The 54703-nt window shown below is 71.6% G+C and carries 58 protein-coding genes (1 of these 58 cut by a window edge); 31 read left to right on the plus strand and 27 right to left on the minus strand.

From position 1 onward, the window contains the following. Nucleotides 1–90 precede the first annotated feature (90 nt). Both AB0K18_RS40380 and AB0K18_RS40385 read right to left on the minus strand, forming a co-directional pair. Nucleotides 91–792, minus strand: a complete 702-nt coding sequence (locus AB0K18_RS40380) for a 4-carboxy-4-hydroxy-2-oxoadipate aldolase/oxaloacetate decarboxylase (RefSeq protein WP_364925852.1) — start codon at nt 790–792, stop codon at nt 91–93. Next, a complete protein-coding gene (locus AB0K18_RS40385; RefSeq protein WP_364925854.1) occupies nt 789–1520 on the minus strand; it encodes a PIG-L deacetylase family protein in 732 nt (243 codons plus the stop codon). Before AB0K18_RS40385 ends, AB0K18_RS40380 begins: the two co-directional genes overlap by 4 nt. 123 nt (nt 1521–1643) lie before the next feature. On the opposite strand from AB0K18_RS40385, the gene AB0K18_RS40390 reads away from it, so the two are divergent. Continuing rightward, the gene (locus AB0K18_RS40390) at nt 1644–2456 is read left to right on the plus strand and encodes a DUF1932 domain-containing protein (RefSeq protein WP_364925855.1); all 813 of its coding nucleotides are present in this window, start codon (nt 1644–1646) and stop codon (nt 2454–2456) included. Here the strand turns inward: AB0K18_RS40390 and AB0K18_RS40395 are convergent. Next, nucleotides 2453–3094, minus strand: coding sequence for a GntR family transcriptional regulator (locus AB0K18_RS40395; protein ID WP_364925857.1), 642 nt, complete (start codon nt 3092–3094; stop codon nt 2453–2455). The genes AB0K18_RS40390 and AB0K18_RS40395 overlap by 4 nt on opposite strands. Before the next feature lie 228 nt (nt 3095–3322). Here AB0K18_RS40395 and AB0K18_RS40400 point away from each other — a divergent pair, with 228 nt between their 5' ends. The 5 genes from AB0K18_RS40400 to AB0K18_RS40420 are packed head-to-tail and all read left to right on the plus strand — an operon-like array spanning nt 3323 to nt 10455. Continuing rightward, nucleotides 3323–3814: a hypothetical protein gene (locus AB0K18_RS40400; RefSeq protein ID WP_364369112.1), complete on the plus strand. Its 492-nt coding sequence runs from the start codon at nt 3323–3325 to the stop codon at nt 3812–3814. A 34-nt stretch (nt 3815–3848) separates the two neighbouring features. After that, entirely contained in the window at nt 3849–5234 is a 1386-nt protein-coding gene (locus AB0K18_RS40405; RefSeq protein WP_364925859.1) for a hypothetical protein, read from the plus strand. Further along, on the plus strand, nt 5231–6571 hold the full coding sequence (locus AB0K18_RS40410) for a VWA domain-containing protein (protein WP_364925861.1): 1341 nt from the start codon (nt 5231–5233) through the stop codon (nt 6569–6571). The genes AB0K18_RS40405 and AB0K18_RS40410 overlap by 4 nt, the downstream gene beginning before the upstream one ends. A 15-nt stretch (nt 6572–6586) precedes the next feature. Further along, nucleotides 6587–7699, plus strand: a complete 1113-nt coding sequence (locus AB0K18_RS40415) for an AAA family ATPase (protein WP_355423248.1) — start codon at nt 6587–6589, stop codon at nt 7697–7699. Then, nucleotides 7696–10455, plus strand: a complete 2760-nt coding sequence (locus AB0K18_RS40420; RefSeq protein WP_364925863.1) for a DUF5682 family protein — start codon at nt 7696–7698, stop codon at nt 10453–10455. The genes AB0K18_RS40415 and AB0K18_RS40420 overlap by 4 nt, the downstream gene beginning before the upstream one ends. 88 nt (nt 10456–10543) lie before the next feature. Here the strand turns inward: AB0K18_RS40420 and AB0K18_RS40425 are convergent, their stop codons facing one another. Continuing rightward, nucleotides 10544–11986 carry a PepSY domain-containing protein gene (locus AB0K18_RS40425; RefSeq protein WP_364925865.1) on the minus strand — a complete coding sequence of 481 codons (1443 nt, stop codon included), beginning with the start codon at nt 11984–11986 and terminating at the stop codon, nt 10544–10546. A gap of 83 nt (nt 11987–12069) precedes the next feature. On the opposite strand from AB0K18_RS40425, the gene AB0K18_RS40430 reads away from it, so the two are divergent. After that, the gene (locus AB0K18_RS40430; RefSeq protein ID WP_364925867.1) at nt 12070–12237 is read left to right on the plus strand and encodes a hypothetical protein; all 168 of its coding nucleotides are present in this window, start codon (nt 12070–12072) and stop codon (nt 12235–12237) included. Nucleotides 12238–12294: 57 nt separating this feature from the next. On the opposite strand, the gene AB0K18_RS40435 is transcribed toward AB0K18_RS40430, so the two are convergent. The 3 genes from AB0K18_RS40435 to AB0K18_RS40445 all read right to left on the minus strand — a co-directional run bounded on the left by AB0K18_RS40435 (nt 12295) and on the right by AB0K18_RS40445 (nt 14958). Next, nucleotides 12295–12954, minus strand: a complete 660-nt coding sequence (locus AB0K18_RS40435; protein ID WP_364925868.1) for a hypothetical protein — start codon at nt 12952–12954, stop codon at nt 12295–12297. Nucleotides 12955–13032: 78 nt separating this feature from the next. Continuing rightward, nucleotides 13033–13893: a polysaccharide deacetylase family protein gene (locus tag AB0K18_RS40440; RefSeq protein ID WP_364925870.1), complete on the minus strand. Its 861-nt coding sequence runs from the start codon at nt 13891–13893 to the stop codon at nt 13033–13035. 171 nt (nt 13894–14064) lie between these two features. Then, complete coding sequence (locus AB0K18_RS40445; protein ID WP_364925871.1) at nt 14065–14958, minus strand: LysR substrate-binding domain-containing protein; 894 nt, start codon at nt 14956–14958, stop codon at nt 14065–14067. Nucleotides 14959–15069: 111 nt separating this feature from the next. Between AB0K18_RS40445 and AB0K18_RS40450 the strand changes: the two genes are divergently transcribed. The 4 genes from AB0K18_RS40450 to AB0K18_RS40465 are packed head-to-tail and all read left to right on the plus strand — an operon-like array spanning nt 15070 to nt 19001. Then, on the plus strand, nt 15070–15831 hold the full coding sequence (locus AB0K18_RS40450) for an enoyl-CoA hydratase/isomerase family protein (RefSeq protein ID WP_364925873.1): 762 nt from the start codon (nt 15070–15072) through the stop codon (nt 15829–15831). Next, nucleotides 15828–17336 carry an AMP-binding protein gene (locus AB0K18_RS40455; protein ID WP_364925875.1) on the plus strand — a complete coding sequence of 503 codons (1509 nt, stop codon included), beginning with the start codon at nt 15828–15830 and terminating at the stop codon, nt 17334–17336. The genes AB0K18_RS40450 and AB0K18_RS40455 overlap by 4 nt, the downstream gene beginning before the upstream one ends. A gap of 10 nt (nt 17337–17346) precedes the next feature. Then, entirely contained in the window at nt 17347–18660 is a 1314-nt protein-coding gene (locus AB0K18_RS40460; RefSeq protein WP_364925877.1) for an MFS transporter, read from the plus strand. After that, nucleotides 18657–19001, plus strand: a complete 345-nt coding sequence (locus AB0K18_RS40465) for a hypothetical protein (protein ID WP_364925879.1) — start codon at nt 18657–18659, stop codon at nt 18999–19001. Before AB0K18_RS40460 ends, AB0K18_RS40465 begins: the two co-directional genes overlap by 4 nt. A 79-nt stretch (nt 19002–19080) precedes the next feature. Here the strand turns inward: AB0K18_RS40465 and AB0K18_RS40470 are convergent, their stop codons facing one another. Beyond that, on the minus strand, nt 19081–19230 hold the full coding sequence (locus AB0K18_RS40470; RefSeq protein ID WP_364925881.1) for an Arc family DNA-binding protein: 150 nt from the start codon (nt 19228–19230) through the stop codon (nt 19081–19083). A gap of 55 nt (nt 19231–19285) precedes the next feature. Here AB0K18_RS40470 and AB0K18_RS40475 point away from each other — a divergent pair, with 55 nt between their 5' ends. Continuing rightward, complete coding sequence (locus AB0K18_RS40475) at nt 19286–19597, plus strand: glucodextranase DOMON-like domain-containing protein (protein ID WP_364926046.1); 312 nt, start codon at nt 19286–19288, stop codon at nt 19595–19597. Nucleotides 19598–19668: 71 nt separating this feature from the next. Here AB0K18_RS40475 and AB0K18_RS40480 read toward each other — a convergent pair whose 3' ends face one another. Continuing rightward, nucleotides 19669–21183 carry a cytochrome b N-terminal domain-containing protein gene (locus AB0K18_RS40480; RefSeq protein ID WP_364925883.1) on the minus strand — a complete coding sequence of 505 codons (1515 nt, stop codon included), beginning with the start codon at nt 21181–21183 and terminating at the stop codon, nt 19669–19671. A 93-nt stretch (nt 21184–21276) separates the two neighbouring features. Continuing rightward, complete coding sequence (locus AB0K18_RS40485) at nt 21277–21924, minus strand: hypothetical protein (protein WP_364925885.1); 648 nt, start codon at nt 21922–21924, stop codon at nt 21277–21279. Nucleotides 21925–22088: 164 nt separating this feature from the next. Between AB0K18_RS40485 and AB0K18_RS40490 the strand changes: the two genes are divergently transcribed. Further along, nucleotides 22089–23321 carry an Ig-like domain-containing protein gene (locus AB0K18_RS40490; protein WP_364925887.1) on the plus strand — a complete coding sequence of 411 codons (1233 nt, stop codon included), beginning with the start codon at nt 22089–22091 and terminating at the stop codon, nt 23319–23321. 354 nt (nt 23322–23675) lie between these two features. Here AB0K18_RS40490 and AB0K18_RS40495 read toward each other — a convergent pair whose 3' ends face one another. The 6 genes from AB0K18_RS40495 to AB0K18_RS40520 form a co-directional block, all read right to left on the minus strand. Next, on the minus strand, nt 23676–24302 hold the full coding sequence (locus AB0K18_RS40495; protein WP_364925889.1) for a hypothetical protein: 627 nt from the start codon (nt 24300–24302) through the stop codon (nt 23676–23678). A 69-nt stretch (nt 24303–24371) separates the two neighbouring features. Beyond that, nucleotides 24372–25514: a hypothetical protein gene (locus AB0K18_RS40500; RefSeq protein ID WP_364925891.1), complete on the minus strand. Its 1143-nt coding sequence runs from the start codon at nt 25512–25514 to the stop codon at nt 24372–24374. Next, nucleotides 25511–26335, minus strand: a complete 825-nt coding sequence (locus AB0K18_RS40505; RefSeq protein ID WP_364925893.1) for a ThiF family adenylyltransferase — start codon at nt 26333–26335, stop codon at nt 25511–25513. The genes AB0K18_RS40500 and AB0K18_RS40505 overlap by 4 nt, the downstream gene beginning before the upstream one ends. Nucleotides 26336–26339: 4 nt before the next feature. Then, nucleotides 26340–26810, minus strand: a complete 471-nt coding sequence (locus AB0K18_RS40510; RefSeq protein WP_364925895.1) for a hypothetical protein — start codon at nt 26808–26810, stop codon at nt 26340–26342. 15 nt (nt 26811–26825) lie between these two features. Beyond that, nucleotides 26826–26993, minus strand: a complete 168-nt coding sequence (locus AB0K18_RS40515) for a hypothetical protein (protein ID WP_364925897.1) — start codon at nt 26991–26993, stop codon at nt 26826–26828. A gap of 216 nt (nt 26994–27209) precedes the next feature. Further along, entirely contained in the window at nt 27210–27878 is a 669-nt protein-coding gene (locus AB0K18_RS40520; protein ID WP_364925899.1) for a response regulator transcription factor, read from the minus strand. 110 nt (nt 27879–27988) lie between these two features. Between AB0K18_RS40520 and AB0K18_RS40525 the strand changes: the two genes are divergently transcribed. Continuing rightward, a complete protein-coding gene (locus AB0K18_RS40525; protein ID WP_364925901.1) occupies nt 27989–28297 on the plus strand; it encodes a hypothetical protein in 309 nt (102 codons plus the stop codon). A gap of 139 nt (nt 28298–28436) precedes the next feature. Here AB0K18_RS40525 and AB0K18_RS40530 read toward each other — a convergent pair whose 3' ends face one another. Then, entirely contained in the window at nt 28437–28565 is a 129-nt protein-coding gene (locus AB0K18_RS40530) for a hypothetical protein (protein ID WP_364925902.1), read from the minus strand. Nucleotides 28566–28717: 152 nt separating this feature from the next. Here AB0K18_RS40530 and AB0K18_RS40535 point away from each other — a divergent pair, with 152 nt between their 5' ends. From AB0K18_RS40535 to AB0K18_RS40545, 3 genes are all read left to right on the plus strand, one after another. Continuing rightward, the gene (locus AB0K18_RS40535) at nt 28718–29062 is read left to right on the plus strand and encodes a hypothetical protein (RefSeq protein ID WP_364925904.1); all 345 of its coding nucleotides are present in this window, start codon (nt 28718–28720) and stop codon (nt 29060–29062) included. Continuing rightward, the gene (locus AB0K18_RS40540; RefSeq protein ID WP_364925906.1) at nt 29050–29298 is read left to right on the plus strand and encodes a multicopper oxidase domain-containing protein; all 249 of its coding nucleotides are present in this window, start codon (nt 29050–29052) and stop codon (nt 29296–29298) included. The genes AB0K18_RS40535 and AB0K18_RS40540 overlap by 13 nt, the downstream gene beginning before the upstream one ends. A 96-nt stretch (nt 29299–29394) precedes the next feature. Continuing rightward, on the plus strand, nt 29395–30261 hold the full coding sequence (locus AB0K18_RS40545) for a fumarylacetoacetate hydrolase family protein (protein ID WP_364925909.1): 867 nt from the start codon (nt 29395–29397) through the stop codon (nt 30259–30261). A 9-nt stretch (nt 30262–30270) separates the two neighbouring features. Here the strand turns inward: AB0K18_RS40545 and AB0K18_RS40550 are convergent, their stop codons facing one another. From AB0K18_RS40550 to AB0K18_RS40585, 8 genes are all read right to left on the minus strand, one after another. After that, a complete protein-coding gene (locus AB0K18_RS40550) occupies nt 30271–30564 on the minus strand; it encodes a hypothetical protein (RefSeq protein WP_364925911.1) in 294 nt (97 codons plus the stop codon). Nucleotides 30565–30570: 6 nt separating this feature from the next. After that, on the minus strand, nt 30571–31509 hold the full coding sequence (locus tag AB0K18_RS40555; RefSeq protein ID WP_364925913.1) for a hypothetical protein: 939 nt from the start codon (nt 31507–31509) through the stop codon (nt 30571–30573). A gap of 105 nt (nt 31510–31614) precedes the next feature. Continuing rightward, complete coding sequence (locus AB0K18_RS40560; RefSeq protein WP_364925915.1) at nt 31615–33108, minus strand: sulfatase-like hydrolase/transferase; 1494 nt, start codon at nt 33106–33108, stop codon at nt 31615–31617. Continuing rightward, nucleotides 33105–34073, minus strand: a complete 969-nt coding sequence (locus AB0K18_RS40565; protein WP_364925917.1) for an aliphatic sulfonate ABC transporter substrate-binding protein — start codon at nt 34071–34073, stop codon at nt 33105–33107. The genes AB0K18_RS40560 and AB0K18_RS40565 overlap by 4 nt, the downstream gene beginning before the upstream one ends. Nucleotides 34074–34114: 41 nt before the next feature. Further along, nucleotides 34115–34894, minus strand: a complete 780-nt coding sequence (locus AB0K18_RS40570) for an ABC transporter ATP-binding protein (RefSeq protein WP_355423195.1) — start codon at nt 34892–34894, stop codon at nt 34115–34117. After that, nucleotides 34891–35700, minus strand: a complete 810-nt coding sequence (locus AB0K18_RS40575) for an ABC transporter permease (protein WP_364925919.1) — start codon at nt 35698–35700, stop codon at nt 34891–34893. The genes AB0K18_RS40570 and AB0K18_RS40575 overlap by 4 nt, the downstream gene beginning before the upstream one ends. 19 nt (nt 35701–35719) lie before the next feature. After that, nucleotides 35720–36982 (minus strand): ROK family protein, encoded by a 1263-nt coding sequence (locus AB0K18_RS40580; RefSeq protein WP_364925921.1) that lies wholly within the window; start codon nt 36980–36982, stop codon nt 35720–35722. Nucleotides 36983–37211: 229 nt separating this feature from the next. Then, nucleotides 37212–37541 (minus strand): putative quinol monooxygenase, encoded by a 330-nt coding sequence (locus AB0K18_RS40585; RefSeq protein ID WP_345399760.1) that lies wholly within the window; start codon nt 37539–37541, stop codon nt 37212–37214. A gap of 120 nt (nt 37542–37661) precedes the next feature. On the opposite strand from AB0K18_RS40585, the gene AB0K18_RS40590 reads away from it, so the two are divergent. The 4 genes from AB0K18_RS40590 to AB0K18_RS40605 all read left to right on the plus strand — a co-directional run bounded on the left by AB0K18_RS40590 (nt 37662) and on the right by AB0K18_RS40605 (nt 41657). Further along, a complete protein-coding gene (locus AB0K18_RS40590) occupies nt 37662–37850 on the plus strand; it encodes a hypothetical protein (protein ID WP_364925924.1) in 189 nt (62 codons plus the stop codon). Nucleotides 37851–37866: 16 nt separating this feature from the next. Then, nucleotides 37867–38022, plus strand: a complete 156-nt coding sequence (locus AB0K18_RS40595) for a hypothetical protein (protein ID WP_364925926.1) — start codon at nt 37867–37869, stop codon at nt 38020–38022. Further along, nucleotides 38019–38531 carry an NAD(P)H-dependent oxidoreductase gene (locus AB0K18_RS40600; protein ID WP_364925928.1) on the plus strand — a complete coding sequence of 171 codons (513 nt, stop codon included), beginning with the start codon at nt 38019–38021 and terminating at the stop codon, nt 38529–38531. The genes AB0K18_RS40595 and AB0K18_RS40600 overlap by 4 nt, the downstream gene beginning before the upstream one ends. 222 nt (nt 38532–38753) lie before the next feature. Then, nucleotides 38754–41657 carry a M36 family metallopeptidase gene (locus tag AB0K18_RS40605; RefSeq protein WP_364925930.1) on the plus strand — a complete coding sequence of 968 codons (2904 nt, stop codon included), beginning with the start codon at nt 38754–38756 and terminating at the stop codon, nt 41655–41657. A 49-nt stretch (nt 41658–41706) separates the two neighbouring features. Here the strand turns inward: AB0K18_RS40605 and AB0K18_RS40610 are convergent, their stop codons facing one another. Then, on the minus strand, nt 41707–42105 hold the full coding sequence (locus AB0K18_RS40610) for a hypothetical protein (RefSeq protein WP_345399778.1): 399 nt from the start codon (nt 42103–42105) through the stop codon (nt 41707–41709). 122 nt (nt 42106–42227) lie between these two features. Next, a complete protein-coding gene (locus AB0K18_RS40615; protein WP_364925933.1) occupies nt 42228–43487 on the minus strand; it encodes a serine hydrolase domain-containing protein in 1260 nt (419 codons plus the stop codon). Between the two features lie 115 nt (nt 43488–43602). On the opposite strand from AB0K18_RS40615, the gene AB0K18_RS40620 reads away from it, so the two are divergent. The 10 genes from AB0K18_RS40620 to AB0K18_RS40665 all read left to right on the plus strand — a co-directional run. Next, a complete protein-coding gene (locus tag AB0K18_RS40620) occupies nt 43603–44622 on the plus strand; it encodes a LacI family DNA-binding transcriptional regulator (protein ID WP_364925934.1) in 1020 nt (339 codons plus the stop codon). 111 nt (nt 44623–44733) lie between these two features. Further along, nucleotides 44734–45825: a Gfo/Idh/MocA family oxidoreductase gene (locus tag AB0K18_RS40625; RefSeq protein WP_364925936.1), complete on the plus strand. Its 1092-nt coding sequence runs from the start codon at nt 44734–44736 to the stop codon at nt 45823–45825. After that, nucleotides 45822–46724, plus strand: a complete 903-nt coding sequence (locus AB0K18_RS40630) for a PmoA family protein (RefSeq protein ID WP_364925937.1) — start codon at nt 45822–45824, stop codon at nt 46722–46724. The genes AB0K18_RS40625 and AB0K18_RS40630 overlap by 4 nt, the downstream gene beginning before the upstream one ends. Continuing rightward, complete coding sequence (locus AB0K18_RS40635) at nt 46721–47440, plus strand: cupin domain-containing protein (protein ID WP_364925939.1); 720 nt, start codon at nt 46721–46723, stop codon at nt 47438–47440. The genes AB0K18_RS40630 and AB0K18_RS40635 overlap by 4 nt, the downstream gene beginning before the upstream one ends. A 9-nt stretch (nt 47441–47449) precedes the next feature. Continuing rightward, nucleotides 47450–48553 carry a LacI family DNA-binding transcriptional regulator gene (locus AB0K18_RS40640; protein WP_364926048.1) on the plus strand — a complete coding sequence of 368 codons (1104 nt, stop codon included), beginning with the start codon at nt 47450–47452 and terminating at the stop codon, nt 48551–48553. Continuing rightward, nucleotides 48535–49263, plus strand: coding sequence for a class I SAM-dependent methyltransferase (locus tag AB0K18_RS40645; protein WP_364925941.1), 729 nt, complete (start codon nt 48535–48537; stop codon nt 49261–49263). Before AB0K18_RS40640 ends, AB0K18_RS40645 begins: the two co-directional genes overlap by 19 nt. A gap of 346 nt (nt 49264–49609) precedes the next feature. Continuing rightward, complete coding sequence (locus AB0K18_RS40650; protein WP_364925943.1) at nt 49610–50437, plus strand: HipA domain-containing protein; 828 nt, start codon at nt 49610–49612, stop codon at nt 50435–50437. A 103-nt stretch (nt 50438–50540) separates the two neighbouring features. After that, on the plus strand, nt 50541–52697 hold the full coding sequence (locus tag AB0K18_RS40655; protein ID WP_364925945.1) for a hypothetical protein: 2157 nt from the start codon (nt 50541–50543) through the stop codon (nt 52695–52697). Beyond that, complete coding sequence (locus AB0K18_RS40660; RefSeq protein ID WP_364925947.1) at nt 52694–53815, plus strand: DUF58 domain-containing protein; 1122 nt, start codon at nt 52694–52696, stop codon at nt 53813–53815. The genes AB0K18_RS40655 and AB0K18_RS40660 overlap by 4 nt, the downstream gene beginning before the upstream one ends. Before the next feature lie 188 nt (nt 53816–54003). Next, a protein-coding gene (locus tag AB0K18_RS40665; protein WP_364925950.1) for a transglutaminaseTgpA domain-containing protein crosses the window boundary here: on the plus strand, nt 54004–54703 show its 5' portion. It continues 1457 nt past the right edge of the window; the window shows 700 of its 2157 coding nt (coding positions 1–700); it begins with the start codon at nt 54004–54006; its stop codon lies beyond the right edge, outside the window.

The following is a 54703-nucleotide window of genomic DNA, read 5'->3' on the forward strand; positions in this document are numbered from 1 at the left end:
GGCACGGTCGATGAAACAGGAAGCCGCAGAAGTGCCGCGTGACACCACACGGCACAGGCTGAATCCCCGGCGTTCACGCCGGGGAGCGCGTCAACGGTCACGCTCGTACTCGCCGGCCGTCACGTACGTGATGCCCAGCTCGGGCAGGCGGGCGCGCAGGCCGTACCGGTCGAGGCCCAGTTCGCCCTTCTCGAACGCCTCGCGCGTCGCCGCCTCCTTGGCGGCCCGCGCGGCGGCGGCCTCGATGCCGCGCTCCAGGTCGGCGCGCGGGCACACCAGCACGCCGTCGTCGTCGGCGATCACCGCGTCGCCCGGCCTGACGAGCTGCCCGCCGATCGTGACCGGCACGTTCACCGCACCAGGCGTCGCCTTCACCGTGCCCTGCGCGCTGACGGCGGAGCTCCACGCGGGAAAGCCCATGGCCCGCAGCTCGGCCACGTCGCGCACGCCCGCGTCGATCACCACGCCGCGCACCCCCCGATGCCGTAGCGCGGTCGCGAACAGCTCGCCGAACATGCCGTCCGTGCACGGCGACGTCGTGGTGACCACCAGCAGGTCGCCCTCCTGGCACTGCTCGACCGCCACGTGGATCATCAGGTTGTCGCCCGGCCAGCAGACCGCCGTGACCGCGTTGCCGCCCGTCCGCGCTCCCGGCCAGGCGGGGCGCAGGCCGGGGCCGAGGTAGCCGGTGCGGCCGAGCGCCTCGTGCACGGTGGCGACGCCGTACGCGGCCAGCGCGTCGACCCTGTCCACCGGCGAGCGCGGGATGCCGGTGACGACCACGTTCCTCATGCGAGCACGTCCGTCACCTGCGGGTACAGCCGCATGTACGCCTCGCCCATCGTCGCGTGCGGCAGCCCCAGATTGGGTCCTGCGTTGCGCTTGAGCTGCACGCCCCTGCGCTTGGCGAGGTCGGTGTAGTAGTCCCACATGTGCTGCTGGGCCGGCAGGCACTCCATCGCCTTGCGCTTCTTGTCGAACACCGGCGTGATGTCCAGCAGCACGTCCGGCTTGAAGTCGCACTGCTCGGGCTGGTGCGGCTCGAAGAAGAACACCGGCGGCGCGCCCAGCGGCTCGCCCGGGGCGTCGTAGCCGGCGGCCTGGGCGAGCACGCGCGCCTGCAACGCCATGCGCGCCGCGGCCGGGTGGTCGCCGTTGTACGGGTCGGCCTGCGGGTGGGTCAGGACTACGTCGGGCTCGAGGTCGCGGTAGACGCGTACCAGCCGGTCCACCAGCTCGCGGCTCTCCAGCAGGGGGTAGTCGCCGGCGTCGAGGAACTCGATCTCGGCGCCCAGGGCGGCGGCGGCGTTCTGCGCCTCCTCGCGGCGGATCGCCTTGATCTCCTCCAGCGCGTGGCCGGCCCGCCACGCCTTGGCGGACTCACCGCGCTCACCGAAACTGAGGCAGACCACCTTGGCCCGCTCGCCGCGGCTGGTGGCGAGCGCGATGGCACCGGCCGCCCGCCACACGAAGTCGCCCGCGTGGGCGCTGATCACCAGAAGGGTACGGGGTGTGGTCACGCGCCGACGCTAAGAGCCCTTGGAGTGATTGTCAACACTTACCGCACTGAGAACGGCCTTGAACGCCAATTTCGCCCTTCAGTTCCCTGTGCTTCAACAATATTGTCAACATAAGGAGGCCATATGAAACGACCCAAGGTGGCACTGCTCGGCTACGGCGAGGTCGGCCGCATCCTCGCCACCGGCCTCACCGACAAGGTCCGTCTCCGCGCCTACGACCCGGCGTACCCACCGGAACTGGGCAGGGTGGAGCTTGCCGGGGGTAATGCGGAGGCCGTGCGGGGCGCTGATGTCGTCATCGCGGTCACCACGGGGGCCGATGCTCTCGCCGCCGGAGCCGAGTCCCTCCCGCACCTCGCGCCCGGCACGCTCTACGCCGACCTGTCCACCGCGGCTCCCGACGACAAGCGCCGCCTGGCCGGCCTCCTGAAGCCCGCGGGGGCGGAGTTCGTGGACGGGGCGATCATGGCGCCGATCCCGCTGCGCGGCCTCGCGACCCCGATCCTGGCGGCCGGCGACCACGCGGACCGCTTCGCCGCCTTCGCCACCGCCCACGGCATGGACGTCACCCCCATCGGCGGCGCACCGGGCGACGCGGCGGCGCGCAAACTGCTCCGCAGCGTCCTGGTGAAGGGCCTGAGCGCGCTGGTCATCGAGTCGCAGCGAGCGGCCGACGCGGCGGGACTGGGGGAGTGGTTCTGGCACCACCTCGTGGAGACCGTCACCGACGCGGACGAGCAGTTCGTCGTACGGCTCCTGCGCGGCGCCGCCCAGCACGGCACCCGCCGCGTCCACGAGATGGAAGCCGCCACCCGCATGCTCGCCTCTTTGGGCGTCCCCCGCACGATGACGCTCGCCACCACGACCACCCTCACCGCAACCGAACGCACCGGCCCCCCACCCCTCCCAGGAGCAGACCGGCCCACCGCTGGTTAGTCGGGGGTGGCTTCCAAGGATTTGGTGACGCTGCGGAGGTGTTGTCGCATGGCCGTCTGGGCTGCCTCCGGGTCGCGGGCGACGATGGCGGCCACGATCAGCTCGTGTTGCGGCAGCGATACGGCGGCGCGGCCTGGCTGGCGGGCCAGACGGAATTTGTGGCGGACCACCTGGGCGCCCAGGCGTTCGATGATGGCCGCCGACGTGCGGTGGCCGGCGATCTCGCGGACCTTGGCGTGGAGGGCGGCGTTGAGCTCGGAGTAGCGGTCGAGGTCGTCGGAGTCGACGGCGGCGCGCATCTCGGCCACCAGCCGCCGCAGCTCCCCGGCCTGCTCCGACGTCACCCGCTCGGCCGCCTTGGCCGCCGACAGCCCTTCGAGCACCATCCGTACCTCGGTGATCTCGATGGCCTCGGCCTTCGAGACGGCCCGCACCCTGGCGCCCTTGTTGCGCAGGATCTCCACCAGCCCCTCTCCGGCCAGCTCCTTGAAGCTCTCGCGCACGGCGGCGCGCGGCGCGCCGAACTGCTCGCACATGTCGGCCTCGACCAGCCGCTGGTTGGGCACGAAGCCGCCGTCAAGTATGGCGGCTCTGAGCCGGTCGGTCAGCGTCTCCCCGCGCGGGGGCTCTGGGGTCACGCGATCCTCCGGGCGTCGTACGAAGCTTGTTCGACAATATTATGGACAATCCCCGGAGCGCCGGGGGCCACGAACCCCCGGCGGCGCTCCCACCTGCGAGCTTGATCGTTTCACCGTGTTCTGTCGGTGACCTCCGGTAAGTTCCTCGATCAATTGATCAGCCGGCCGCACGGGTCCGGGCATTCCCGCCTGCGCTCGTGAGCCGGCCGGGTGGGAGGTCACGACATCGTGGACGCGGACGAAACCGCGTGGGAGCAACGCAGCGTGCTACGGGTGGTCCCGCCCGTGCAGCCGCGCAAGCTGGCCAAGGTGCCCTTCGTCGAGCTGGCCGACGGCCGGCTCCAGGGCGTCGTGTCGAGCGGATCCGACATCGAGCGGGTCTACGTCTCGTCGATCACCGCCGGCACCCTCGCGCTGAGCTGCAGCACCAACAACAACCGGCCGTGCGGCGCGCTGCACGGTTACGCGTGCAAGCACATCAAGATGCTGGCCGACGAGGCGGTCGTCCAATACGGGCTCGACCGGGTGGCCCGCTACCTGCGCATCGAGGTTCCTGAGGGCGACTCGCTCATGGCCCACGTCAACGGGCCGGTCGAGCGGACACCGGCGGCCGTGGTGTTCAGCCGGTTCCTGCGCCACCTGGCCTACCTCGAGGTGCCCGACAGCACCGACCCGCTGGTGGAGCTGCACTGGTTCCCCGCGACGGGGGCGGTGGGCTGATGCCGATCGATGACACGGACAGGGCGGTGCGGTGATGCTGGACGTACAGCTCGGTGAGCTGCTCGACGCGGCCCCCGAGGGCGTGGACGCGGCGCTCGGCCTGGTCGACGGCTTCGACGAGGCCCTCACGTACGGCTTCGCGCGGCTCGGCGACGAGCGCGCCGAGGCGCTGACCGCCTTCGCGGGCGCGCTGGCGGGCACCCCCGTCGGCGACCGGCTGGGCGAGGCCGTGGCGAAGGTGGCCGCGGGGTCGGTGGCCGACGAGCATCTGGCGGCGCTGGCCGGCGGCCGGGCCGCGCTGCTCGGCGCGGCGCACGACGCGCTGCTCGCCCGCCTCGACGCGGCCCTGGGCCGCACCCGTGACACCGCCGACGCGGCGGGAGCGCACGCCGAGGTGGCCGACAACCTGCTGGCCGGCTGCCGCGGGTGGCTGCGCGAGCTGGCCATCGCGGGCTGGCGCGGGGTCGATCACGACCTCGTCTCCTCAGCCGACCAGACGATCGAGGCACTGCTCGCCGAGCCGGCGCTGCGCGGCCTCGCGGTGCTGCTCGACGGGCTGGCCATGGAGCTGCGCGCGTCGTCGCCGGTCGCCACGATGGACCGGCTGCCCGCGCGACGGTGGGCCGACCTGTGGACGCGTGCGATGCTGCTGGCGCAGCGCGGCCCGTGGCCGGGCGAGGCGGACGAGGTGTCGGGGCGGCTGCTGATCCTGGGCGCCGACGTCCACGAGCACGCGACCGCCGTACGCGTACAGGTGCACGCCGTCCTGGAACCCTCGGGAGGCGGGCCCGCCAGGCTCGTCCGTACGAGCGTGGCCGCCGCCAAGGTCGACACCATCGTCGGCCCGACCGTGTGGCGGCTGTTCGGCGGCCACCCCACGCTGCTGGCCGCGCTGGCCGGCCACCGGAGCCTCGACGTCACCGGCATGCCGCTGCTGCCGGGCGGCGACCTGATCTGGCACGACGACCGGGCGAGCGCGGGCGACGAGGCCGATCCGCTCGCGGTGGCCAGGCTCCAGCTCGGGGTGGCGACGGTGCCCGCGGTGCCGCCGCTCGACCGGCATCCCGTACGCATCGGCGAGCCCGTCTTCGTCGAGGGCTACAAGACCGACGGCCGCACGCTCACGCTGGGCGGCCACACGATCGCGTTCGACCTCGACCGGCTGCCCTCCTGCGGCCCGCTCGCCCCCGCGCTGCTCAAGGCGTCCACGGCCTGCGTCGGGCTGCTGCACTGGGACGCCGGCCGCTGGACGCTGCAGCCGCTGGGCGTGCAGGCCACGGTGAAGAAGCAGCCGGTCGCGGCGCACACCGGCGACTGGGCGCAGGGCCCCACCGACCCCAAGGTGGTCAAGGCCGAGGCCAAGGCCGGCGACGTGGTCGCGGTGCTGCGCGAACGAGCGGGACGGCTGCTGCGCAAATGACCGATCCCACCGACCTCACCCCCGCCGCGCCGGCGGTCGACGACGGCTCACAGAGCGCCGATCAGACGCGGCGGCAGGTGCTCTACTGGCGGTTGCTGTCGCGGCTGTTCAGCCCTGACGAGGAGCCCGCGCTCGAGACGGCCGGCGTCGGCATCGTCGGCGACCTCGGCCTGCCACCCGCGCTGCTCGACCCGGGCGTCTCGGTCGACAACCTGGTGCAGCGCTTCCCCGGCCTGGCCGCCGAGTTCCAGGACCTCATGGCCGAGAAGGAGCTCGGCGACGGCGACGAGGTGCGCCGGGCCGCGCTGGTGTCGAAGCTGCTGCTCAACGTCTTCGCCACGGGCTCGGGCAACGTCACCGCGACGCAGCTGGAGAGCTGGAAGTCCGACGCCGGCTGGTTCGAGAAGGGCATGGGCTGCGAGCCGGGCGGCCTGCGCCACCGCGTCGGCGACGAAGAGCTGGCCAAGGTGCTCGCCGGCATCGAGGGCGACCTGGTCAAGCGCATGCACCTGCGCGAGGTGCTGGCCGACCCCGCGCTGGCCAGGCAGCTCACGCCCAGCATGTCGCTCATCGAGCAACTGCTGCACGACAAGTCCAACCTGTCGGGCGTCGCGCTGGCCAACGCCAAGGCGCTGATCCGCAGGTTCGTGGACGAGGTGGCGCAGGTGCTGCGCACCCAGGTCGAGAAGTCCAGCGTGGGCACCATCGACCGGTCGGTGCCGCCGAAGCGGGTGTTCCGCAACCTCGACGTCGAGCGCACGATCTGGAAGAACCTCACCAACTGGAACGAGGAAGACCAGCGCCTCTACGTCGACCGCCTCTACTACAAGCAGACCGCCAGGCGCACCACCCCGGCCCGCATGATCGTGGTGGTCGACCAGTCGGGCTCGATGGTCGACGCGATGGTCAACTGCACCATCCTGGCCTCCATCTTCGCCGGGCTGCCGAAGGTCGACGTGCACCTGGTCGCCTACGACACCAGGGCGCTCGACCTGACCCCGTGGGTGCACGACCCGTTCGAGGTGCTGCTGCGCACCACGCTCGGCGGCGGCACCGACGGCACGGTCGCGATGGCGCTGGCCAGGCCGAAGATCACCGATCCGCGCAACACCGTGATGGTGTGGATCTCCGACTTCTACGACAACCGTTCCCTGATCAACGACTTCGAGGCGATCCACCGGTCGGGCGTCAAGTTCATCCCCGTCGGCTCGGTCAACAGCTCCGGCCACGCGAGCGTGGACCCGTGGTACCGCCAGAAGCTCAAGGCCATGGGCACCCCCGTGCTCTCCGGCCACATCCGCAAGCTCGTGTCCGAGCTCAAGAACTTCCTCACCTAGGAGACCCCGACAACCATGAGTGACATGCTGCGCGCACCCGCAGAGGTCAAGTACGCCGAAGAGCTCGACTACCTCGAGTCCATCGACACCGCGCCGAAGCCGTTCTCGTGGCGGCTCAGCCCCCGCATGATCCGGATCTTCATCCTGGGCTCCGAGCGGGCCGACGGCATCGACAGGGAGATCCCGCAGAAGTGGTTCGGCGACCGCAGCTTCGTCGAACGCAGCATCGTGACCCTGGCATCCGACCGCGGCCTGCTGCTGATCGGCGACCCAGGCACCGGCAAGAGCTGGCTGGCCGAGCTGCTGTCGGCGGCGATCTGCCGTAACTCCACGCTGGTCGTGCAGGGCACCGCCGGCACCACGGAGGACCACATCAAATACTCGTGGAACGTCTCCATGGTCATCGCCAAGGGGCAGTCCCGCGAGTCGATGATCCCCTCGCCGATCATGACGGCGATGGAGCGCGGCGTGATCGGCCGGTTCGAGGAGCTGACCCGCTCGACGAGCGACGTCCAGGACGCGCTCATCTCGATCCTGTCGGAGAAGTACGTCTCCATCCCCGAGCTCGACGACGACAACATCGTCTTCGCCCAGCCCGGCTTCTCCATCATCGCCACCGCCAACAGCCGTGACCGCGGGGTCAACGACCTGTCGTCGGCGCTCAAGCGGCGCTTCAACTTCGTGCGCATCCCGGTGGTGACGAACAAGAAGAGCGAGGCGGAGATCGTCCGCTTCCGTACCGAAGAGCTGCTGCGCCGGCACCAGATCGAGCTGGACCTGCCGCCCACGCTGCTCGACATTCTGCTGCAGAGCTTCGCCGACCTGCGCTCGGCGGCGGCCTCGGCCACCAGCGACGACGACAAGCTGGAGTCGGCGCTGTCGACGGCCGAGCAGATCGGCGTGCTGGAGGACGCGATCCTGCACAGCCACTTCTTCGGTGATCGGACGCTGCGCGCGCAGACGCTGGCGAGCTCGCTGGTCGGCTCGCTGGCCCGGCGCAGCCCCGAGGACCTGGCGATACTCAACAAGTACTGGCACGGCGTGGTCGAGCCGCGCAGCAAGAAGGACGGCGGCGAGTGGCCGGAGTTCCTCGAGGGCGGCCGCGAGGCCATCTCCACGCTGTCATGACCGGTCAGCCGAGCCCTTTCGGTTCGCTTCGCGAGCAGCTCCTCGGTGCGGCCGAGACGTTCGCCGGCGGGCCCGTCGAGGTCTCCGGCATCCTGTCCGGCCTGGTCGACGACGTCGATCGGGCGCTGCGCGAGGAGCTGGAGATCTTCCCGGTCTGCCACCACTCGCCGGCCTCGGCGCTGGCGATGGTGCGCAGGCTGCGCGAGAAGCAACCGAAGGTCATCTATCTGGAGCTGTGCGAGGACCTGCAGCCGCTGCTCACCGAGCTGCGCAACTGCCGGCTGCCGGTGGCGGTGCAGGCGTTCGCGACCGACCTCGACGGGTTCCCGAAGACGTGGGCGCCGCTCAGCGTGGTGGCGCCCATCACCGAGGCGTCCGCCGAATACCAGGCCATCGCGTACGCGCTCGACACCCCCGGCGTCGAGCTGGTGCTGGTCGACCGCTCGACCGACCACGTCTTCCAGTGGGCGCCCGGCGAAGAGCCCAAGCCGAAGGCCGAGGAGGGCGCGGGCCTGCACGGCGACGCGGTCGGCGTGGAGATCGGCGACCTGCGGCCGCGCTTCGCCGAGCTGGAGGAGCACCTGCTGCACCACGGCAAGGTGCGCCACTGGTCGGAGTGGTGGGACCAGTACGTCGAGCAGCCCCTGTCCGGGGCAGACTACGACACCTATCGCCAGGTCATGGTGCTGATCGGCAGCCTGTTCCGGCGGCTGCGCCCCGAGGGCGACGCCCGCCTGACCGTGGACGAGGACCGCGAGCGCTACATGTGGACCAGGATGCGCGAGCACCTGACCGCCTCCGGCGCCGACCCGGCCGACTGCCTCTACGTCTGCGGCGCCTTCCACGCCGCGAGCCGGGTCGAGGAGTTCGGGCTGCGGTCCACGGCCACGTTCGAGATCAGCCCCCGTACCGGCACGAAATGGCTGTACGGGCTCATCCCGTCCAGCCACTCGGCCATCGAGGCCCAGTTCGGGCTGGCGCCGGGCTCGGTGTCGATCGCGGCGGCGACCTGGAACAAGGCGCTGACGCGGAGCAAGCTGACCCCGTTCCAGCTCGCCGGGCAGAAGGGCGCGCGCAAGCGCCAGGTCAAGCTGCCGCCGCCCGCGCCGCAGGGCGAGGTGGCCGACAAGCTGACCGGGTTCCTGTCCAGGCCGCCGGCGCTCGACCCGCTCGACGAGGCCGAGTTGCTCGGCTGGTCGGTCGACATCGTCCGGCTGGCCCGCCGCAACGGCTACCTCGCCAGCACCGCCGACGCGATCGCGGTCTACGAGACCTCGATCCTGCTGGCCGGCATGCGCAACCGCGCCAGGCCGACGCCGTACGACTTCCAGGACGCCGCCGTCACCTGCATCGAGAAGGACGTCGTGCCGGGCCGGCGCGACGTGCGGCGGCTCTGCGAGATCCTGCTCGGCGGCGACAAGCTCGGCGAGGTCGGCTACGACGCGCTGCCGCCGCTGGCCAGAGACGTCTACGACCGGCTCGAGCCGCTCGGGCTCGACCTGGAGAAGCGGACGATCCAGCGGGCGCTGCTCAACCTCAACGCGGAGCCCGAGCTGCGGCCCTGCTCCGACCTGCTGTGGATGCTGCGCTACCTGCTGCCGTCCGACGCGGTGCGGCCCATCATGGGGGAGCGGCGCCTCGGCGAGCGCTCGATCCAGGAGAGCTGGGACCTCGCGTTCGGCAAACACCAGCGCTCGATCATCGAGCTCGGCTACGAGGGCGTCACCGTCGAGCAGGTGGTGGAGCAGCGGCTGCGGCGCTCGGTCTGGGACCAGAAGGCCACCGCCGCCGTCGCGCTCGCGGCCGTCGAGGACGCCATCCTGTTCCTCGGCAGTCGCCGCTTCGCCGACGAGCTGGGGGCGCGGGCGGTGGAGCTGCTCGCGTCCGAGCGGACCGTGGACGACGCGCCCGACGTGCTGCGCCGCATCCGGCGGCTGCTCGCCCACTACCGGGCCACCGAGCCCGAGCTGCCCGCGTGGTGCGCGGCGTTCGTGACGGCCGGCTACGCCCACTACTGCACGCTGCTGCCCACGGCGTTCGTCGACGACGACACCGGTGTGCGGCAGGTGGGGGCCATGCTGGGCTTCCTGTTCAGCATGGAGAGCCTGGCGCTCTCGCTCGGCTGCGAGCGGGCCCAGCTGGAGCTCGCCGTGCGGCAGTCGCACCCCGAGTCGCCGGCCAAGGTGGCGCTGCTGTGGGCCGCCCAGCACCAGCTCGGCCTGCTGCCGCCGGCCGCGCTGCGGTCGCGGTGCGACGAGCTGCTGGCCAACCCGCTGGTGATCCCGTCGTTCCCGCAGTACATCATCGGGTTCGTCCAGGCTCTTGAGCCGGTGCCGGCGTTGTCGGGGTTCGTGGTGGAGGTGATCTCCAAGGCGTTCGGGCGGCTGCCGGACAACGTCCTGCTGCCGTGGTTGCCGAAGCTCATCACCGCCCTGCGCGACGGGGCCGCCGAGCTGGTGCCGGTGCTGGTCCGTGAGGCGGGGCGCACGTTCCCCGGCTCGCTGACGGAGGTCGACTCCTGGGTGCCGCCGTGGACCGCCCGCCCCAAGCCGGCCGTGACCGCCGCTCCGGTGGCGGCCGGGCCGGTGGCCGAGCTGCTGCGGGCCCATCCCGCGGCCTGCGACGCCGTGGCCGGGGTGCTCGGCTGCTCGGGCGAGTGGGCCGCGCCAGGCGAGCCCGCCGGTGATCCGCGCGTGGCGGCCCTGCTCGCCGCGCACCCGGAGCCCGCGCTGGCGGTGGCCGGGCTGCTGGGCTGACGGTCAGGAGGCGGGGCGGCAGGTGGTGCCGGGCGGGGGCAGGCGCAGGTCCGTCAGGTACGTGTTCGCGTACGTACCGGCGGCCCGGTCAGCCGGAGAGGCGGGCGAGGGGCTCGATCCGGCGCAGGACCAGCCAGTCGAGGAGGAGGACCGCCGCCATCGTGATCCCCGCCAGCGGGAACAGCAGCCCGGGCACCGCCATCACGGCGATCAGCCCGTACGCCGTCCTGCGGTCCGTGGGCCGGGCCGGTGCGCCGACGCGGCCACGGGGGCGGCGCTTCCACCACATCCAGGCGCCGGTGACGATCAGCGTGACGAGCGTCAGGCAGGCGCCCAGCATGAGCAGCAGGTTGGCCGTCCCGTAGCGGCGGCCCTCGTGCAGGGCGACTCCCTGCTCGACGGCCTTGGCGATGACGCCGTACTCGTTCCAGCCGTACGACACCAGGACCCGCCCGCTGTACTGGTCCACGTGCAGCGTCTGGGCGTCGGACGGGTCGCGGCGCGGGTCCGTCACCACCGTGTAGACGCCCTTCGGACCGTCCGGCAGCAGGATCTTCAGGTCGCACTCGTCCGGCGGGCACGACCTGATCGCGGGCCGCGCCGCCGCCAGGGCGTCCTCGAGGGGCAGGGCGCCGTCCTGCAGCACGCCGTGGGCGGTGCCGTGGCCGGCGTGCCCGTCGTCGGACGGTGGGACGAGCAGGCGTTCCGCCGCCCACGGGACCTTGGCGTCCGGGTTGGCGGACAGGTCGCCCGAGGTGTGCGGGTAGTCCTCGGCGCTGGGGTACGTGGAGCCCGTACGGTCCTGCAGCCGTTGCAGGCCGTCACCCCACACGCCCGACCACGGCAGCCCGGACAGGACGAGGAACACGACCACCGCGCCCCCGCCGACCCCCGCCCACGTGTGCACTCTGCGCAGCCCGCCCCGCCCCTTCCTGGGTCTGCGCGGGCCTGGCTTCCTGCGGCGGGCGCTCCACCACAGGTACGTGCCGGTCGCGACCAGGATCAGCGACCAGCAGGCGGCGGTCTCCACGACCCGGTCGCCGACGGTGCCGGCCATCAGCTCGCCGTGGATCGTACGGACGACGCGCATGAACGTCCTGCCGTCGTCCACCTCGCCCAGCACCGCCGCCGTGGCCGGATGCACGTAGACGGAGATGCCCTCGGCGAAGGGGCCCGTCTCGGTGCCCTGGAGGATGATGCGAGTGCTGCGCTCGGGTGACATGGGCGGGATGACGGACATGACCGGTGTACCGGGACGCGTCCGCTGCGCGGCGGCGATCTGCTCCGACAGCGGCCGCGCTTCGGTGACGGGTGCGCTGAGCGTGCGCACGTCCTGCTGACTCCACTCCTCGAACGGCTCCTTGAACAGGTAGATGGACCCGGTGACGGCCAGGACGAGCAGCACGGGCGCGACGAAGACGCCGGCGTAGAAATGCCACCGCCAGACGGCCCGGTAGCGCTGCGACGCGACCGGCCGCGCCGGCTCGGGCCCTTCCCGGGTCGGTGTGGGACGAGTCTCGATCGATGTCATGGGGGGCTCCCTTCCGGGGGCGCTTTTCGTGGGTACGGCGACGGCACGCGGGGAGCGTGAGGCGGCCACAGCGTGGAGGCCGTGTGACGATCGGCCTGGTGCGCGAGGCGAGCACGTCTCCGGTGAAGCGCACACGCCTCGCGGCGATCAGGCGTCGCACGCGGCAGCGTGCACACCAGCGCGATCAACGGGTGGCGCGATCAACGGGTGGCGCGATCAACGGGTGGCGCGATCAACAGGTGGTGTGGTGAGCGCGCGACGTGGTGCGCGTGCGGGCAAGGCCGCCGGGCGATGCGGGAGCGCGGTGCTCAGAGAGCTTGCGTCACGACGACGTCAGGGTGGGGCGGTCCTCTGCGGCTCAGTGTCCAGGTCAGGGCCCGGGGTGCGAGGGGGCCGAGGGGAGCCGTGGCGAGGAGGGCCGGGCGGCGGGTGGGGGCCGGGGGTGCGGGGTCCCAGACGGTCAGGAGGGCCCAGAGGTCGCGGAGAGAGGTGGCCAGGAGGTGGAGGATCGTGGCCAGGGTCGTCTCGCCCCGGTCCAGCCACCACGCCGACAGCACCGCCACCACCACGTGGGCCAGCAGCATCCCGACGCTCGCGCTGAAGCCGCCCCCGTGGTGGCTGACGAGGGCGGAGGCGTCCGTGGTGTGCGCGTGGAGGGCCGGGGCGGCGTGGGGGGTGGTGGTGAAGAGCTGGTGCATGCCGTACTGGGCGGTGAAGGAGGCGGCCAGCAAGGTGCGGCGGGAGCGGCGGCGGCGGGTGAGGAGGAAGGCCCCCGCGCCGGTGATCCCCGTTGCGGCCAGCACCGTGCCGAACCCCGCTACCGGGCCTCCGGCCAGGACGTGCATGGCGAGGGCGGTGAGCACGCAGACGACCGCGAACACCGTCGTACGCAGCCCGCGCAGGCCGGTCCCCCCGGCCTGCGCGGTGTCCCTGCTGCCGATGCCGCATCCTCTCTCGTCGGGGTTCATGCGCGATCACCGCTCACATGACGAGATACGGCGGTCGCCCGGCCCGGGTTCAGCCGGATGCGACGAACTTTCGCGTTGTCAGGTCAGCCCGGCGCTGTAGACGGTTTTGGGCGGGTGCCCGTTGAAGAGGCGGGTGACCGTGACGCACCGGTAGCCGCGCTTGGACAGGGCCTTCAGGATGCGGGGCATCGCCCGCACCGTCGACGGGTGGATGTCGTGGAAGAGGATGACGCTCCCCGGACGTACGGACCTGACGGCCTTGCGGACCACCTTGGCGCTGTCGCGGTGCCGCCAGTCCAGGGTGTCCACGCTCCACAACACCATCGGCCGCCCGGTCAGCCGGCTGACCGCCGCGTTGACCGCCCCGTACGGCGGCCGGACGAGCCTGGGCACCACCCCGATGGCCGCCTTCACCACCCGGTCGGTACGCGCGAGCTGCGCCCGCACCCCGGCGGCCGGCAGCTTCGTCAGGTCGGGATGCGACCAGGTGTGGCTGCCGATCTCGTGCCCCGCCGCGTACGTCCTGCGCACGATCCCCGGGTTCGCCGCCACGTTCTGCCCGACGACGAAGAACGTCGCCTTGGCCCGGTACGCGGCCAGGTGCCGCAGCAGCGCGTCGGTGTACGCCCCCGGCCCGTCGTCGAAGGTCAGCGCCACGCACTTCGCCCGCCGGCAGTCCACCGGCCTGGCCCTGGCCGCCACCTTCACCACTTTGACCGCCGAGACGGCTAAACCCCCGGCCGAGGACGCGGTCGCGCCGCCGGAGACCTCGGACCGCTCGGAAGCGAATGCCGTGGCGGTGGACGCCCGCGCCCCTGGCATCGCCGCCGGCGTCGGGTCCTGGACGTCGGGTGATGCCGTGACGGTGCCGCAGCCGGTGGTGAGCAAGGCCGTCAGGGTGAGCGCCCCCGCCGTCCCCCGAATCGCGCCGATATTCATGATCGTTCCCCCTTCGCGCACCGCCCCCGGTGCGTGCGTCCCCCTGAGCGCGGGACCGTTCCACGGTGTTGGACTCCCGCCGTTCGCTCATGGTTCGCGCGGAGGCCGCACGCGGATGAAGCGGAGACCGCGCGCGGGTGAAAGCGGGGGCCGCGCGCGGATGAGAGGGGATCAGCGGTGGCCGACCTCGCGCAGCCCGGCCAGGGCCGCATCCGCGAACGCCGCCACCACCTCGCCCTCCTGCACGACCGGCCAGACCACCGAGGTGGACCAGGTCAGCCGGGGCTCGTCGATGGGCCGCCACACCAGCCCCGCGGGCAGCTCGTCGTACGGCTCCTCATTGAGGTGCGCCCCGAGACCGGACATGACGAGCCCGTGCACGAAGTGGGGGTTGCGGGCGTGCCGGATGGCGCCGGGCAGAAAGCCGTTGTCGCGGCACGCCTCCAGCATGTGGTCGTAGAGCTGGGGCGCCATCGCCCGGGGGAAGATCACCAGGGGCGAGCCGTCGAGGCTGCGCAGGCGTACGACGTCTTGGGAGGCGGCCGGATGCCCTGAGGGGAGGACGACGCCGAGCCGCCGGTGCACGACGGCGCTGGACGCGAGCCCCACGGTGTCGCACGGATGCCGCACGAGCCCGGCGTCGAGCTCCTCGGCCCGCAGCTGCGCGAGCTGGCTCGCGGTGGTCAGCTCGCGCAGTTCGAGCAGCACGTCGGGGACGCGCTCGGTGAACCGGGCGACCAGCGTGCGCACCGCCATGGGCGTGGTGTCGGGCGGCACGCCGGCCCGCAGCACGGCGGAGGTGCCGGGACGGATGCGGCGCATGGCGGCACGGGCGGCGTCGGCGCGTTCCAGAACGCCACGGGCGTGCTCCAGCAGCAGCGCGCCCGCCTCGGTCAGCGCGACGTGGTGGGAGCTGCGGTCGAACAGCCGCACGCCCATCTCCCGCTCCAGATCGCGGATGCGCTGGGACAGCGGCGGCTGCGCCATGTGCAGGCGTTCGGCCGCCCGCCCGAAGTGCAGCTCTTCGGCCACGGCGACGAAGTAGCGCAGGTGGCGTAGCTCCATCGGCCTCACCATATCGCTGCGATATGGCCAAGGGTCGAGATTGATGTTGGCCTGCGCCCCGTCCGAGCTGGTTGTATCCCCAAAAGCCCGTTGACCTGCGAAGGGACGCTTGTGACTGTGCTGATGGACCGCGAAGGACCCGTCGCGGTGATCACGCTGAACCGGCCGGAGAAGCTGAACGCCTGGACCGCCGCGATGCGGGAGCGGCTGATCGAGCTGCTGCGCGCGGCCGGCTCCGACCCGCGGGTGGGCGCGGTGGTGCTCACGGGTGCGGGGCGGGCGTTCTGCACGGGGCAGGACCTCGGCGAGACGGCCACGATCGACCCCGGCGACCACGCCGCGTCGGACGCCTGGATCGACGGCTTCGACCGGCTCTACCGGGCGGTGCTCGACCTGGACAAGCCGGTCGTCGCGGCGGTGAACGGGGTGGCGGCGGGCTCGGGCTTCCAGTTCGCGCTGCTGGCGGACCTGCGCATCGGACACCCCGGAGTGCGGATGGGGCAGCCGGAGGTGCTGTCCGGCATCCCCAGCATCACCGGCATCTGGGCCATGTGGAACATCCTCGGCCGCGCCAGGACGACGGAGTTCGCGCTGACCGGGCGGCTGGTGTACGGGGACGAGGCGGAGCGGCTCGGCCTGCTCACCAGGCTCGCCGCCGAGGGCGAGGTGCTCGCGGTGGCCGTCGCGCAGGCCAAGGAGCTGTCCGCGCTGCCGCCCGGCGCGGTGGCGCTGACCAAGGGCCGGCTGCGGGAGCTGGAGCGGGAGGCGCTCGTGGACGCGGTGGCGGCGGCGAAGAAGGTGCACGCGGCCGCGTACGCCACCGGGGAGCCGCAGCGTGAGATGGCCCGCTTCCTGAAGGGCCGCGCCCGATGACCGCGTGGAACGTCCCCGCCCGGTACAACATGGCGGTGGACGTGGCCGACCGCCACCTCCGCGAGAACCTGGCCCTGATCTTCGAGGACCACACCGGCGCCCACGAGGAGATCACGTGGGGCGCCGTGCAGGACCGTTCCCGCCAGGTGGCCGCATCCCTGCACCGGCTCGGCGTCCGCCCGGGCGACCGGGTGGCGGTCATGCTGCCGCAGCGCCCCGACACGCCCGCCGCCTACCTCGGCGTCCTGCGGACGGGCGCGGTGCTCGTCACGATGTCGCTGCTGTGGGCGGACGAGCAGATCTCCTACCGCCTGGCGGACTCGGGCGCGTCCGTGCTGGTCACCGAGACCGGCGCGGTCCGCAGGGCGGCCGGCTACGACGGGACCGTGCTCGACGTGGACGACCCTGCCATCGCCGGACTGCCTCCCGTGTACGCCGACGCCGACACGGCCGCCGACGACCCGGCGCTGATCTTCTACACCTCGGGCACGACAGGCCCTGCCAAGGGCATCGTGCACGCGCACCGCACGCTGCTCGGCCACAACGAGTTCGAGGTCTGCCACGACCTGCGGCCAGGCGACGTCTTCTACGGCGCGGGGGAGTGGGCCTGGTCGATGGCCAAGCTCATGGGCCCGCTGCGGGCCGGGGCCGTGCACTACGTGTACCGGCCGCGCGCCGGGTTCGACCCGGAGGGGCTGCTGGCCGGGATGGCGCGCAACGGCGTCACGACGGGGCTGGTCAACCCCACGTTCCTGCGCAAGACGCGGGAGGCGGTGCCGGACGCCGGCACCCGGCACCCGCAGCGGTTCCGGGTGGTGTGCTGCGCGAACGAGCCGCTCACCGCCGACCTGATCCGCTGGTTCCGCGACCAGTTCGGGGTGACGCCGCTCGACTACTACGGCTCGACCGAGTCGTACCCGCTGGTCGGGAACGTCCCAGGACAGCCGGTCAAGGAGGGCTCGATGGGGCGGCCGCTGCCCGGCTGGGACGTCGCGCTGCTCGACGAGCACGAGCGGCCGGTGCCGCCCGGCGAGGTCGGCGAGATCTGCCTGCGGGCGCGCAGCAACCCGCAGTTCCCGCTCGGCTACTGGAACCGGCCCGAGGCGAGCGCCGAGGTGTTCGGCGGGGAGTGGTTCCACACCAAGGACCACGCGCGGGTGGACGAGGACGGCTACTACTGGTTCCTCGGCCGCGTGGACGACGTGATCAAGACCTCCGGCTACCGGGTCGGGCCCGACGAGGTCGAGGAGGCGCTGCGCGCCCACCCCGCCGTCGCCGACGTGGGCGTGGCCGGGGTGCCCGACCCCGTACGCGGCCAGGCCGTCAAGGCGTGGATCCGGCTCGCGCCGGGTTTCCGCCCTGACGAGGAGCTGGCGAAGGAGATCCGGGAGTTCGCGAAGACCACCCATTCGCGCTTCGCCTACCCCCGGGAGATCGAGTTCGTCGACGACCTGCCCCGATCCGCGACCGGGAAGATCCAGCGCGCGAGACTCCGCGCGCGGTGAAGGAGTGAGCATGACCCCCCGAGACTCAGCGGCCCTCCGCCGCAAGGTCACCATGGCCTCGGCGATCGGCAACTTCGTCGAGTGGTTCGACTCGGCGGCGTACGCGGTGATGTCCGCCACCATCGCCGCCCTGTTCTTCCCCGACTACGACAAGACGGCCGCGTTGCTGGCCACCTGGGCGATCTTCGCGGGCGGTTTCGTGGCCAGGCCGCTCGGCGCGGCCTTCTTCGGCCGGTACGGCGACCGCCTCGGCCGCAACAGGATGCTGGCCCTGACGATCCTGACGATGAGCGGGGCCACGTTCCTCATCGGCCTGCTGCCGACGTACGCGTCGTGGGGCGTGGCCGCGCCGGTCCTGCTGTTCCTGCTGCGCTGCGCGCAGGGCTTCTCCACCGGCGGCGAATACACCGGCGCGTCGGCGTTCATCGTCGAGTACGCGCCCGCCGGCCGCCGGGCCCGCTTCGCCGCCGCCGTCCCGGTGACGGTGGGGCTGGCCAGCGTCGCGGGGTCGGGGGTCGGCTTCCTCATCACCTCGACGGTCACCGCCGAGGCGCTGCAGAGCTGGGGGTGGCGGGTGCCGTTCCTGCTGGCGGCGCCGCTCGGCGCGATCGGGCTCTACCTGCGCTCGAAGGTCGAGGACACGCCGGTGTTCCGGTCGCTTGAGCAGCACGACGAGGTGGAGCCCGCGCCGCTGCGCGAGGCCGTGAGGCGCTGCGGGTGGCAGATCGCGACGCTGTTCGGCTACAGCATCACCAACGCGGTCGGCTACTACCTGATGAGCAGCTACATGATCGCGTACATGTCGGAGGAGCTGGGCTACTCCAAGAGCCAGGCGCAGCTCACGAACGTGGTCTCGATGCTGGCCTACAGCGTGGCCTGCCTGTTCGCCGCCTCCGCCAGCGACCGCTACGGGCGGCGGCCGATGCTGATCACCGCGTGCGCCGGGTTCGTGCTGCTGCCGCTGCCCGCGTTCTGGCTGATGGGCTCGGGGCTCGCGGGCGCGATGGTGGGCACGTCGCTGCTCGCCATGCTGGTCTCGGTGATCGGCACGTCGAACGTGCCCGCGCTGGTGGAGATGTTCCCCGCGAAGGTGCGCTCCAGCGGCTCGGCGATCGGCTACACGGCGGCGTACGTGCTGTTCGGCGGCACCGCGCCGTTCGCCGCGACCGGCCTGGTGTCGGCCGTGGACAGCCCGGTCGCGCCGGCCTTCTACATGATCGCGATCGCGGCGGTGTCGCTGGTCGTGGTGCTGACCTCGTTCAAGGAGACGCGCGGCTTGGCGCTGGACCGGGGCGTGGACACGCCCGCCGCCGTGCGGGCTTGACAGGCGGCCGGGGCTGGTCTTCTCTCGACCCATCGAGGTCGGGAGGGGAGCCCTGGCATGTCGGCGCGCCCTCGCACTTCGGGCTCGCACGCAAAGACTGCCTGGGCACGTCGGCGGGGCGGGCGTCCAAGGTCTGGTACACGGTGGCGAACGGCGTGCTGTCCGACGTGTACGAGCCGACGATCGACAACACCAACGTCGAGACCATGCAGTTCGTGGTGACCGACGGCCGGACGTTCACCGAGCTGCAGGCCCGCGACACCACGTACGAGGTGAGCACCGACCACTCCGGCATGACATGCACGATCACCTCGGCGAGCCGGGCCGGCCGCTACCGATGATGCCCGCAGTGCTCCGGCTTTCAGGCCGGGGGTGAAGCGGGCCGTCTCGCGTGGCGGGGCAGGAAGAGGTGAATCGCCGTCAAGGCGATTCATCGTGTGCCTGGTCGGCGGTGAGCGCGGTCTCAAGCAGGTGCACGATCTGGGAGTTCAGGGATCGCCGCTCGGTCTGGGCGCGGGCGGCCACCTGGGCGTGCACGTCATCGGGAAGCCGGAGCGTAATCCTGATCATGACACCATTGTAGTGCCAGGCTGGATATGATCGGGCGTCCGGCAGTACGAGGACGATCACGGTCGCGCTGCCCAGGACGGCCTTCGGCACGCCCGGCCCCGGCTGGCGCTTCGCCGTCGTGCTCACCGGGCAGGACAGGTTCAGCGCCGACCAGGCCAGGGGGTTCGCGGCGACGCCGCAGCCGTACCAGTTCGGGGTGTGCGCCGAGGGCGGCACGAGCCCGCTGTGCGCGGTGGACCCCGGCAGCGTGCCCAAGGCGCTCGACGTGCTCGTCCCGGACGGGCAGTCGCAGGCCGACGTGCTGAACCCGCTCGCCGGCCCGGTCACCGTCCCCGCCGCCACCGTCCCCGCCGTCACCGTGCCCTGAGCCGCCGCGTGATAGCCGCTGCGGCCTTTCCGCCCCGGAGAGGCCGCCCCACGAAGAGGCCGGGGCGGGGGTCAGTTGAGCCAGGAGCGCTGGAGTGCGCGGCGGACGCGTTCACCGGCCGGCGGTGGCACGTCGCCGTCCGGCGGGGCGGGCGGTAGCGCGGGTGGGGAGCCGGGTTCCAGGACGGCCTGCTCCTCCTCGGTCACCGGGCGCTCGATCTCGGTGAAGCCGCCGTCGGGCCCGCGTACGATCACCCCGGTCTCCACCCCGTGCGCGAGCGTGTGCCGGTCGCGTAGCTGCAGGCCCAGGCAGATCCGGCGGGTGACGACGTACCCCAGCACGGGCCCGGCGACGATGGCGACGCGGAAGATCCAGGTGGTCGCGTTGAGCGAGATGTGGAAGGTCGAGGCGATCAGGTCGTTGCCGCCGGCCAGCCACAGCACGCCGTAGTAGACGATGCCCGCGACCCCGAGCGCCGTCCGCACGGGCACGTCGCGCGGCCGGTCGAGCAGGTGGTGCACGGCGCGGTCACGGGTGACCCACCGCTCGGCGAACGGATAGAGCGCCAGCGCGGTGAACAGCAGGCCGGGCGCGCCGAGCGCCGGGATGAGCACGCTCATCGTCACCGTGGAGCCGAAGACGGTGAACTCCCACGGCGGCATGATCCGCAGCGCGCCCTCCAGGAAGCCCATGTACCAGTCGGGCTGGGAGCCGGCGCTGACGGTGCTGGGCAGGTAAGGACCGTACAGCCAGATGGGGTTGATCTGGAACACCGTGGCGAGCAGCGTGATCACCCCGGTCACCCACAGGAAGAACACCGTCGTCTTCGCCAGGAACGCGGGGAAGAACGGCGCGCCGCGCACCTGATCGTCGCGCAGCCCCTTGGCGCGGAACTGGGTGTGCGTCTGCCGCCACGTCAGCACCACCGCGTGCAGCGGGAGCAGCACGAGCAGCAGCGCGGGGATCAGCAGCACGTGCAGGCTGAAGAGGCGGGCGATGATGTCCTCGCCGGGGAACTCCCCGCCGAACAGGAACATCGCCAGGTACGTCCCCACCAGCGGCACCGAGACGATCACCCCGTGCAGGATGCGCAGCCCGGCCCCGGACAGCAGGTCGTCCGGCAGCGAGTAGCCGAACAGCCCGTTGATCAGCACCAGGGCGAACAACGTCACGCCGATCAGCCAGTTGAGGTCGCGCGGCTTGCGGAAGGCGCCGGTGAAGAAGTTGCGCAGCAGGTGGATGACGATGGCGCCGAGGAAGATGAGCGTGGCCCAGTGGTGCATCTGCCGCATCAGCAGGCCGCCGCGCACCTCGAAGGTGATCTCCAGCGACGACGCGTACGCCTCGCTCATCGTGACGCCGTGCAGTGGCACGTAGCTGCCGTCGTAGACGACCTCCTGCATGGACGGCTTGAAGAAGAACGTCAGGAAGACGCCGGTGAGCAGGATGACCACGAAGGCGTATAACGCGATCTCGCCCAGCAGGAACGTCCAGTGGTCGGGGAAGACCTTCCGCATCGCCTTCTTCAGAAACCCGGCCCCGCCGAGCCGGTCGTCCAGCGCCCCGGCCAGTGAGCTGCCCTTCATCGCCACTCCGCATGCGTCTTGTCCAGACCCTTATGGACAAGACGGAGCAGGGGCCGCGAATGTGACACTCACCGGCCGGCGAATGTCGTTCTCTCAGGCGAAGCGTTCGACGGTGACGGGGATGAGGCCCTGCTCGCGCACCGCCTGGCGATGGTGGTGGAGCAGCGCGCCGAGCGCGGTCACCGGGCCCGAGCCGAGGCGCGCGGTGACGTCCACGCACCAGGCGATGCCCGCGCCGATCCGGCGCAGCTCCCAGGTGAAACCGTGGCCGCCCGCGTCGGCCGAGGCGGCTCCGACCACGCGCGGGTCGCCGGTCGGCTCGAGCCGCAGCGCCGTGCGCGCGTTCTCCAGGCCGTCGGCGCCCAGCTCGCCGGCGAACAGGATGCGGTAGCGGCGCGCTCTGGAGCCGCCGAGGTTGAGCGGGGCGGTGGTGGGCAGCGTGCGGCGCTCCTGGAAGAGCGTGCGCAGCCCGGCCTCCTCCGGCAGCACGCCGCCGCCCATGCGGGCGAAGGCGTCGTACGCCTCCTGCCTGCTGACCGGCGTCACCCGGCCGCGCAGCGCGTGATCGGCGCGGATGGCGCGGCTCAGCTCGGCGGAGGAGGACCAGGCGCCGTTCTCCGGTCTCCACTCGGCGCCGTCGATTCCGGCCGCCGTGTAGTCCTCACACAGGACGAACTCCTCCACCAGGAGCCCTGCGGGCGTGCGATCGCTCGCGGTCGAGGAGATCAGGTAGTAATCCACCGGCCCATGATTGTGCCCGGCGGATCGCCAGATCAAGATCATTCACTCGCGCCGCGCGTGCCGTGGCCGCATGTCCGAGCCCAATCCGGGCAGGAGTCCGCCTGATCTCCGTAAACGGTCTAATGTGGATATTTGCCTTATGTCAGGCACGGGAGGCATCGACGATGCGGAACGGCCGGACCGCGACCCTCGCCCCATCACTCACCGCCGCCGCCACGGCGGCGCTGCTCACCCTCGCAGGCTGTACGTCGTCCGGCGGCGGCCCCGGCCCGCAGAGCGGCCCGCAGAGCGGCCCTCAGAGCGGCCCTCAGGGCGGACCCCAGCAGCAGGGCCCCGTGGCCAAGCTGGCGATCACCCCCGCCGACGGCACCGAGAAGGTCGCCCCCGACACCGGCATCGCGGTCAAGGCGAGCGCCGGCAAGGTGACGAAGGTGGCCGTGGCCGACGCCAAGGGCCGCGCCGTCAAGGGCGCCATGGGTGACGACGGCACGTGGCGGCCGGCCTGGCCGCTGCGGCCCTCGACCACGTACACGGTCAGCGCCCAGGCCACCGGCACCGACGGCAAGCAGGTCAGCGGCACCTCGACGTTCACCACGCTCAAGCCGAAACGGGTGCTGAAGAGCGGCATGTCGCCACTCGACGGCGAGAAGGTCGGCGTGGGCATGCCCGTGCAGCTCCTGCTCTCGCAGCCGATCACCTCGCAGAAGGCCAGGGCGGCGATCGAGCGGTCGCTGGTCGTGCGCATGTCCAAGCCGGTCGAAGGCGCGTGGAGCTGGGTGAGCGACCGCGAGGTGCAGTTCAGGCCGCGGGAGTACTGGCCGGTCGGGCAGAAGGTGACCGTCGTCGCGCACCTCGCCGGGCTGCGCGCCGGCTCCGGGCTGTGGGGCACCAAGGACCGCAGCCTGACGTTCACCGTCGGGCCCGAGCACATCACCAAGGTCAGCGCCAAGACCCACAAGGCGGTCGTCCGCGAGAACGGGAAGGTCGTCAAGACCATTCCGGTCAGCCTCGGGCGGCCGGGCGACGACAGTTATTCCGGCGTCATGATCGCGCAGGAGAAGGCGGCCGACATCGTCATGGACTCCGCCACGATCGGCGAGCCCGGCGAATATCGCATCAAGACCAAGTGGAACGTGCGCATGACGTACAGCGGCACTTTCTTCCACGCCGCCCCCTGGTCCACCGGCGCGCAGGGCAGCTCGAACGTCAGCCACGGCTGCGTGAACGCCAGCCCCGCCAACGCCCGCTGGTTCTACGACTTCACCCAGCGCGGCGACATCATCGAGGTGACAGGCACGTCCAGGAAACTCCAGTTCGGCAACGGGCCGACGCCGTGGGCCAAGGCGTGGGAGGACTGGCTGGCGGGCAGCGCGCTCGGCAAGCCAGTGAACGGATAGGCCGCGGTTCTCAGTACGCGAGTTTGAGTAAAGGACACAATCGGGAATCCTTTGTCGGCCTATACCGCTTTCGCACGGAGCGGCGAATTACCATGAGGGCACAACAGGAACGCCGTCCCGTTCACGGGAGCTGGTATCGGTGCCTGAAGACGGAACCGGCCGGGGGCTGATCCGGCTCCCGGCCCTCGCGCTGTGGCTGCTCGTCTGGCTGCTCAACTGCTACGAGTTCCTGGTGACGTTCTGATCCTGATCACGAGTCGTCCGGCCCGGGCGTGATCGCCGGGTCACAACGGCGGAAGGTTCAGTCGTCCTCCTCCGCGCCCGGCTGAGGCGACCCCGCGCGGCTCTTTCTGGTCACACTCTTGGTGATGCTGCTCCGTACGTTGATCGCGGCGATGGGGTGGACATCGCCATCTCCACCCACGCGGGTTGTGGATCCGGCGAAAGCCGGACGCCAGGACGGAGCGCCAGGCGGCGCGTCAGCCGTGACTCCAGCTGCCACAAGGCGATGTCCATGCCACCCGAGGGCACGGGCAGGGTCAGCGCCCCGCGCGTCTCGGTCTCCGTGCCGATGCACACCGTGGAGCGCGTCAGTTTGGACCATTCGGCCGATAACTTAGCTTTTGCCGTGGCTACCCACAGCCCGCCTTCGAGCTCCACGTCCATCCCCACCGTCCTGGCAAGCTCCGCAACTGACTCTTTGCTGGTGCCGGCCCGGATCGTCCGGCTGTCCTCGAAGATCCCTGGTCCGGGTACCGACTCCACCCAGACCAAGTGCCAGACTCTGGTGTGCTGGAACAGGAAGGCGAGCAGGCTCGCGATCTCCCTCAGCCTCGCGCTGGGCAGCGCGGAGAAAGCCGGCTCACGGCGAAGGAGGCGATACGTCAGATCAGGCGCGGTGATGGTTCGCGTCACCGTCCACGGTGTGGAGGCTACCTCTAGTTCGTCGAGTCGTGCCCCTACCTTCTTGCCCAGGAACATGGGCGGACTCTTCTGATGCATGAGCCGATCGTCTCCCTGTCGCGACTCGGGCCGGCCTGAAGATCGTCGTCATCCGCGGCCGAGAACCCCCAGGAATCGCTGGATCAAGCGAGGTTCACGCGAATGACCCAGCTCGCGCACATGACGGATGAGTCTGCCCAGCTCGTTGGAGATCGCCTCCGCGTGCTCCAACCCTCCCGCGTGTATTCCGGTGACGGTGAGCTCGATGTCCGGTGACTCGACCGATGCCAGCTTGAGCAGGCCGTCCCGGCTGCCGACCGACGAGGGATAGAGCAGCCGCATCGAGACGGGCCCGCCGTTCGTCATGACGGTCCCCTTGGCCAGCAGCCGGCCCTGGTTGATGAGAAGGCGCACGTCGGAGAACTGCTTCCGACGAGTCAGCTCCTGCTGCCACACCAACGCACTGCGGCCTTCGGCGGTGTGGGACCAGCCTTCGACGTGCAGATCATCCTGCCGATGCCGGCTGATGCCCTCATGGATCGCACGCTCCCTGACGGGGGCTGTGGCATCGGCGAGCGGAGGGTCCTGGGGCGTGGTCGTCGTTTCCTGGGGCGCCGTCTTGGGAGGGGCGGCGCCTTCCGGGGGCGGGTCCTCCTCCGGCCCCTTCCCGGCCCGCTCGTACACGGGCGTCATGGTGTGGCACAGCTCGTCGGGAACACGTTCGATCGCGCCCGGGGGAATCTCGTAGTAGCCGTCATGGCCACGGACGAACAGGAAATGCCGGGCGGTGCCGAAGCCTGCTGCATCAAGGCCGAGCGTGACGAAGAAGAAGTCGTGGTTGTGCCCCTTCTCGTTGACGGTCTCCAGATAGCCGCGGATGTCGCCGGCGCTCAGTTCCTGCAACCCGTTCGGGTGGTGACTGTGCCAGCTCCCGATGTGCTCGATGTGTGGATACCGTTGCTCCAGCTGACGGAACGCCGCGACCTGGTAGCCGGCATCGCCGCGATGAGAGCCGACGGTACGCACCGCGCCGGGGCCGTCGTCGAGGTAGTCGGTGATGTTGAAGGTGAGACCGGGCAGCGCCTCCATTCGTTCCTTCACCCCGGCATGGCGTCCACCACCCACGATGAATCCGACGTACTTCCCGCCCACTTCCACTCGGGGATGCGCGGCGACCTCGGCCGAGAATCTCCTGACCGCTCGCTCGGCGATGCGGATCAATGGATAGGCGGGCCTGTTAGCACTGCTCATGAGCTTCCCCCCGCGCAGTTCCGATGGCAGTCGTTCTGCGGTCGCAGGAGCACCCGTGAGGTCTCGTACATCGCGGCGAAAAGGCCCTCGATGCGACGCAACGAAACCGTGAACCAGTTGAAGGAGGGGACTGTGAGGTACTCGGATTTCGCGCCTGCGAGGAGTGAGACGACATAGTGGGCGTGATAGGAGGCCACCACGGCGATGTCCGCGGCGAGCCCGGACGCGAGGAAGTCCTTCTCGCCCATACCGTAGATGCGCTGCCGCTCCTCATCGGTGAGACTGAGCCAGTTCTCGATGTCCCGGCCCTGTGCCAGGCTGTAGCGCGTCTTGCAGTCATGGCAGCCGGTCTCACCCGGAAGATAGGCGTAGAGTTCGCCGCCCATGCCGGTGCGGAAGACGGAGCCATAGACGCAGGGGATGCGTTGTTCGACGCACACCTCGTTGACGTGACTGCGAGCCTGCGGCGTGTCGACAGCGCAGATGACGAGGGCGGCGTCGGCGATGTCGGTGACGAAATGGTCGTCGGCCATGACGTCGCCGCCCACATGTTCTATCCGGGCTTTCGGGTTGCGGTCCGCCAGCCATTCCCTGGCGATCGCCGTCTTCGCGCGGCCGAGGTCGCTGCGGCGGCCGGGATGTTTCACGAGATTGACCGGCTCCAGCGCGTCCGGGTCATAGAGGGACCAGCGCCCGACGCCGCACATCGCCAGTCGTTCGAGCACAGCCGCACCCCCGCTGCCCAGTCCGACAATGACGATCTTGGTGGTGCCCAGCGTCGCGTCGCCCAGCAGGTAATCGATGCGGGCCGTGTCCAGCATTCGCTCAGAGTCCATTGAGCCACTTCTTCGTCCGGTAGATCAGGCCATGCGGATGTTGTTCGGCCCCCGGCCAGATACCGCGGTTGATGTAGATTTCGTACTTGTTCAGCCACAGTGCGGTCTTCGCCACGAGGAAGGCGATGGTCATGTAACTGTGCCACTGGTTCGACCGCATGACGCAGAGACCGTCGCCGATCAGGTGCGGGTTCGGGCTGGGGATCCAGCCGTGCGGCAGGATTTCCGGGAGCGCGTGCGGATAAGTGCTCGGGAGAATGATCTGCAGGCCGTATTCGTGGCCGGCGAAGTCCACCTGCAGTGTGCCGACCGCGATGCCCATCGTGTTCTGCTCGTCTTTCCAGTAGAGCCGCCACGAGGGAAAGTGCTCGTCGAGTACGCGTGCTTCCTCGGCCAGCCTTTCCTGCTTTCGGGCCGGCGCGCCGGAAAGGAGCAGGCTGCGGGTCACCTTGTAGTCCATCGCGTGATCCCCCCGTCAGAGTCCGTACTCGCCCTTTTGGTCGGATATCCCAGGGATGAGCTTTCCTTGGTTCGGCTGGGGCGCGGCCCCCGAGGCGTAGACGTTGCCGCGGGCGTCGATCTCCACCAGATCACTGTCGTTCAGGCTGGAAAGGAGCCTCTCCGCCTCTTCGCGAGTGGTCATGCGCACTCCACAGAGTCAGGTCGAGCTGAATGAATAAGGCCCCCGAGCGGATGCGGACGATGTGCTCCGCTGCTCCATTGAAGCGGAAGGGTCTGCGACGCCGTAATAGGCTCGGTTGGACATCTTGCGTTGACGGAGCAAGTCGGGTATATGAAGTCGGCCGTTCAGCCTCGATTTTTTCACTTATGCAACGAGGGCCACGAAAAAGAAAATAATTCAGGTCCCGCCGCCTGGGATCACCAGGCCCGACTCGTACGCGAAGACGACCAGCTGGGCCCGGTCGCGGACGCCCAGCTTGACCATCGACCTGCTCACGTGGGTCTCGGCGGTGGCGCCGCTGATCACCAGGTGCTCGGCGATCTCCTCGTTCGACAGGCCCCTGCCGACCAGGGCGACGATCTCGCGTTCGCGGGCGGTCAGCCGGTCGAGCCCCGGCCCTGAGGCCGCCGGGCGGGGCGGGGTGCTGACGTACTCCTCGATCAGGCGGCGGGTCACCGACGGCGACAGCAGCGCCTCGCCCTTGGCCGCCACCCGCACCGACTGCAGCAGGTCGCCGGGCTCGATGTCCTTCAGCAGGAAGCCGGTGGCGCCGCCTCTGAGGGCGGCGAAGACGTACTCGTCGAGGGCGTAGTTGGTGAGGATCACCACGCGGACGTCGTTCAGCTCGGGGCTCGCGCCGATCCTGCGGGTGGCCTGGATGCCGTCCATCAGCGGCATGCGCACGTCGAGCAGCGCGACGTCCGGGCGCAGCCGCTCGGCCAGCTCCACCGCCTGCGCGCCGTCGCCCGCCTCGCCGACCACGGTGATGTCGTCGGTGAGCTCCAGCAGGGCCTTGAAGCCGGCCCTGATCAGCGGCTGGTCGTCGGCCAGCAGCACCCGGATCACGACCGCCTCCCGGCATCCGGCCCGCCCGCCTCGCCTCCGGCATCGGCGGAAGGCTCGGCCGACCGGCCGGCGGCCCCCGTCGGCAGCTCGGCGCGTACCGTGAAGCCGCCGTGCTCGCCCGCTGCCGCAGCGCCGCCTCCTCCCGCGTGCGCTCCGCCTCAAGCGCCCGCTGCTCCACGGCCTCGGCCCGCTGCTCCATCGCCTCGGCGCGCTGCTCCACCGCCCGCAGGTACGCCCTGCCGCTCCTGGTCACCTCGCCCACCAGCACCATGGCCAGCAGCCAGCCGCTCAGCAGCGCCATCCAGCTGCCCGGCGGCGGATCCTCGGGCGCGAGCGCCATGAGGCCGTACATCGCCACGGCCAGCACCGCCGCCAGCCAGATCGCCGCCTTGCGGTGGCCGAGCACGGCGAGGGTGTAGATCGAGGCCAGCGCGGGCGCGGTGGCGAACACGCCGGGGTAGTGGGCGGCGTAGTAGGCGACCGCGCAGGCCGCCGCGACGATCCCGGCCGCCAGCGGGGCGGTGCGCCGGAAGGCCAGCGACAGCGCCGCGACCGTGATCAGCGCCAGGCCCGCGGGGTCGAGCGGGCGTTCCTGGGGGCCGACCACGACAGGTTCGCGTACGTGCCGGCCGTGATCGCCGCCAGCGCGCCCGCCGCGACCAGCGCGTCCTTCCCGCGGGTGTCCATGCACCCAAGGTAGGGGAGCGGCGCCGGCGGGGGCGTCAGCCCGTGGGCGTACGTTTCCGGTGCCAGGCGGCTCGCGTACGTCCCCTGGAGTACGAGCCAGAGCCCCCTGCGCGGGATGTGACCGCGAGGGCGTCTGGTGGAGCATTCCCGGCATGACCTCCGCCTCCGATTCCGCCGCCTCCGATTCCGCCGCCTCCGACTCGTCCTCCGCTAGCTCCTCCGGCTCCTCCGAGGCCGTTCCGCGTCCGCCTGGCTGGATCGTCTGGTCGTTGCGCGTGACGGCCACCGGGCACCTGGCCGGGGTGCTCGTGCAGGCGGCGCTCGCCGGGCTGTTCGTCACCGGCGACGTCGATCTGCTGGCCTGGCACCGCGACAACGCCGGCTACACCCACGCGCTGCTCTACGCGCAGGTGGTGGCCGCCGTGCTGTTGTGGCGGCCGGGGCGCGGCCCAGGCTGGCCCGTCCCCGCCTGGGCACCGCCGAGGTGTGGCGGCTGACCGGTGACTTCCGCCATCCCGTGCACGTGCACCTGGCCCACTTCCAGGTGCTGGCCAGGAACGGCCGCCCGCCCGCCGCCACGGACGCGGGCTGGAAGGACACCGTGGACGTGGGGCCGTACGAGGTCGTGGACGTGCTGGCCCGCTTCGACGGGCATCGCGGCACGTACATGCTGCACTGCCACAACCTCGAACACGAGGACATGGCGATGATGGCCGACTTCGAGGTGATATGAGCAGATGCCCTCTCCCGATCGACCCGCCGAACTACTAAGTTGATCCCATAGGCGACCATTCATCGGATGATTCATTTGACGGAGCTAGGAGCAGGCATGCAGATCGTACGGTTCATCAGCCCACTGACCAGCGCCGACGCCGTAGGAATCGACGACGGCGAGCAGGTGGTGGAGCTGGCCGGGATCACCACCGTCGGCGAGCTGCTCCGGCTGTCCTCCGATGAACTCAAGGAGCGGTGCGTGTCCGCCGACGGCCCCCGCCACCCCTCGGGCTCCGTCGCCCTGCTCCCGCCCGTGGACGGCCGCATGGAGGTGTGGGCCGCGGGCGTCACCTACCGGCGCTCCCGCGAGGCCAGGGTGCTGGAGAGCGAGCGCGCCGCCGACGTGTACGAGCTGGTCTACGAGGCCGAGCGGCCCGAGCTGTTCTTCAAGTCGGTGGCGTGGAAGGTCTCGGGCGACGGCGGCCGCATCTCCGTCCGCGAGGACTCCGGGATCGACGTGCCGGAGCCTGAGCTGGGTCTCGTGCTGAACGCGGGCGGCGAGATCGTCGGCTACACCGTCGTGGACGACGTCAGCTCCCGCACCATCGAGGGGGTCAACCCGCTCTACCTGCCGCAGGCCAAGATCTACCTCGGCGCCTGCGCGGTCGGGCCCGGCATCAGGCCCGCGTGGGAGGTCGCGGACCCGTACACGCTGGACATCGCGCTCACCATCGTCAGGGGCGGCGAGACCGTCTGGGACGGCAAGGCCAGCACCTCCCAGCTCAACCGGCGGCTCGACGACCTGGCCGGTTACCTCTACCGCGCCGACGCCTTCCCCGACGGCGCCGTGCTGGCGACCGGCACGTGCCTGGTGCCCGACCTGCCGTTCACCCTCCAGGACGGCGACACCGTCACGATCGGCGTCTCCGAGATCGGCACGCTCACCACGAGTGTGGTGCGCGGCCTGGACGCGATGCGTTAGCCCCTGGGCTCAGGGGTCGGTGACGATGGCCGCGGCGGCGGCGCGCAGGCTCGCCGCGCGGCGGCGCAGGTTGTCGGCGGTGGCCAGGCAGGAGTCCTCCAGGTCGGCCACCTCGCGCCTGAGCCTGACCACCTGCGTCAGGTACCGCTGCGCGGCCGGCCCCGTCCAGTACGACTCGCAGTCGCCAGGCCGCGCCGGGATGCCGTCGAACGCGCCCGCGAGCCCCCTGGCGTACCGCATGAACGCGGCGGCCAGCGACTCCTTGTCGGCAGCCTCACGGAGGAGCTGGTGCTTCGTCGCCATCGCGGGTCAGCCGCCCTCGGCGGCGGTCCTGCCGCCCGGGGTGCCGATGACGGTGGCCCAGGCGCGCTCGCGCAGCCCGTCGGCCCCGACGCCGGGCTTGAGCGCCTCGTGCAGCGCGGTCGCCAGCGCCTGGGCGGCGGCCGGGTCGGCGGTGGCGGCGCCCAGCAGGGCGCGCGACTCGCGGGGATGCTCGGCCAGCAGCTGCTGGAAGGCCAGCGGGTTGGCGGCGTACGGCCGGAGCAGGTCGCCGGGGCTCCAGCCGGTGTCCTGCGGGCGGTTCAGCAGCGTGGTCGCGACCCGGTTGAGCACCGTGCCCGACTGCCCGGCGCCCGTGACCAGGGCCGTCAGCGCGCCCGCCGGGGCGGTCGCCACCAGCTCGTGCCAGGCGTCGCCGAGCCGCCCGGTGCGTTCCGCGCTCGCGTACGCCTGCGCCAGCGGCCCGCCGTGCCCTTCGAGCAGCCGGGTGAACGCCTCGGTGCCGAGCGCGGAAAGCAGCGCCGTCGCGTACGCGGGGTCGCGGACCTCACCCTCGACGGCCGCGACCGCCGCCGCCACGTCCCCACCCGCCCGCTCGCCATCCCGCTCACCTGTCCGCTCGCCCTCCCGCTCGGCGGCGAGGATGGCGCGGGCGGCGCTCTCGGCGGCCTGCCTGGCCTCGTGCTCGGCCGTGAAAGGGAACGTCGCGGTCAGCATGCCGCGCTCCCGCACCGGTACGAGCTGCTCGATCGTGTCGATGCGCCACCGCAGGTCCTGCTGGGAGTCGTGGAACAACACCCAGGCGCGGTGCAGGGCCGTGGTGCCCTGGCGGCCGGCCCAGTCCTGCTCCGCCTCGGCGATCGCCGTCTCGAGACCCGGCCGGGTCGCGCTGACGTACGCCTTGCCCGCCTCCATGCGGCGGATCAGTTCGTGCGCGCCACGGGGGTCGATCCCCACGAACTCCCCCATGAACTCTCCCAATCGGTGCGGTAGTGCCAAGGCGGGAGTCAAGCACACGAACCGGGCCGGGCGACACGCGTTTGCCGGAACGGGAATCGGTCCGGCCCATGCCGGTCAGGCGGGGGAGTCCTCCCTCTCGCCCTCCTTCGCGTCCTCCTTCTCGAAGGAGCTGAGCGTGGGGTCGTAGTCGAGGGCGCCGATGTCGTACATCGGGGTCATCCAGTGGTAGAAGTTGTCGCCCCGCTCGCGCAGCAGGTCGTACAGCCGGCGCATCAGCCGCCGGCGTACGGGGGCCAGCTCGTGGTGGGTGTAGCGGTTGCTCAGCTCGTGCGGGTCGGCGTGCAGGTCGTACAGCTCGTTGACCGACTCGGGGTTGACGATCAGCTTGTAGCGGTCGTCGCGGATCATCCGCTGCGGATACGGGAAGTGGTGGCCGTGGAACTCGGCCAGCAGCTCGCCGGGCCACTCCGGGTGCTCGCCGCGGACGAGCGGGAGCAGGCTGCGGCTGTCCACGGCCGGCGCGGTGTCGCAGCCGGCCAGGTCGAGGATGGTCGCCGTGCAGTCGGTCAGCGTGACGAACTCGTTCCTGCCCTGCGGCTGCTGCCCGGGGACGCGGATGATGCCGGGGATGCGGTAGATGTCCTCGTACATGGCCGGGCCCTTGTCGTGCAGGCGGTGGGCGCCGGTGAACTCGCCGTGGTCGGCGGTGAAGAAGACGGACGTGCCGTCGCTCAGCCCCAGCTCGTCCATGCGGTCGAGGATGCGGCCGATCTGCTGGTCGATCAGCGTCACGTAACCCCAGTAGACGGCGATCAGCTTGCGGGTGACCTCGATCGGGATCGTGTCGAACGTCCAGTGCGCGCTGTAGTTGCGCTGCACCGGCGGCTTGCCCTCGAACGTCTCGGCGATCGACGGCGGCAGCTCCACCAGGCTCGGGTCGTACATGTCGAAGTACTCGTCAGGCAGCAGGTACGGCAGGTGCGGCCCGAAGAAGTGGGTGGCGAGGAAGAACGGCCGGCCGTCGGCGGCGTAGCGCTCCATGTGCTCGATCGCCCTGGTCGCCAGATAGTGCTCGAACGTGGCCTCCACCGGCTGGTGCAGCCGCGCGGCCAGCAGGTTGCCCTGGTTGCCGTTCGGCGTCGTCCCTCGGACGAGGTCCGAGATCCGGTACGGCGGCAGCCCCCGCTCCTCCAGGTAGGCGAGATAGTCGGGATGGTCCACCGGGTTGTGCCAGCCGGGCAGGTCGGGCCCGTCGAAGCCGTAGGAGGCGGCGTTGCGGCTGGTGCCGCCGTGCCACTTGCCGATGAGCCCGAGCTGGTAGCCGCGCTCCTTGAGCGCCTCGGGGAAGGTGAAGGCGTCCTCGCGCAGGTCCTCCAGGTAACCGACGTTGCGCTCGTAGTTCGCCAGCAGCCGGTGACGGAACGGGGCCTGCCCCGTGAGCAGGCTGGCCCGCGCCGGCGTGCAGATGGCCGTCGGCGTGTAGAACCGGTCGAACCGGGTGCCGCTCGCGGCCAGCCTGTCGAGGTTGGGCGTGGCGACGTGCGGGTTGCCGTAGCAGCCCAGGGTGTCGACGCGGTGCTGGTCGGTCATCAGGAACAGCAGGTTCACTTGGTGAAGGCCTTCGTGTAGAGATCGCCGGTGTAGTACGTGGAGGGGTCGGGCCTGGACTTGAGCTGGCCGGTGCCGACGAAGAAGTCGCCGAGGCTGTTCAGCCACTTGGCCACCGTGCCGTCCTTGGTCTTGTTCACCAGGTCCTCGGTGGTCATCGTCTGGACGTTCGCCGCGTCGGCCTTGACCTTGGCCGGGTCGAGCTTGAGCAGCGCGGCGGACTCGGTGATCGCCTCCTCGGGATGCGCGGCCCGCCAGTCGTTGGCCTCCTGCAGCACCTTGATCACCTTGCTGGTGAGCGCCTCGTCCACCTCCGTGCCGCCGACGAACGCGGTCGGGAACGAGCTGTCCGGCCACTCCTTCGTACTGGCGATCTCCACCATGTCGGGCACCTGCTGCTTGATGTTGTCGATCAGCGGATACCAGATGCCGGCCCCGTCGATCTGCCCGGAGGCGAACGCCGACACGACCGTGGCCGGGTCCATCGGCACCTTCTCGATGTCCTTGACCGACATGCCGGCCTTCTGCAGCGCCAGGTTGAGCACCATGTCGCCGGACGTGCCCTCCGGAACGCCGACCTTCTTGCCCTTGAGGTCCTGGATCGTCGTGATGCCGGGCCGGCCGATCACGCGGTCGGCGTACGCCAGCGTGTTGATCGCGACGACCTTGGCCTTGCCCGTGGCGGGCAGCCACATCGCGCCGGGGCCGATGTAGCCGAAGTCGAGGTCGCCCGCGCCGAGCGCCTGGATCTGCAGCGGCCCGTTGGTGAACACCTTGATCTCGGGGGTGAGCCCCTGCTTGTCCCACAGGCCCTGCTTCTCGGCGATGGCGAGCAGGCTGGCGCCGTTGTAGTCGCTGATGTAGCCGAACCTGACGGTGGAGCCGTCGTCGGAGCAGGCGGTCACGGAGAGTGCCAGCAGGCTCACCGCCGAGGCGGCCGTCAGGGCGCGGCGAAGGGAACGCATGGCCATCGGTCCTTCTTTCTGTGCTGGGGGTTCAGGCGGGTTCAGGCCGCGGGGGCGGCGGACGCCTGGTGGTAGACGGCGTGCCAGACCTCGTTGCGGATCCGCCCGAACTCGGGCGAGAGCCGCATCTCCTCGGTCCTCGGGTACGGCAGGTCGACGTCGATGATCTGCTGGATGCGGCCGGGCCGCGCGGCCATGACGATGACCCGCCTGGCCAGGTAGACGGCCTCGTCCACGTCGTGGGTGATGAACATGACCGTGCGCTGTTCCCTGCTCCACGTGGCGAGGAGCTGGTCCTGCAGCTGCACCCTGGTCAGCGCGTCGAGCGCGCCGAACGGCTCGTCCATGAGCAGGACCTGCGGGTCCACCGCGTACGCGCGGGCGATCGCGCAGCGCTGCCGCATGCCGCCCGACAGCGCCTTCGGCAGCGCGTCGGCGAAGTCGGACAGGCCCACCAGCTCGATCGCCTGCTCGGCCCGCCGCCTGCGCTCGTCGGCCGGCAGCCCCTTGAGCTTCAGCCCGAACTCGACGTTCTTGCGCACGGTCAGCCACGGGAACAGCGCGTACTGCTGGAAGATCACCCCGCGCTCGGGGCCTGGACCGTCGACCGGCCGGCCGTCCACCAGCACCTCGCCGCCGGTCGGCTCGACCAGCCCGGCCGCCATGCTCATCAGCGTGCTCTTGCCGCACCCCGAAGGGCCGACGACGGTGACGAACTCGCGGTCGGCGATGTCCAGCGACACGTGGTCGAGCGCGGTGAAGGTGCCGTCCTTCATCGGGTATGTCTTGACGACGTCCCTGAACGAGATCTTGTTGTTCATCGGCGCTCCTGCCAGTTGGTGAGGCGGCGTTCTGCCAGCAGCAGCAGGCGGTCCATCAGCAGGCCGAGCACGCCGATGGTGATCAGGCCCACGAAGATCGTGGACAGGTCGTAGTAGAGCTGGGCCTGCTGCATCCGGAAGCCCAGGCCCTCCTGCGCGGCGATCAGCTCGGCCGCGACCAGCGTGCCCCAGGCCGCGCCCAGCCCCACCCGCATCCCGACCAGGATGAACGGCGTCGAGGCCGGCACCACGACCCGCAGGAAGATCGTCCGGTCGGAGGCGCCGAGCACGCGGGCGGCGTTGATCAGCGTCCTGTCCACGTCCACGACGCCCTGGAAGGTGGAGACCACGCTCGACAGGAACGCCGCCAGGAAGATGACGAAGATCTTCGGCCGCTCGTCGATGCCCATGAGCACGATGGCCAGCGGGATGATCGCCAGCGGCGGGATCGTCCTGAAGAACTGCACGTACGGCTCCAGCAGACCGCGCGCGGTGGCGTACCAGCCCATGAGGAAGCCGACGGGGATCGCCAGCAGCGTGCCGAGCAGGAAGCCGATCAGGACGCGGCGCAGGCTGGCCAGGGCGTCGGTCACCAGCGTGCCGTCGCCGATCAGCTCGGCCGCGCGGCCGGCCACCTCCAGCGGATTCGGCAGGCCCTGCACGCCTATGGTGGCCAGCGCCGTCCAGACGAGCAGGCCGACGACGACGGCGAGGAGGTTGAGTACGAGGGCGCGCCGCGAGCGCCTGGGCCCGCGCCGCGCGGCCGGAGCCGCCTGCGCCTTGCCCGTCGCGGTGAGCTGGGTCATGGGTGGTGCCTCGATTGCGTCATGGTGATGTGAGGTCCTCAGCGAGATCCGGGCCTGCCGGATAGCGGGACAGCAAGGGGGATTCGTGCAGCACCAGGGCGATGCCGCCGAGCGCGCCCGCGACCTCGCCGAGCGTCGCCCTGCGCAGGCTCACCCGGTGCCGCGAGACCGGCATGACGTGGTCGTGCAGCGTGCGCTCGATCGGCTCGACCAGCGCCTGGCCGGTCTCGACCAGCTCGCCGCCGACCACGATGACGCTGGGGCCGATCGCGTTGCAGACGGCGGCCAGCACCTCGCCGATCCTGCCGCCCACCCGCTCCAGCACGTCCAGCGCGCTTCGCTCGCCCGCCCTGACCGCCTTGACCAGCTCGGGCACGTCGGCGGCCCTTCCGCCGGTGGCGCGGTAGGCGTCCAGCACGGCCCTGATGGAGGCGACGGTCTCCAGGCAGCCGGTGCCGCCGCAGTCGCAGCGCGCGCCGCCCGGCTCGACCGTGATGTGGCCGAACTCGCCCGACAGCCCGTACGCGCCCCTGTGCAACGACCCGCCGACCACCAGCCCGCCGCCGACACCGTGCGACAGCCGCAGATACAGCACGTCCTGCCCGCCTGCCGCCGCCCCCCAGATCGCCTCGCCCAGCGCGGCCAGCCTGGTGTTGTTGTCGAGCAGCACCGGCACGCCGAACCGCTCCCGGAGCAGCATTTGCACGGGGTGGGGCGGGATTTCGCCGGATTCCGGCCCCGGTCCTTCGTCTTCGCGGCCCTTGGTTCGTCCCTCACTCAGGCCCTCGGCTGGAGGGCCTTCGACCTGGGCGCCGACGACGCCGACGCCGATCGCGTCCAGCGCGCCCAGTCGCAGCGCGCCCGAGCCGGTGCCGGTGAGGGAGCCGATGAGCCGTTCTGCCAGCTCGACCCGCTGCTCCCACGGCAGGTCGGCGTCGTGCGGCTCGCTGGCCGAGCCGACGATCTCGTGCGCCAGGTTGACGGCCGCGACGTGCAGGCCGCGCCGGGCGAAGTCGATGCCGATGGCCTGGCCGGCGTCGGGGTTGAGGGTCAGCGTCTCGGCCGGTCTGCCCCGGCCGCGCGGGATCTCCTGCGGGGACGCGGTGACCACGGCGCCGCTCGCCACCAGCTCGGCGAGGATGTCGTAGAGGGTCGTCCTGGACAGGCCGCAACGCTTGCCCAGCTCGCCCCGGCTCAGGGGGCCGTGCTTGCGCAACAGGCCGAGCACGAGCTCTTCGTGCCCGCGCCGGAGTTGCGAAAGGGGGCCACGGGGTGGTGCCATGCGGAGAGTCTGCCGAGGTCCGTGGTTTTTCGTCAATAACCCGGAAAAAAACGCGCCCGCGCCACGATGTGCACGATGACCTGCGATGACGTGCCTGCGAGGGGTTCCGGCGTGCTCGTAACGTTCGCGTAACGGCCGTCGCGAGGCGTCACGCTCGTTCGGCGGCGATGCGGGCCGCCGCTGCGCGCCGTGGCCCCGGGCCGCCGTGTGGGCGGCCCGGGGAGGTGGGTCAGGCGTTCTTGACGGCCATTTCCCCCAGTTCGGACCAGTCGTCCTGGGCGATGGTGGTGTTGACGATGCGCGGCGTCTCCGCCAGGTGTGGCGGGAGGGTCTGCTGAGCTTGCTTGAAGTGGTCCGACTGGACGTGGGCGGCGCCCGCCTCGTCGTCCCTGAAGGCCTCCACCAGTACGTACTCGTTCGGGTCGTCGAGGCTGCGCGACCAGTCGAACCACAGGCAGCCGGGCTCGGCGCGGGTGGCGGCGGTGAAGTCGCGGGTGATGGCCGGCCAGTCGTCGGCGTGCTCGGGCAGGACGCGGAACTTCGCGGTGATGAAGATCATCGAAACCCCTCGATGTGAATCGTCAGGCGGCGTTACGGCTCGACGATATCGAGGGAGCATTGTCTTCATCTCATGTAGGAAATGTTGACTTTGTGTGCGGTGTCTCGTAGCTTCGTACGCATGAGCCAGGCCCCGCACCTCACCCTCAGGAACGTGACGCTGGAGGCCGGCGATCCCGCCGCCCCCGTCACGGTGCTGTGGGGCGTCGACCTCGACGTGCCGGTCCTCCCGCCGGGCCGGCCGGCGGCGCGGAGCCGGCGGCACGTATGGAGCCTGCTGCGCGGCGAGGTCGCGGCGGCCAGGGAATGAAAGGTGGCGGCCGCGCATGACTGACACGGCACGGCTGGACGGGCTGCACGGGCTGGAGGGCGACGTCCACTGGTACGACCTGCCCGACGACGAGGCTGAGGAGGGCTGGGTGAGTGAACGACGGGTGCCCGGCGGCCGGCTCCGGTTGATCGCCGCGGTGGTGGGCCGATGAGCGTCGTCGCGCTGGTGGGCAACCCGCGCTCCGGGTCGAGGACGCTGACCGTGGCCGTCGAGGCCGCCAAGGCCGTCGGGCAGCGGCTCGACCGGCTGGGGGCGGCGGACTCGTACGAGGTGATCGACCTGTCGGCGCTCGGCCCGCACCTGCTCAGCCCCGGCGTCTCCACCGGCGTGGAGGTCGCGCTCGAGCTGGTCGCCGAGGCGAGCGTGCTGGTCGTGGCCAGCCCCACCTACAAGGGCACCTACACCGGGCTGCTCAAGGCGTTCCTGGACCGGCTGCCGTCGCAGGCGCTGGCCGGCAAGGCGGCGCTGCCGCTGCTGGTCATGGGCGACGCCCGGCACGCGCTCGCGGTCGAGGTGCACCTGCGGCCGCTGCTGGTGGAGCTGGGCGCGACCGTCCCCACGCCGGGCCTCGCCGTCGTCGAGGCGGACCTGCCCCGGCTGGACGAGGTGCTCACCACCTGGTCGGAACGCGTCGCCCCGCAGCTCAACGCCACCCTCTGAACGCCCACTTGACCGCCGCACTTGACCGCCGCACTTGACGGCCCACTTTGACGGCGTCGTCCGGCCCGTTCCGGTGGCGCGCGGGCTGCCAGGGCGGGCTTTTATCTGCCGCTTATACGCTGATATTTGCGCCTTTACAAGATCTTGTCAGCATAGTTGGCCGGTGATTTCCTCTTGCGAGATGCGCGACGCTGCGCATCCTCAGGCACGCAGGAGGGAAACGTGTCGACCAGATCCTGGTTACGCAGCTCACTCGTCGTCGTCGCGATGACCGCGGCGACCCTTCCCCTCACCGGAGCGGCACGGGGCGAACCCGCCGCGCAGGCTCCGGAGATCCACGACTTCCAGGCGGAGCTCCACGGCGAACCCGATGTGGACAACCGCCAGGGACGGGTGCCGCCCCCGGCGTCGGCGGAGCGGCGCGTAGCGGGGTCCGCCGCCGAGGTCCGCTGGAACGCTCTCGGCACTCCCGCCACCATCACCGGCGCGCAGCCCCTGGCGGAGGGACTCGGCGCGGACCCGGAGAAGGCGGCGCGCGACTACCTCAGGGCCAACGAGCAGCTCTTCGGCCTGTCCGCCGCCTCGATCGACGCGCTGGAGACGGTCGCGGTCAACCCGATCGGTCCCGGGCACGCGGTGCTGCTGCGCCAGCGCTTCGGCGACCTGCCCGCCGGGGTGGACGGGCTGGTCGCGATCGGCGTGACGGACGGCCAGGTCAGGCACGTCACGTCGTCGCTGTCGCGCGAGACGGGCACGCCGCCGGCCGCCGCGATCACCGCGCAGCTGGCCATGGAGATCGCGGCCGAGGACGGTGGCATCGACCTCGCCACGGCCGTCACCAAGCAGGCCACGGAGGTGGCGGTGCCCGCGCCCGACGGGGTGCACAGCGCGTACCAGGTGGTGCTGATCGGCGGCGCGCAGGGCGCGGAGGCGGCGTACACGACGCACGTGGACGCGGTCACCGGCGCGATCCTGACCCGTGAGAACCTGGTCGATCACCACGCCGACCCGGGAAACCCGGAGTGGTCGGTCTTCCCGTCGAACCCGCGCGACGACTACTCCTCCAAGGACACCCGCCAGAAGTGGTGTGCCGCGCCAGGCCCCGGCTGTGACCGGGTGATCGGCGGCGACCCGGCCGGCGGCAAGCCGTGGGACGTCGACCACCTCACGAACGAGCCCACGAACACCAGCGTCGGCAACGCGGCCAGGACGTACGAGAACCGCGCCAGCGGCGACCCGTTCTCCGTCGGCACCCGCACCAACGTGCTCACCCCGACCAGGGACTACCGCTACCCGTGGAAGAACACCTGGCACCGGGCCAAGTGCGACCCGGCCGTGTTCGACCAGCCGGGCGAGGCCGACCTCGAAGCGGCCATCTCCAACCTGCACGCCGCGCACAACCGCATGCACGACTGGTCCTACCGGCTCGGCTTCACCGAGACGGCCTGGAACATGCAGGCGGACAACGGCGGTCGCGGCGGCCTCGGCGGCGACCCCGAGCAGGGCAACGCGCAGGCGGGCGCGCGGGTGCTGTCCGTACGGGACAACGCCAACCAGATCACCGGCCCCGACGGGGTGGCGCCGATCACCAACATGTACCTGTGGCAGCCGATCGCCGGGTCGTTCTACTCGCCGTGCGTGGACGGCGACTACGACATGTCGGTCATCGCCCACGAGTACACGCACGCCATCTCCGGCCGCATGATCGCCGGCCCGAACTCCGGCTGGAGCGGCGCTCAGGCCGGAGCCATGAACGAGAGCACGTCCGACCTGTTCTCCATGGAGTACCTCAACGAGTACGGCTTCCGCCCCGCCGGCCGCACCCCGTACGTCACGGGCGGCTACGTCACCGGTGACAAGGAACGCGGCATCCGCAACTACGACATGTCGAAGTCGCCGCTCAACTACAGCGACGTGGCGTACGACATCGTCGGCGCGCAGGTGCACGCGGACGGCGAGATCTGGTCGGCCACGCAGTTCGACGTGCGGGCGGCCTTCGTCAAGCGGTACGGCGCCGGCACGGCCAAGCAGCAGCAGGCGTGCGCCGACGGTAAGACGCCGGTCGAGAAGTGCCCGGGCAACCGGCGCTGGGCGCAGCTGTCGTTCGACGCGCTGCTGCTGATGGCCACCGGCGCGGTCAGCTACGTCGACCACCGTGACGCGCTGCTCGCGGCCGACGCGATCCGGTTCGGCGGCAGGAACCAGGACATCATGTGGCGCGCGTTCGCCGAGCACGGCTTGGGCGAGGGCGCGTCCAGCCGCGGCGCGGGCGACGCCGACCCGACGCCGAGCTTCGTCGACCCGAAGGGCAGGAACGGCTCGCTGAAGCTCAAGCCGCTCGGCGAGGCGAAGGGCGCGGCGCTGCGGCTGTACGTGGGCGACTACGAGGCCCGCGCGGTCCCGGTGGCCGACACCGACCCGGCGACCGAGCTCGGCGACACGGTCGCGATGACGCCCGGCGTCTACGACTTCGTCGTCACGGGCCCCGGCTTCGGTCACCGGCGGCTGACGTACGCGGTCGTGCCCGGCGTCGAGCTGCCGCTCCCGCTGGCACTGCCGCGCAACCACGCGTCGGCGGCGAGCGGCGCGACGGCCACCGGCGACGGCGTCAACCAGGACAAGCTCATCGACGAGACCGAGGTCACGAACTGGGCCTCGCTCACCGGCGCGCCGGCCGGCAAGTCGGTGGTGGTGGACCTGGCGGGCGACAAGCCGGTCAGGATCAGCCGGGTGCAGGTCAGCGCCATGCTGCGGCCGAACGTCGGCGACCCGGCCGACCCCGGCGTGCAGAACCGCTTCTCCAGCCTGCGCTCCTTCGAGGTGCTGGCGTGCAGCAGGAACTGCGCCGACCCGGCGAGCTTCAGGAAGATCTACACCAGCCAGAAGAACGCCTTCGACGCCTCGCTGCCGCGCCCGCGCGGCGCGAACATGCTGATCAAGTCGTTCGACGTGCGCGACACCAGCGCGACGCACCTGATGCTGCGCGCCCTCACCACCCAGTGCACCGGCAACCCGCTGTACGCCGGTGAGCAGGACAACGACCCGAACTCCGCGACGGACTGCGCCACGGCCAGCCCGCAGCGGGACCAGGTCAGGGCGGCCGAGCTGCAGGCGTTCTCGCACTGACATGAAGAAAGGCCCGCGGTCCGGCTTCCGGATCGCGGGCCTCGATCTTCTAGTAGATGCGGTACTTCTTGCCGCAGTTGTCGAACTTCCCGGCCCAGCAGGTGAAGGTGTAGACCTTCTTGATGCCCCGGCCGCTCCAGGTGCCGACGACCTTGCCGTCCCATGCCTTGTTGAACTTCGTCCAGTGACCGTTCTGGTAGACCTCGAACCAGACCCAGCCCTTCTTGCCGCCGCGCTTGTCCACGCCGTACCACTTCGTGTAGACCTTGCCGTGCGACTTCCAGGTCTTGCCGAACGTGTACGCCTTGTGGTCGCTGGAGAAGAACTTGCCCCAGGACGTCCCGGTCGAGTGCGCGGTCTGAGTGGCGGCCTGGGCCGGAGCGCTCATCGCGAGGCCGGTGACGGCCATCGAACCGGCGAGAGCGGCGATCGCAAAGGTCTTACGCATTTCGGGTTCCTCCCCCTGGTCGGTGCTGCCGGGGTGTTTCCGGCAAGAGGGACATTACGGAGGACGCACCGCAACAACTGCGCAGGAATCCACACAACGAACGTGATCGGCGCCACACCCCCTCAGCGCTTCACCAGCACCCCATCCGCAGCGAACGGGACGTACCCCTGCTTCGCCGTCCTGGCCTGCACGTCCCCGCACGCGCCGAGCACCACGAACCGCGCGCTGGCGTAGTCGATGGCGTGCGGGACGACCTGGCCGTTCTCGTCGATGGTCTGGTACTTCGTCCTGTTGACGCCCATCGAGACCTGGCGCTCGCCGTCCTCGCTGGTCGCCGACTCCGTCGCCATGCCGAACACGCTGCCGCTGTGCCCCCAGAACCGGCCGCACGGCAGGTCGTAGGCGTAGATGCCGAGCCCGTAGTCGAGCAGCCCGCCGGCCACGACCGGCACCGTCTTCTTCATCTCCGCCAGCTCGGCCGGGCCGATCAGCTCGCCGCGCAGCAGCGCGCGGTAGAAGCGGTTGAGGTCGTCCATCGTGGACGTCAGCGCGCCCGCCGTGGTGACCCACGACATGTCGTACACGCTGTAGTCGCGCGGCGGGTCGATGAGGCCGAGCATCGACTCGTACGCCTTCGAGTGCGGGCCGGGGATGCGCGGCGTGCGCGGGAACGCCGTGTGCCGCAGGCCCGCCTTGCGGATCACGTGACGGGTGATGTAGTCCTCGGCCTTCGTGCCCGTCACCTTCTCCAGCAGCAGGCCGGCCAGCACGTAGTTGGTGTTGGAGTAGACGCCGGGGGTGGCGCCGGGCTCGCCCGTCGGCGGGGCGTCGAGGCCGAACTTCGCCGTCTGCAGCCGGGTCAGCTCACGGAAGCGGTGGTCGTCGAGGCTCTGCGTCGAGTTCTCGTACAGGGAGGGGAACGCCGGGCCGACCAGGTCGGCGATGTGGCTGGTGTGGTTGAGCAGCATGCGTACGGTGATCTTCTGGCCGCGCTCGCCCGGCACCACGTCCGGCAGGTAGCGGCCGATCGGGGCGTCCAGCTCGATCGTGCCGCGAGCCACCTGCTGCAGCACGGCCACCGCGGTGAACGTCTTGGTGATGCTGCCCACCCGGTGCACCATGTCCGGCTTGACCGGGCGGTTCGTCCGCACGTCGGCCACACCCGAGGCACCCCGCCAGCTCTTCGCCCCGTCGCGTACCTCGCCGTACAGGCCGTACATGCCCGCCTCGTGCACCGCGTCGAGCGCCTCGCGCAGCGCCCGCCGGTCGAGCCCCTCACCCGTGGCGGCCTGTGCCGGGCTCGCGGCGAACAGCACACCGAGCGTCGCCGCCACGGCGGCGGCGCGGCGTCCGGTCTTCTTGGCAGACTGTCGCTTCGTCATGCCGCCAGCATGATCGATTGCGCCCCGCCCCGGGCAGATGCCGCTGTCACGACCTCCATATGACAGCCGTCATGAGGGAGTACGCTGCAATCCCCCCACGAGAGGACGAGAGCGGATGCCCCACGCGGCGAGGCCCACGGTCACGCTGCGCGACGTGGCCGCCGCCGCCGGGGTGTCGGTCGCCACCGCCTCCCGCGTGCTCGCCGGCAGCGCCAGGAAGGTCGCTCCCGAGTACGCGGCCCGCGTCCTCGCCGCCGCCGCCGACCTGCGCTACACCGCCGACGCCGCCGCCAGGGCCATGCGCACGGCGGGCGACTCCATCGCGCTCGTGGCCGACGACCTGACCACGCCGTCGATGGGCATGGTGGTGGCCGCGATGGAGCGGGAGGCCAGCACGGCGGGGGCGTTCGTCACGGTGTCCGCCACGATGGGGGACGCCGCGCGGCAGGCGGAGACCGTGCGCGTGCTGCGGTCGTTGCGGCCCCGGGCGCTCGTCGTCACCTCCAACCGGTTCCTCGCGGGGGCGTCCGACGACCGGCTGGCCGAGGAGCTGCGGTCGTACGAGCGGGACGGCGGCCGGGCCGTCATCTTCGGCGACACCGACCTGCCCTTCGACACGATCGGCTTCGACAACCACGGCTGCGGGCGGCTCGTGGGGGCGTACGTGGCCGGGCTCGGGCACCGGCGGGTGGCGATCCTCGCCGGGTCGCCCGGCCTGCGCAACCTCGCCGACCGTACGGCGGGATGTGTCGCCGGGCTGACCGCCGGCGGCGTCCGCGACATCTCGGTCCTGCCGTGCCCGGTCAGCCGGGACGGCGGCTACGCGGCGGCCCGCGATATGGCCGCCCGTGGCCTGGACGGGCGGCAGGCCGTGCTCGCGGTCAACGACACGATCGCCATCGGCGCCCTGTCCGGCTTCCGGGCCGCCGGCGTGGACGTCCCCGGGGACGTGTCCGTGACGGGCGTGGACGACATCCCCCTGGCCCGCGACGTCACCCCGCCCTTGACGACGGTCGCCCTCCCGCTCGCCGAGGGGGGCGCTCAGGCGATCCGCTACGCCCTGACCCCTTCGGACACCGCCCGGCACCTCCGCATGACGGGCCACCTGATCCCTCGCCACTCCACGCGTCCCTGACGTCCTGCTCAGGGACGGGTGCTCTTGACGCTCATGTGACGGGCGGGGCAGACTGCGGAATACGTTTTCCCACGCGGCGCCGCGCGACCTGACCACCGGACGAAGGAACCCATGTCTCGACAGCAGTACCGGGCCGCGATCATCGGCACCGGCGGGATCGCCCATGCCCACGCCAGGGCCGTGCAGAGCTCCGGAGGACGGGCAGAGCTGGTCGCCGTGGCCGACGTGGACGCCGGCCGGGCCCGCGAGTTCGCCGACAAGTACGGAATCCCCCACGCCTACGCCGGCGCCGACGAGCTGCTGCGCGAGCAGGAGCTGGACGTCGCCCACCTGTGCACCCCGCCCCAGCTGCACGCCCCCATCGCGCTGGCCTGCCTGGAGGCCGGGGTCACGGCCCTGGTGGAGAAGCCGCCGACGCTCTCGCTGGCCGAGTTCGACGCGCTGATCGAGGCCGAGCAGCGTACCGGCGCCCACGTCGCGACCGTCCTGCAGCACCGCTTCGGCGCAGGAGCGGCCCGGCTGCGCCGCCTGGCCGGGGCGGGCGAGCTGGGCCGCCCGCTGGTCGCCACCTGCCTGACCCAGTGGTACCGGGGCGAGGACTACTACGCGGTCCCGTGGCGCGGCACCTGGGAGTCCGAGGGCGGCGGCCCCACCATGGGGCACGGCATCCACCAGTTCGACCTGCTGCTGTCGGTGCTCGGCCCGTGGACCGAGGTCACCGCCATGGCCGCCCGCCAGGCACGTCCCGTCGAGACCGAGGACGTGTCGATGGCGCTGGTGACGTTCGAGAGCGGCGCCATGGCCACCGTCGTCAACTCGGTGCTGTCGCCGCGCGAGACGTCCGTGCTGCGCTTCGACTACGAGCGCGCCTCGATCGAGGTCGAGCACCTGTACGGCTACACCGACGACGACTGGACGGTCACCCCGGCCCCCGCCCACGAGGACGTCAAGTCGCTGTGGGGCGCCGACCGCACCGAGGGATCGAGCGGGCACACCGGCTGGTTCGCGGCCGTGCTCGACGCGCTCGACCAGGGTGAGCAGCCGCCGGTGACCACCAAGGAAGCCCGCCGCACGATGGAGTTCATCGCCGCGCTCTACGCCTCCGCCTTCACCGGCGAGCGCGTACGGGCGGGGCAGATCACCGCGGACAGCCCGTTCGCCCGCCGCATGGACGGCACCGGCGCCCCCTGGAGGAACCAGTGACTCTGCAGGCCACCCACACCGTCGGAAGGTCGGTCACGGTCGCCGCTGGCGACGCCGAGCTGTTCACCTACGTCTACCGCCCCGACACGCCGGTCCTGGAGTCGCCCAAGCCGTACCTCCACCCGATCCGCACCCTCGGCGGCGCGCTCGTGTCGCTCTACCGGCCGCACGACCACGTGTGGCACAAGGGCATCGCCTGGTCGCTGCCGCACGTCGGCGAGCACAACTTCTGGGGCGGGCCGACGTTCACCGACGGCCGCTACCGCCAGCTCGACAACAACGGCAGCGCCGTCCACCGCGAGATGACGAACCTCACCGCAGACGGCGGCCGGGTCGAGATCGGGCACGCGCTCGACTGGACGTCCCAGGCCGGCGCGCCCGTCATCGAGGAGCGGCGCGCGCTCAGCGCGTCCGTCGTGGACGACGGCGCGTGGGCGCTGGTCTTCGAGACCGTCATGACGAACGTGTCAGGCGCCACCCTCGACTTCGGCTCCCCGACCACCAAGGGCCGCGAGAACGCCGGCTACGGCGGCCTGTTCTGGCGCGGGCCCCGCTCGTTCACCGGCGGCCTCATCCAGTCGCCTGCCGGGGCGGGCGGCGACGAGCTGCGCGGCACGCGCGCCGAGTGGTTCGGCTTCCGCGGCCGGCACGACGAGACCGGCGAGCACTCCACGATCGTCATGGTGGACGACACCGCCAACCCGCAGCACCCGCCGCAGTGGTTCGCCCGCACCGAGATGTTCGCGTGCCTGTGCCCCGCGCCGTTCTTCAGCGAGGAGGTGCCGCTGCCCGACGGGCAGAGCCTGAGCTTCCGGAACGCGGTCGTCGTCGCCGACGGCGACCGGGGCGAGGACGGCACGGCCAAGCTCGCCGAGCTGGGGAGGGAGGCGCTGCGATGACCGCCGTTCCCGGGGCGTTCCCCGGCGGCACGTCCGTCAGCCGGCTGTCGGTGTACTCGGGCAACGCCTGCGCCGACGGCTTGGAGGGCGGCACGCCGCACCTGCACACGGCCTCGACGGAGGCGTACGTGGTGATCGGCGGGCGGGGCGCGCTCCAGACGCTGGACGCCGGCGGGCTGCGCGAGACCGAGCTGCTGCCCGGCACCACCGTGTGGTTCACGCCGGGCACCATCCACCGTGCCGTCAACAGGGGCGGGCTCGAAGTGGTGGTCGTGATGTCCAACGCGGGGCTGCCCGAGGCGGGGGACGCGGTCATGACGTTGCCGCCGGAAGTCGTCGCCGACCCCGCCCGCTACCGCGCCGCCGCGACCCTGCCCTCCGTCGATGTGGAGGAAGCGGTGCGGCGGCGCAGGGAGCTGGCCGTCGAGGGCTTCTCGCGGCTCGTGGACGGCGGCCCGGGCGCGTTGCGCGCCTTCTACGACAGCGCGGTCGCGCTCGTACGTGACCGGGTGGGGGAGTGGCGGGGCATCTGGGAGCGTACGGTCGCCGAGGAGACCCGTCGCACCTCCGCCGTGCTCGACGCCCTCGAACGCGGCGACGGCGGCCACCTGCTGGACGCGGCGCTCATGGAGTCGCCCACCGAGGAGCGGTGGGGCATGTGCGGCCACCTCCGAGCCCACGACGTCACCCACCCCATCCTCCACGCCCCGACCTGACCAGGGATGATGACCGGCACGGGCGACGAGACGCCGGGTTCGGGCGGGCCGCCTGACGGGGCGCGGGGAACCGGCGGACCGGCGACCCTGCATGATGTCGCGCGGGAGGCGGGCGTGTCCGTGGCCACCGCCTCCCGCGCGCTCAACGGCAGCGCCCGCAACGTCAGGGCGGAGAACGTCGCCCGCGTGCGCGCCGCCGCCGACCGGCTCGGCTACCGGCCGCACCTGTCGGCCCAGGCCATCGCGAAGGGCTCGACCAGGACCGTCGCGCTGGTGGTGCGCGACGTGGCCGACCCGTACTTCTCCGCCATCGCCGCGGGCGTGGCCGCCGAGGCCGAGGCCGCCGGGCTGATCCTGACGATGGCGGTGGCCGGCGGCTCACCGGAACGCGAGCTGCAGATCGTCAGGACGCTCAGGGGCCGCCGCCCGCGCGTCGTCATCGTGACCGGCAGCCGCATCGACGGGTCGGGCACCAGGGACGCGCTGGTGGCGGAACTGGAGGCGTACCGGACGGCGGGCGGCAGGATCGTCATGATCAGTCAGCGCGACCTGCCGTACCCGACCGTGACCATCGGCAACGCGGGCGGCGCGGCGGACCTCGCCCGCGCCCTGCTCGGCGCCGGCTACCGCCGCTTCGCCGTCCTGCACGCCCCCGCCGCGCTGCGCACCTCCCGCGAGCGGCACGAGGGCTTCCTGGCCGGGCTGGCCGGCTCAGGCGTGCCCGAGCCGCTCGCCGTCGAGACCGGCTTCACCAGGGACGGCGGTTACGCGGCGGCACGACGGCTGGCGGAGCGGTCGGGGGACGTGGACGCGGTGTTCGCGGTCAACGACGTGATGGCGATCGGTGCGATGACCGGGCTGCGCGACGCCGGGCTGCGGCCGGGGACGGACATCGGGGTGGCCGGCTTCGACGACATCGCACCCGCCGTGGACGTCGTCCCCGCCCTGACCTCGGTCGCGGTCCCGCTCCGCGAGGCGGGCGCCGCCGCCGTCCGCCTCGCCCTGTCGAACGACGCCACCCCTCCCAGCCTCGCCACGAAGGTCATCCTCCGCGCCAGCACCCCACCCCGACAGCGTCCGGCAGAATCGCGCCCATGGGCTATGACGAGCTGATCGACGAGGCACTGAGCACCGGCTTCGAGGGCTGGGACTTCAGCGCACTGCAAGGCCGGATCACGTACGAGGGCACCTTGCCCTGGGACTACGAGCAACTCGTCCGCGATCGCCTCCCCGCCACGAAGGCCCTGCTCGACCTGGGCACCGGCGGCGGCGAGCTGCTCGCCTCCCTGGCCCCGCTCCCGCCCAGGACCGCCGCGACCGAGCGCCACGCCCCCAACCTCCCGGTCGCGAGGAGAAGGCTGGCACCCCTGGGCGTGGAGGTGACGGACACCACGGCGACCTTCCCCGACGCCTCGTTCGACCTGATCACCAGCCGCCACGAGGCGTACGACCCCCGGGAGCTCCGCCGCCTCCTGACCCCGGGCGGCACCTTCCTCACCCAGCAGGTGGCCGGCCGCGACCTGGAGGAGCTCAACACCGCCCTGCAAGCCCCGCCCCACGACAACGCCACCTGGAGCCTGACCGAAGCGACAGAAGGTCTGCGCGCGGCGGGCCTGGACGTCGTCTGGAGCGCCGAAGCCACCTCCACCACGGCATTCCACGACATAGGCGCCCTGGTGCTGTTCCTCCGCATGGTCCCGTGGCAGATCCCCGCCTTCGACGTCCAGACGTACACCCCGCACCTCCGCACCCTCCACGAGACCGCAGCCCCCCTGAAAGCCACCGCCCACCGCTTCGCCCTCCTCGCCCGCAACGAGCCATAAGATCGGCACCATCCAGTGATGCGGGCCAGAGGGAGGGCGCGATGGCTGCGGTGACCCGGCCGAAGGTCTGCCGACTCTCGCTGAGCGAACTGGTGGACCTCGCGCGGCGCGGCCGGATCCGGATCCCCTCCTCCCCGGATGCGCGCCGCTGGGAGCGCGACGACGCGACCCGGCTGTTCGACAGCGTCCTGCACGGCTATCCCATCGGGAACGTGCTGGTGTGGCAGCGTCCCGCGCCGTCGGGAAGCGTGGTGATCGGCCCCCTGGTGATCGAGGCCGTGGTGCCGGAGTCCGGCAGCCCCGTCATCTGCGAGTCCACCGTGCGGCCGCTGGACGCAGCGCGGCGATGGTGCGTTTCTCCCTGGCCGGGGTGCAGGCCAAGTTCTCGATGCGCTGGGAGGGCAAGGGCCTGGTGCTGCCCATGTCCGGGCAGGGAGGCGACTGGATCGTCAAACTTCCGGACCGGCGCTTCCCGGAGGTGCCCGCGAACGAGTACGCCATGATGACCTGGGCCAGGCTGGCCGGCATCGACGTCCCCGAGATCCGCCTCGTCGAGGGGGAGCGGCTCACGGGCCTGCCGGATGGGCTGATCGACGCGGCGGAGATGGCGCTCGCGGTCAGGCGGTTCGACCGGCTGCCCGGCGGGCGCGTCCATCAGGAGGACTTCGCGCAGGTCCGCGAGGCCGCCGTGGCCTCCAAGTACGACAGAGCGACCTACGGCGGCCTGGCCCGGGTGATCAGCACGGTCTGCCCGCTGGACCTGGAGGAGTACGTGCGCCGCCTGGCCGCGATCGTCGTCATGGGCAACCTTGACGCTCATCTGAAGAACTGGACGCTGCATTATCCCGACGGCGTCACGGCGCGGCTGTCCCCGGCCTACGACCTCGTCTCCGTGTCCTCCTACGACGACTTCCGTGCCGAGGAGCCGGCCTTCCCGGCGAACGGCGGCAAGGTGGCCAAGGCCGTCACGTCCGGCAACTTCCGCAGCCTCGCACGGCGGGCGGGGCTCGACGGCGACTGGGTGGCGGGCGTCGTGCGTGAGACCGTGATCGCCTTGACCGAGTCGTGGTCGCAGGCCAAGGCGGAGGCGGACGTTCCCGCGTTCGTGACCTCCCACATCGAGGGGCGGCTGCGGACGCTGCCCCTCGTCGCTGAGGCGCGGCAGGGTTCCTGAGCCGGACGTTTCCACATTCTTTGAAGGGAGGTCGGCGGCCCCGGAGCGCGGCCTAGTGTGTCCGCGGATACGTATGCGGACGAAGCTCGCGGGATGTGAATCGGTGGCCGTTCGGTGGCGGAGCGCGGCGGGGCGGCGGGCGGCGGGGATCGTCGCGGCCGTGCTGGCCGCCGCGCTGGTGGGAGTGGGCCTGTTCCTGGGCACGGGCGTCTCGAGCGCCCGGCCGAAGCTGGCCGACGTGGGCGCCTGGCTGGCCAGCGCGCTCAACGGTGAGGTGGTGCACGCCAACGGCCTGTCCGGGCAGCTGGACGGCCGGGTGGACCTGGCCTCCGCGGAGGGGCAGGCGCTGAAGGTCGTGCAGGACGGCGACAACGTGCTGGTCATGGACGAGTCCACCGGCCAGGTCAGCCGCATCGACCCCACCCAGCTCGAAGTGGCGCAGACGGGCAAGCTCGGCGCGGGCGGCATGCAGATCGTGATGGGCGCCGGCAAGGCGTACGGGATCGACCCGCGCGGCGGCACCGTGCAGCAGCTCGACCCGCTGACCGTGGACACCGTCGGCGCCCCGATCGCGCTGAAGCCGCCGCTCGGGCAGGCCGGGCTGGACAAGAACGGCACGCTGTGGGTGCCCGTGCCCGAAGAGGGCACGCTCGTCCAGATCAACGGCGCGCAGCAGGGCAAGGCGGTGACGGTCGGCGAGCCGGGCGACCCGCTCACGCTGACGATCGCGAACGGCGTCCCGCTGGTCACCAACTCAGCCGCCGCCACCGCCATGGTGATCGGCGGCACCGGCACCCGGCTGCAGGTCAGCCTGCCCAGCACGGTCACCGGCGCGGGCAGCGCCGGCCTGCTGGTGCCCGCCGTCGCCGAGAGCCAGGTGGTGCCGATCCTCGCGCCGAAGCAGGGCGCGCTCGTCCTCGTGGACACCGCCACCGGCGCCCTCACCACCGTCGCCGTCAAGGGCGGCAAGCTGGGCGCGCCGCAGGCGCTCGGGCGGCGCATCTACATCGCCGACGAGAGCGCGGGCAAGCTCATCGTGTACGACACGGTGGCCAAGCGGTTCGAGGCCGACAAGGTGGTGACGGGCAAGGCGGGGCCGCTCGAGGTGTTCGTCAAGGACGGGCTGCTCTGGGTGAACGACCAGTTCAGCGAGGCCGCCCTGGTCATCGAGGAGGACGGCAGGGGACACCGGGTCGGCAAGTACGACGAGGCGCTCGGCCAGAAGGACAGCCCGACGCCGCTGCCGATCCCGACGTACACGCCGACCGTGGTGCAGCCGACGACCGTGACCAGGCCGACCGCCACCACGACGGTGCCGGCGAGGACGAAGACGGCCGTGCCGACGGTGACGGTCACCGCGACTCCCACGCCCACACCCACCCCGACCCCCACTCCCACGAAGACTCCCACGCCGACCCCGACGCCGACCCCGACGCCGACCGTCACCCCCGGCCCGCCCGGCGCGGTCACCGCGAACTCGGGCCCCGGCTGGATGGAGGTCGTCTTCACGCCGTCGGCCAAGGGCGACGTGACGGGGTACACGCTCCAGGGCGCCCCCGGCGGCGCCGACGTCACGCCGTCGAAGGTGCGGCCGGACGGGCCGTTCCAGTTCCGGGTGACGGGCGGGCGGTGCGACCAGGAGTACTCGTTCCGAGTCGTCGCCGAGTACGCCGGCGGCGAGGTGGAGTCGGCCCCGTCCATCCCGGTACGTCCCTGCGTAGCCCCGGGCAAGCCCGCCTCGTTCACCGCCAAGGGCAAGAACCACGGGGCCGACCTCACCTGGGCGGCTCCCGACAACGCGGCGGACGGCGTCACGTACACGCTGGAAGGCCCCGGCCAGCACCCCGCCCAGCCCGAGGGCACGAGCGCCGAGGTGACCGGGCTCAAGAACGGCCAGTCCTACACCTGGACGCTGCGCGCCAGGAACGAGGCGGGCGAGAGCCAGGAACGCGCCGAGGCCACCGCCGAGCTGCGCCCGCCGTCCGCCCAGTTCAAGAACGCCAACAACAACGACACCAACACGCTCATCCGCTCGGCGCCCGGCGGCGGCGAGGCGGGCAAGATCCCGAAGGGGGAGTACATCACGCTCACCGTGCTGTGCCAGCAGAAGGGCCCGGCCTACACCGACCAGTACACGGGCCAGAGCAGCGACGTCTGGAACAAGATCGAATCGCCCCGGGGCAACGGCTGGCTCAACGACGTGCTCGTCGAAACCCCGAAGGGGGGCTTCCCCGCCGCTCCGCTCTGGGAGTGCGAATGATCACTCGCGCGGGGTGGGGGCTGGCCGTGGCGTCCGTGCTGGTCTACGCGGCCGGGGCGCCGCTCGGCTACTCCCAGGCGGCGGTGCTGGCCGTGGCCGGGCTGGCCGCCGTCGGCGCCGGCGCGCTGTGGACGCTCAGGGGCGCCCGGCTGGAGGTGCGGCGAGAGGTGACGCCGGTCAAGGTGGCCCGCGGTGAGCCGGCCGTGGCCGTCCTGCACGTGCGCAACGCCGGGCGGTGGCGGCACTCCGGGCTGGTGGCGCGGGACACGTGCCGGGAGACCACGGTGACGGTGGAGGTGCCGTCGCTGGGCAGGCGGGCGGCGCGGACGGTGTCGTACCGGCTGCCCACCCGCCGGCGCGGGCGCACGCCGGTGGGGCCGCTGCTGCTCGACCGGGCCGACCCGTTCGGGCTGGCGCGGCGCTCCATCGCGTACGGGCGGGCCGACCTGCTGCTCGTCCGGCCCCGCACCGTGCCGCTCGGGCCGCTGCGCTCCGGGCGGCGACGGCACCTCGACGGGCTCGCCTCCCGCTCCGCGCCGTCCGGCGCGAGCAGCTTCAACGGCCTGCGCGAGTACGTCGTCGGAGACGAGCTGCGGCACGTCCACTGGCGTTCGACCGCTAGGACCGGCGTGCTCATGGTCAAGGAGTTGACCGACGTCAACCTGCCGGACACCGTGGTCGTCCTCGACACCCGGAGCTCGTCGTACGAGGGGGACGACGAGTTCGAGCTGGCCGTGGACGTCGCGGCGTCGGCGGCCTGCGCCGTCACCCGGGACCGGTTCCCCGTGCGGGTGCTCACCGGGGAGGGCGAGCTGGTGCACGCCAAGGGCGGGCCGGGCGAGGACGAGGAGGTCCTGGACCGGCTCGCGCTCGTCGAACGCACCGACCGGGCCGAACCGCCGCTGCACGCGCTCCGCCACGCGGGGGCGGGCGGAGCGCTGGTGCTGATCAGCGGCGGCTATGGGGCCCTGGCCGACGCGGCGGCCGTCCGCCGCCGCTTCGGCCAGGCCCTGTTCGTCCACGTGGGCCCACCTGAGGCGGGCGCGCCACGGGCCGCGGGGGTAACCGTCATCGAAGCGACGGACTTGGACGAACTGGCGGCAGCATGGCCACACTGACCGGCCCCTCCCCCAACAACCCACCCCACAACAGCTCAGGCACCGCCGGTTCGGGTCCCGCGCCCACTTCCGGCCTCACCCCCACCCCTGCCCAAGGGACCCCCAACCCTGCCCAAGGGATGGGGCGCGTCGGGGGGCGTGTGCTCGGTCGGGGTGGTGCGGCATCCCATGCCGTTCACAGTTCTGGGATGGTGTCGCGGGATCAGCAGCAGGAGCCGCTTGGGCGGCGGGTGGCCGGCGTGGTCGTGGCCGGGTTGCTGGTGGTGTGTGCGGGGTTGGCGTTCGACGGGGTGTTCGCACTGGAGGCGTTGCTGCCCGTCGTCGGGTTGGCCGTCGCAGGGCCCTGTGCGCTGGCGCTCGCGCTGTCGGGGCGGCTGCCGTTGTGGGGGACGGTGCCGGTCGGCGTGCTGGGGTGGCTGACGGTGGTGTCGGCCACGGTGTTCAGGGAGCAGGCGTGGCTCGGGTTTCTCCCCGGCCCCGGGGCCGTGCGGGCGGCGCTGCTCGGCGTACGCGATGCGGGCGGGTGGCTGCTGACCACCATCCTGCCCGCCGCGCCGGGCAGCCCCGCGATCGTGCTGGTCAGCTTCCTGGTCTGGACGGCGACCACCGTGGCGGCCGAGCTGGCGCTGCGCCGCCGTACCCCGATGCTGCCCGCCGTGGCGGCGCTGCCGGTGTTCGGCGCGGCCGTCGTGCTCGGGGTGGCAGGGGGCGGGACGGTGGTGCCTTACGCGGCCGCGTTCGCGGGGCTCGTGCTGCTGCTGGGGCTGGTCAGGACCGGCAGGTCGCCGCTCGCGGTGGCGGCCGGGGTGCCGCTGCTGGCCGGGCTGGTGGCGGCCGCCGCCGTCGTCGCGCCGGTGCTGCCCGTCGCCGGGAAGCCCTTCGACGTAC

The sequence above is a fragment of the Nonomuraea sp. NPDC049421 genome (assembly GCF_040677005.1).
Taxonomy (GTDB): domain Bacteria; phylum Actinomycetota; class Actinomycetes; order Streptosporangiales; family Streptosporangiaceae; genus Nonomuraea; species Nonomuraea salmonea.

Excerpts from the sequence above, each read along its gene's own strand:
- AB0K18_RS40410 (WP_364925861.1), top strand. The coding sequence starts at position 5,231 with ATGACCGATCCCACCGACCTCACCCCCGCCGCGCCGGCGGTCGACGAC.
- AB0K18_RS40480 (WP_364925883.1), bottom strand. The coding sequence starts at position 21,183 with ATGAAGGGCAGCTCACTGGCCGGGGCGCTGGACGACCGGCTCGGCGGG.
- AB0K18_RS40500 (WP_364925891.1), bottom strand. The coding sequence starts at position 25,514 with ATGAGCAGTGCTAACAGGCCCGCCTATCCATTGATCCGCATCGCCGAG.
- AB0K18_RS40650 (WP_364925943.1), top strand. The coding sequence starts at position 49,610 with ATGGTGCGTTTCTCCCTGGCCGGGGTGCAGGCCAAGTTCTCGATGCGC.
- AB0K18_RS40550 (WP_364925911.1), bottom strand. The coding sequence starts at position 30,564 with ATGGCGACGAAGCACCAGCTCCTCCGTGAGGCTGCCGACAAGGAGTCG.
- AB0K18_RS40610 (WP_345399778.1), bottom strand. The coding sequence starts at position 42,105 with ATGCGTAAGACCTTTGCGATCGCCGCTCTCGCCGGTTCGATGGCCGTC.
- AB0K18_RS40565 (WP_364925917.1), bottom strand. The coding sequence starts at position 34,073 with ATGCGTTCCCTTCGCCGCGCCCTGACGGCCGCCTCGGCGGTGAGCCTG.
- AB0K18_RS40535 (WP_364925904.1), top strand. The coding sequence starts at position 28,718 with ATGACCTCCGCCTCCGATTCCGCCGCCTCCGATTCCGCCGCCTCCGAC.
- AB0K18_RS40545 (WP_364925909.1), top strand. The coding sequence starts at position 29,395 with ATGCAGATCGTACGGTTCATCAGCCCACTGACCAGCGCCGACGCCGTA.
- AB0K18_RS40380 (WP_364925852.1), bottom strand. The coding sequence starts at position 792 with ATGAGGAACGTGGTCGTCACCGGCATCCCGCGCTCGCCGGTGGACAGG.
- AB0K18_RS40415 (WP_355423248.1), top strand. The coding sequence starts at position 6,587 with ATGAGTGACATGCTGCGCGCACCCGCAGAGGTCAAGTACGCCGAAGAG.
- AB0K18_RS40615 (WP_364925933.1), bottom strand. The coding sequence starts at position 43,487 with ATGACGAAGCGACAGTCTGCCAAGAAGACCGGACGCCGCGCCGCCGCC.
- AB0K18_RS40575 (WP_364925919.1), bottom strand. The coding sequence starts at position 35,700 with ATGACCCAGCTCACCGCGACGGGCAAGGCGCAGGCGGCTCCGGCCGCG.
- AB0K18_RS40495 (WP_364925889.1), bottom strand. The coding sequence starts at position 24,302 with ATGTTCCTGGGCAAGAAGGTAGGGGCACGACTCGACGAACTAGAGGTA.
- AB0K18_RS40420 (WP_364925863.1), top strand. The coding sequence starts at position 7,696 with ATGACCGGTCAGCCGAGCCCTTTCGGTTCGCTTCGCGAGCAGCTCCTC.
- AB0K18_RS40455 (WP_364925875.1), top strand. The coding sequence starts at position 15,828 with ATGACCGCGTGGAACGTCCCCGCCCGGTACAACATGGCGGTGGACGTG.
- AB0K18_RS40390 (WP_364925855.1), top strand. The coding sequence starts at position 1,644 with ATGAAACGACCCAAGGTGGCACTGCTCGGCTACGGCGAGGTCGGCCGC.
- AB0K18_RS40555 (WP_364925913.1), bottom strand. The coding sequence starts at position 31,509 with ATGGGGGAGTTCGTGGGGATCGACCCCCGTGGCGCGCACGAACTGATC.
- AB0K18_RS40505 (WP_364925893.1), bottom strand. The coding sequence starts at position 26,335 with ATGCTGGACACGGCCCGCATCGATTACCTGCTGGGCGACGCGACGCTG.
- AB0K18_RS40580 (WP_364925921.1), bottom strand. The coding sequence starts at position 36,982 with ATGGCACCACCCCGTGGCCCCCTTTCGCAACTCCGGCGCGGGCACGAA.
- AB0K18_RS40570 (WP_355423195.1), bottom strand. The coding sequence starts at position 34,894 with ATGAACAACAAGATCTCGTTCAGGGACGTCGTCAAGACATACCCGATG.
- AB0K18_RS40660 (WP_364925947.1), top strand. The coding sequence starts at position 52,694 with ATGATCACTCGCGCGGGGTGGGGGCTGGCCGTGGCGTCCGTGCTGGTC.
- AB0K18_RS40435 (WP_364925868.1), bottom strand. The coding sequence starts at position 12,954 with ATGAACCCCGACGAGAGAGGATGCGGCATCGGCAGCAGGGACACCGCG.
- AB0K18_RS40515 (WP_364925897.1), bottom strand. The coding sequence starts at position 26,993 with ATGACCACTCGCGAAGAGGCGGAGAGGCTCCTTTCCAGCCTGAACGAC.
- AB0K18_RS40460 (WP_364925877.1), top strand. The coding sequence starts at position 17,347 with ATGACCCCCCGAGACTCAGCGGCCCTCCGCCGCAAGGTCACCATGGCC.
- AB0K18_RS40490 (WP_364925887.1), top strand. The coding sequence starts at position 22,089 with ATGCGGAACGGCCGGACCGCGACCCTCGCCCCATCACTCACCGCCGCC.
- AB0K18_RS40405 (WP_364925859.1), top strand. The coding sequence starts at position 3,849 with ATGCTGGACGTACAGCTCGGTGAGCTGCTCGACGCGGCCCCCGAGGGC.
- AB0K18_RS40645 (WP_364925941.1), top strand. The coding sequence starts at position 48,535 with ATGGGCTATGACGAGCTGATCGACGAGGCACTGAGCACCGGCTTCGAG.
- AB0K18_RS40510 (WP_364925895.1), bottom strand. The coding sequence starts at position 26,810 with ATGGACTACAAGGTGACCCGCAGCCTGCTCCTTTCCGGCGCGCCGGCC.
- AB0K18_RS40640 (WP_364926048.1), top strand. The coding sequence starts at position 47,450 with ATGACCGGCACGGGCGACGAGACGCCGGGTTCGGGCGGGCCGCCTGAC.
- AB0K18_RS40530 (WP_364925902.1), bottom strand. The coding sequence starts at position 28,565 with ATGGACACCCGCGGGAAGGACGCGCTGGTCGCGGCGGGCGCGCTGGCG.
- AB0K18_RS40440 (WP_364925870.1), bottom strand. The coding sequence starts at position 13,893 with ATGAATATCGGCGCGATTCGGGGGACGGCGGGGGCGCTCACCCTGACG.
- AB0K18_RS40620 (WP_364925934.1), top strand. The coding sequence starts at position 43,603 with ATGCCCCACGCGGCGAGGCCCACGGTCACGCTGCGCGACGTGGCCGCC.
- AB0K18_RS40590 (WP_364925924.1), top strand. The coding sequence starts at position 37,662 with ATGAGCCAGGCCCCGCACCTCACCCTCAGGAACGTGACGCTGGAGGCC.
- AB0K18_RS40425 (WP_364925865.1), bottom strand. The coding sequence starts at position 11,986 with ATGACATCGATCGAGACTCGTCCCACACCGACCCGGGAAGGGCCCGAG.
- AB0K18_RS40470 (WP_364925881.1), bottom strand. The coding sequence starts at position 19,230 with ATGATCAGGATTACGCTCCGGCTTCCCGATGACGTGCACGCCCAGGTG.
- AB0K18_RS40600 (WP_364925928.1), top strand. The coding sequence starts at position 38,019 with ATGAGCGTCGTCGCGCTGGTGGGCAACCCGCGCTCCGGGTCGAGGACG.
- AB0K18_RS40635 (WP_364925939.1), top strand. The coding sequence starts at position 46,721 with ATGACCGCCGTTCCCGGGGCGTTCCCCGGCGGCACGTCCGTCAGCCGG.
- AB0K18_RS40585 (WP_345399760.1), bottom strand. The coding sequence starts at position 37,541 with ATGATCTTCATCACCGCGAAGTTCCGCGTCCTGCCCGAGCACGCCGAC.
- AB0K18_RS40595 (WP_364925926.1), top strand. The coding sequence starts at position 37,867 with ATGACTGACACGGCACGGCTGGACGGGCTGCACGGGCTGGAGGGCGAC.
- AB0K18_RS40445 (WP_364925871.1), bottom strand. The coding sequence starts at position 14,958 with ATGGAGCTACGCCACCTGCGCTACTTCGTCGCCGTGGCCGAAGAGCTG.
- AB0K18_RS40625 (WP_364925936.1), top strand. The coding sequence starts at position 44,734 with ATGTCTCGACAGCAGTACCGGGCCGCGATCATCGGCACCGGCGGGATC.